This window comes from Luteitalea sp. (assembly GCF_044337415.1).
Lineage (GTDB): Bacteria > Acidobacteriota > Vicinamibacteria > Vicinamibacterales > Vicinamibacteraceae > Luteitalea.
Genome location: NZ_JBIINP010000008.1, coordinates 1 through 56,158, shown reverse-complemented (window position 1 = coordinate 56,158; position 56,158 = coordinate 1). Strand labels below are relative to the sequence as shown.

Sequence of the window (56,158 nt, the reverse complement as noted above, 5' to 3'; positions counted from 1 at the left end):
ACTCGCAGCGGGGCGGGAGCGGGGCCAGCGGCACCTCGAGCTCCTCGCGCGAGCCGCCCGCCGGACAGCCACGCACGCACCGCAGGCGCCAGATCGATCCGTGCAGCCGACGCACGTGGCGCGTGCCGGCGCGTTCGTGCAGTCCGTCGACGTTCTGCGTGATGACGCGCATGGCGTCTCGCGCCGCACTCCAGCGGGCGAGCACCTCGTGTCCGGCATTGGGTGCGCATGCCGCGATCTGCTGCCGCCGCCAGTCGTACCACTCCCAGACGAGCGCCGGGTCTCGCGCGAACGCCGCCGGTGTGGCGAGGTCCTCGGCGCGGAATGTCCGCCAGAGCCCACCCGCGCCGCGGAAGGTCGGGACGCCGCTGGCGGCCGACATTCCGGCCCCCGTCAGCACCACGATTGCCCTCGCGTCGGCAAGGGCCGTCGCCACGCGCCGCAGGGCCTCGTCGCCCTTCATCTCCGAGTCATACACGCGTGGTAGATTACGACTGCTTGCCCCGTCATCACAGGACGCCCTGGTGGCAGTGATCGACCGTCTCCGCATTGCCGTCTCGCCGGTTCACCGTGCCCTCGAAGGCACTGCGCTGGCGCGCGCCATGGCGGCGGGCGATGTGTCGCCTGCTGCGTACGCGACGCTCGCGCGTCAGACATGGCACCTCCATGCGGACGTCGAGCCGCAACTGGCGCGTGCCGCGCGCGCGTGGCCGGCGTTGGAGGGGCTCGTCGACCCGTCGCACGACAGGGCCGCGCTCCTGGCCACCGACCTTCGATACCTGGCGCCCGACGACGCGACGCCCGCCCACCCCGCCATCATCGAGGCCTGTGCGCGCGTGCGCGTCGACGTCGAGATGCGCCCGTGGACCGCGGCGGGGCCGCTGTACGTGCTCGAGGGATCGCGCCTCGGCTCGGCGGTGCTGCTCCGCGCACTGGCCGCGGGCTGGGGCGTGCCTGCCACCGCCGGCGTCGGCCTCGACTACCACCTGCCCCCTTCCGCCGGGTGGTGGGCGTCGACGGTACGCTCGCTCGAGGCGCTCCCGCTCAACGCCTCGCAGGTCGACGACATCTGCGCGTCGGCCTCGGCGCTGATGCACTCGCTGTGGTGCCTCTATCAGGACCTGAAGCCTGCCGACGTGGATGCCGCGTCGGCGCTCCGGGCGTCGCACGCATCATGAGCATGCCCGATCCCTTCCGCGTCGACGACGCGCTGCTCGCCACCTGCGCGGCCGAACCGATCCACGTCCCTGGGGCCGTGCAGACGCACGGGCTCCTGCTCGTGCTGTCGCCCGACCTGCATGTCGAGCAGGCGGCTGGTGCCGCGCTCCTCGATCTGCCGCCGGCGGCGCTGCCGGGACGCGACCTCGCCGCACATGTCAGCGCCTCGCTGGCCGGCGCCGTGCGCGCGTCGTTGCCCACGCTGCGGTCCGGGGCGCCCCGCGATCTCGGCACGTACCTGCTCAACGGCGTGGACCTCGACGTGTCGCTGCATCGCCACGAGGGGCTGATCCTGCTCGAACTGATCCCGCGCGGCACGCGGGCTCCCGGCCTGGGCGTGACCATCGACTCTGGCATGGTCATCACGGAACTGCTCGACACGCTCGGGCGAGGTGAGCTGGCAGACCTGCCGATCGAGGCCCTGTGCGCGCAGGTGGCCGAGCGGTTCCGCTCGTTCAGCGGCTACGACCGCGTGATGGTGTACCGCTTCGATGCCGAGTGGAACGGCGAGGTGGTCGCTGAAGCGGGCCCCGAACCCGACGGTCGGTTCCTCGGCCTGTGCTTCCCGGCGTCGGACATCCCGCCGCAGGCTCGCGACCTGTACCTGCGACTCCGCCTGCGCGTGCTCGCCGACGTCGCGGCCGACCCGGCGCCGCTGTACCCCACGCTCCATCCGCGAACCGGTGGGCCGCTCGATCTGACGTACGCGCAGTTGCGGGCACTCTCGCCCGTGCATCGCGAATACCTCGGCAATATGGGCGTGCAGGCGACGCTGGTCGTGTCGATCGTCCTGGAGGGCCGTCTCTGGGGCCTGCTCTCCTGCCACCACTATTCCCCACGCGTGCCCGATGCGCCGACACGCATCCTGGCCCAGGGGCTGGTCGCCCTGCTCGCGGCCATGGTCCGCGCGCACGAACAGCAGCAGCGGGCACTTGGTGAGCGCTGGGCCCAGGCCTTGCTCGACACGCTGCGGACCCGCGTGCTCTCGATGCAGGACCTCGGGCAGGCCATCATCGATCCGGCCGCGCGCTTCCAGGAGATCGTGGCGGCCGATGGCCTCGCGGTGGTGATGCCCGCGGGGCAGCAGGCACGCGGGATCGTTCCGGCCATGGACGTCCTCGACGGCATCGTGACGTGGCTGGACGAACACGTGGGCGCCTTCTACGTCTCCGACCACCTGGCGGCAGAGCCCGGCGTCCCCGCGGGCGTCCTGCCGGCGGCGGCAGGCCTACTGGCCCTTCGATTGCCCGGCTTCGTCCGGGCATGGGTGATGTGGTTCCGCAGTGACAGCACGCGCGCGGTGCGTTGGGGCGGCGACCCGCGCAAGGGCATCGTGACCGACCCAGGCGGCGTCGCGCGACTCACGCCCCGGGCCTCCTTCGAGACGTGGCTGCAGACGGTCGAGGGGCGGGCGCGCCCCTGGACCATCGCGGAGCGAGCGATGGTCTCGGAAGCTGTGCGCACCAACCTCCTCGACGTCGTCGTGAGCTGGCAACGACGCCAGGCCGAGGCCCTCGAGGCGCACTACTCGCATCTGCTCTCGCAGGTCCACGATGCCATCATCGTGCTCGACGCGCAGGGGGTGGTCACGTTCTGGAGCGCCGGCGCGGCGGAGATCTTCGGGTGGTCCGCTGCCGAGCGCCTGGGCCGGCCGCTCGTGGGGTGCCTGTCGCCCGGGTTCTGCGACTACCTCCGCGGCCAGATTGGCGCCGTGGCCACGGGCCCGCGCATCTCGGACGAAGTCGAGTTCGAGCGCCCGGATGGGCGCCGCCTGCTGCTGGACCTGCACGTCGATCGGGTCGTCGACGCGCAGGGCCGGGGCACGGCGTTCGTCATCATCGCGCGCGACGCCACGCAGCGTCGCCACCTCGAGATGCAGTTGCGACAGGCCGCCAAGATGGAGGCCGTCGGTGGCCTGGCGGGCGGGATCGCCCACGACTTCAACAACCTGCTGACGGTCGTCACGGGCTTCAGCGCCCTCGTCCTCAAGAGCCTGTCCGAGGAGGCGCCCGAGCGCTGGATGGTGCAGGAGATCGCCAGCACGGGGCAGCGCGGCATGGCCCTCACGCAGCAGATGCTGGCGTTCAGCCGTCGCCAACTGCTCCAGCCGGAGACGTTCGATCTCAATGCGGCGGTGCGGTCGTGCAGCCGGATGCTGGAGCGACTCATCGGCGAGGACGTGCGCCTGCAACTGGCCCTGTCCGATGGCGGGTGCGCCGTACACGTCGACCGGGGGCAACTGGATCAGGTGCTGGTGAACCTCGCGGTGAATGCGCGAGATGCCATGCCGACGGGTGGGCAGCTCACCTTCCGTACGGCGAAGATGCGGCATGACGGCGGCGAGATCCGCAGCGGCGTCAGGATGCCTGCCGGCGAGTACGTGTGCCTGTCGGTCGAGGACACGGGCGTCGGCATGGATGAGGGCACGCTCGCCAAGGTGTTCGAGCCCTTCTTCACGACCAAGGAGTCCGGCAAGGGGACCGGCCTCGGCCTCTCGGTGGTCTACGGCGTCGTCAACCAGAGCCAGGGCTTCATCGCCGTCGAAAGTGCGCCCGGACGAGGCACGGTGTTCTTCGTCTACCTGCCGCTGGTCGGCCCGGTGGCTGGTCCGGCCGGCACCGTGGCCGGCCAGGCGCTGGCCCTTGGCCGCGGCGAGACCGTCCTCGTCGTGGAGGACGAACCCGGCGTCCGCTCGCTCGCGTGCCTGCTGCTGCGCGAGCACGGCTATCGCGTGCTCGAAGCTGCGCATCCGGGCGAGGCCCTCGAACTGGCGTCGCAGGCGGCGACCATCGACCTGCTCCTGAGCGACGTCGTCATGCCCGAGATGCAGGGCCCTGAGGTGGCCGAGCGGCTCTCGCGCGCCCTGCCGGACCTGCGCGTGCTGCTGATGTCCGGGTACCCGGGCGATGAGATGGTGCGTCGGGGACTGGTCTCGGAGGGCATCGACCTGCTGCACAAGCCCTTCACGCCCGCGGTCCTGCTCGAGCGGGTCCGCGCGGCCCTCGACGGCGCGCCGTTCAGACGCTGACGCCACGCCCGGCCGCTCACGTGACAGGGCTGTCGGCCGATTACTTCCGAAGGCGCGTCCCGGCCTCCCCTCCGCGACGCGCGAAGCCGCTCGCATGGCTGCTGCGCCCCTTCCTCCCGACGAGGCCGAGCGTCTCCGCGCCCTCGACCGTTACGGCATCCTCGATTCGCCGGCCGAGGCCGACTTCGATGACCTGACGGCCATCGCGGCGGCCGTGTGCGGCACGCCGATCGCGCTGTTGACGTTGGTCGATCGCGACCGGCAGTGGTTCAAGAGCCGCCATGGCCTCGACGTGGCGCAGACCGGACGCGACGAGGCGTTCTGCGCGCATGCCATCCTGCAGGCGGGCCTGTTCGAGGTGCCCGACACCGCACGCGATGCCCGGTTCGTCGACAACCCCCTGGTCACCGGAGCGCCGGGTATCCGCTCGTATGCGGGCATGCCGCTCGAGGCGCCAGACGGCCGGCGCCTCGGCACCCTGTGCGTCATCGACCGGCAGCCCCGCGCGCTGACCCCGCTGCAGCAGGACGTGCTCCGGCGGTTGGCGCGTCAGGCCGTGGCCCAACTCGAGGTGCGCCGCCGGGCCCGCCGCGAAGTGACGCTGATGCAGGCCGTCGCCGCCGTGCAACAGGCCCTGATCGACGGCGTGTCCCTCGACGCCATCCTCGACCTGGCGCTGCAGCGAGCCATCGCGCTGACGGGGGCCGCGCAGGGCCTGGTGGCGGACATCCACGGCGGCCAGGGCGCCGAGTACCTGACGGCACGCGCGTCATTCAGCGTGTCGTGGACGCCGGAGGAGCACGAACGTCAGCGTCAGCGTCTCGCCAGTGGGGTGCGCTGGCGCACGCTGCCGCCGGCGGTGCGCAGCGCGATCGCCTCCGCACGCCCTGTCCGGTGCACCGGCGACGACGCGCGCCGTGTGGGCGCGATGCTGCTCGAGTCGTCAGCGCCGACGACGGCGTTGGTGCTCCTGCCGGTGATCTCGGCCGGGCGGCCCCTGGCGTTGGTCGCCCTGGCCGACCCCTGCGGCAGCGACGATGCCGAGGGCGAACTCGCTCCCTTGCTCGCCGCCTGCGGCGAGGCCATCGCCAGCCAGCGACAGGCCGACGCGAGGCGCCAGACCGAGCACACGCTGGAACAGGAGCGCCGCCGCCTGCGCCTGGCCCTGCTGGCCTCGAGCGTCGGCGTGTTCGAACTCGACGTCGCCAGCGGCGAACTGACCTGGGACTGGCGGATGTGGGACATGCACGGCGTCGAGCCGCGCACCACGGGCTGGTCGCTGGCCGACTGGGTGTTGCTGTTGCACCCGGAGGATGCCGACCGCGCGGTCGACGAGTTCGTCGCGTCGACCGGCACGCAGCAACTGCTCGAGGCGCAGTACCGCATCGTGCGGCCGGACGGGCGCGTGCGTCACCTGAGGGCCCACGGGCAGGTGTTCGAGAGCGACGGGAGGCAGTTGCTGCTCGGCGTTGCGCTGGACGTCACCGGGGACGTGCAACTGCAGCACGACCTGAACCAGGCGCGCCTCGAGGCCGAATCGGCCACGGCGGCCAAGGGACAGTTCCTCGCCACGATGAGCCACGAGATCCGCACGCCCATGAACGGCGTGCTCGGCATGCTCGAGCTCCTGCTGCGCAGTGACCTCTCGCCCGAGCAGCGGGACACGGCCGCGATGGCGCACGGGTCGGCCGAGGCGTTGCTGCACATCCTCAACGACATCCTCGACCTCTCCAAGCTCGAGGCGCAGCAAGTGGTGCTGGAGTCGATCGCGTTCGAGCCGGTCCGCCTGGTCGGCGACACGCTCGCGCTCCTGTCGCCGCGCGCCCTGGAGAAGCACCTGGCGCTCGCCTCGGAGGTGGACCCTGCGGTGCCGCCCTGGCTCGAGGCCGACCCCACGCGCATCCGGCAGGTGCTCATCAACCTTGTCGGCAATGCCGTCAAGTTCACTGCACGGGGCGAGATCCGCGTCCGCCTGCGGCTGTCGGGCCCGCACGACAGCCTGCTGCGTGTGGAAGTCGAGGATACCGGCGAGGGCATCGCGCCGGAGGCTCGCGAGCGCCTGTTCACGCGTTTCGCGCAAGCGGAGGTCTCGACGACGCGCCGTCACGGCGGCACGGGCCTCGGGCTCTCGATCTGCCGGCAACTCGTGGAACTCATGGGGGGCGACATCGGCGTCGAGAGCACACCCGGCGAGGGGAGCCTCTTCTGGTTCACCGTGCCCGCGCGTGCCGCGGCGACGCCGGAGCGCCCGGTCGATGTGGCCTCGCCCGTCCTTGCCGCACTGGCGCCGCAACTGCCGCTCCGCGTCCTGGTGGCCGAGGACAACCCGGTGAACCAGCGTCTCGTGCGTGCCTTCCTGGCGCCCGGGCGTCATGAGGTGGTGGTGGTCGGCGACGGCGCGGCCGCCCTGGCGGCGCTCGACGCGGACACCTTCGACGTGGTGCTGATGGACGTGCAGATGCCTGGCGTGGACGGCATCGAGGCGACCACCTCGATTCGTGCACGCTCGACGCCCGATCGCCACGTGCCGATCATCGCCCTGACGGCCAACGCGATGGCGGGCGAGCGTGAACGCTACCTCGCGGTCGGGTTCACCGACTACGTCTCCAAGCCCGTGTCCATGCGGTCGCTGGCCGATGCGCTGGCCCGGGTCTGCGCGCGCGAGGGCCAGGCGCGCCGCGATGCCTGACTGGCGCCCCTCAGAGCGGCGTGGTATCCGGAGTGAAGAGCGCGTCGAGCCGCCCCGACGCGGCGATGGCATCGAGGTGGGCGGCCACCTTGCGCATCACGTCCGTGCGCGTCTTGTACGTCACGAGCCGGACCTCGTCACCCCCGCGGCTGTACGAGACGTCCAGCAGCACGCCCTCGACCTCGATGCGCGGCGTGTCGACTGCCGACGCGTCAGGTTCGCGCGGCGTGCCGTGCAGGTCCGCCTCCAGGATGCCGACCACGGCGTCGCGCAATGGCCTGCCGCCTGGCGACAGCAGGTAGGCCTGGTACTCGCCGTCGCGGGCCTCCTGCAGCACGCCACGATGGGGTAGCAGCGGCGCGTCGGGCTTCACCTCGAGCACGTCGACTCCTGCGCCTGACCGCACCCACGCGAAGTGGTGTGCCAACCACGCGGGCGTGATGTCCAGCGCTGCGGTGCGATAGCGCATGCGGGCGCGGTCGATCGGGATGACCGTCGTCGCCCCGGTGTCGAGCCGCAGCGTCGCGATGGACGGCACGGTGTCGTAGCCGTTGCCGGGGACGAACCAGGCCATCGAGCGCGCGTCGGGCGACACCGCGAGCGGGGGGCGATCCTGCTCGTGGATCGGCTCGCCAGGCCAGCCGCGTGGCGCCAGCGTGCGTGCCTGCGTGTCGATCAACACCGGACCAATCAGGTACACACCCGGCTCGGCGAAGGTCGTCGTGTCGAGCCACTGCCGCGGCGCGCGCTCGACGGATGCCGGCGCCCGGTCGACTGTCTGAAGGTTCCAGGCCGGGGCGCGTGCGTCGCAGGAGACAGGAGCCGGCCACGCCGCTGATTCGGCATCAATCAGTCGACACCCGTCCTCTCCCGCGAGCAGGAGCGTCCAGGGGGTTCGGCTCACCACGGCCACCCAGTCGAGTCCCTCCGCGCCGGCGATGGGTGAACCATCGCGCAAGACACGGTAGCTGCCGGTGACCTGCAGTGCCTCGTCGCGATATCGCGAGAACCAGCGGGCGACGGTCTCCACCCTGAACGGTCCGGCCTGCTGCACACGAACGGGCGCGGTGCGCGGGATCACGCGGATGCGATACGACGCGGGCGCGCCAGCGCGTGAGTCCTCGGTCGGCAGCCAGGCGCTCCAGTCCAGATCCTCACGGCCCGGGCTCCGGCGCAGTGGCGGGCGCACGGCGGCAATCGACGACGCGCCGACCTGCGCGATCACGATCGGCGTGCCGCGCGACGTGAAGATCGGGGCCACGCCCGGCACGATCCACGTGCCGTCCACGAGGCGGGCATCGTCGAGCCAGAGGGGCCCGGCTTCCTCGCGGCGCATCGTGGCGCCGCTGAGCGTGCCCAGGCGCACCTCGCCAGGCCCCTCCTGCGGTCGTGGTGGGGTGCGTCCGGCCGGCCACCGCCATTCGATGGCCAGGTACAAGGTCTCGCCGTCGATCTCCGGCGGGACATCGGCCAGCAGCCGCGCCGCCGAGGCGACGGCCCCCGCGATGGCCAGCACCACGGCGATGGCCAGGCCCGCGGCCTTGAGCGCGGTCATGCCCGGCAACGGGGCGACGCCGCGCGCCAGTCCGAGGCCGACCAGCGTGCCGACGCCCCCACCGATGAGCGCCATGAACACCACGAAGAACCCCGAGGCTCCCTCGCGCGACGTGATGCCGTACCAGTCCACGCACCACGCCGCGACGACGCCGCCGGCGAGCATGGCCACCGCGCCGGCCAAGAGGGCGACGAGCAGGGATGAAGTCCAGGACATGGAGAAAGCGAAGGGGCGCAACTATGGCCTGGTCATGCGCCGTCGTGGGCCGCGTGCGCTGCCGCGCGGCGCAATCGGTCGTGGATGGCGTCCCACGCGTCGCCCTCGGGGGGGCGCGCGACCAGGATGACGTCGGCCCCGGCGGCGTCGAGCGTCCGCAGGTGCGAATACAACGCGCGGCCGAAGGCCTGGGCCTCGGCCTCGGCGTCGATGCCGAGTGAGAGGTCGGCCATCGTGCTTGCGCTTGGCGCGAGCGCTGCGACGCGCTGTCCCGCGGCGCGGCACCTGTCGACCGTAGCGCGCAGCGAATCAGCTGCGACGATCGTCACCGGTGTGCGTGGCGCGTAGTGCGACACGACACTGCCAGGCACGCGCGGCACCCCGCCCGTGGCGTCTCCGAGCATCCCCACGACTGCGGCGATGTCCTCGGCCGTGATGCGGCCAGGCCTCAGCACGCGCGGCGTGTCGGTCGTGCAGTCGACAATCGTCGACTCGAGGCCCACGTCGCAGGGGCCGCCGTCGAGGACCAGCGCGACGTCGTCGCCGAGATCGGCGCGCACGTGCGCCGCGCTCGTCGGGCTGACGCGGCCGTACCGGTTGGCCGAGGGCGCGGCGATGCCGCCGCCGAAGGCCTCGAGCACCGCCTGGGCCACCGGATGCGCGGGCACGCGTACGGCCACGGTGTCCTGCCCGCCGGTGACCTGCGGCAGGACGTGCGCGGCCTTCGGCAGGACCAGCGTGAGGGGGCCTGGCCAGAAGCGGCGTGCCAATGCCTCGGCGGCAGGCGGCCAGGCGCGACTCCACGCGCGCGCAGCCGCGGCGTCGGCCACGTGCACGATCACGGGATGGGTCGCCGGCCGTCCCTTGATGGCAAAGATCCGCGCGATGGCGCCGACGTTCGACGCATCGCCGGCGAGCCCGTAGACCGTTTCGGTGGGCAGCCCGATCACCGACCCGGCGCGCAGTGCGGCCACGGCGGCGTCGATGTCGTCGGGACGGACCATGGTCCCGATGATACCCGTGCGGGCGATGCCGCTGGCCTCAGAGCAGGCCCTTCTTCACATCGGCGAGGAGGGCGTCCGCGGCGGCGTGCCCGGCGATGCAGCGAAGCCCTGCCACGAGCAGTAAGGAGTCGGCGTGCTCGCCCGCGAAGTGCATGCGTCGCGGGGGACAGCATCGACCGGCCGGAGCAGGCGCATCAGGCGATGGAACAGCGGGGTGCGTCCGGGCCTGGCTCAGGAAGACTAACGCGCGACAGACCGACGCTGAACGGACGGGGGCGCTGCGCGTGGAACGGTCGAGGGTAAGATGCCCGCCATGCGCAGCAGGTGGTGGGGCGTGGCAATGACGATGGTGCTCGCGACGGCGGCGCCAGCGACGGCGGAGGTGACGGTGGAACGCGTGGCCTGCCCGGGCTCGGGACAATGCGTGCGGCTGAGCAACGGCACGGTCGAGGTGCTGCTGGCCACCGAGATCGGCCCGCGCATCCTTCGGTACGGTTTCATCGGCGGCGACAACCTGCTCGGCTGGGTCCCCGAGTCGTCCGTGAAGACGGCCCTCGGGGAGTGGAAGCCGTGGGGCGGTCACCGCCTGTGGGCGGCTCCGGAGCACATGCCGCGCAGTTACTCGCCCGACAACGCCCCCGTCGACGTGAAGGTCGCGGGGCGCACCGCGACGCTCACGCAGGCGGTCGAGCCGCAGACAGGACTGCGCAAGACGCTCACGGTGACGCTCGCCGAGTCCGGGACCGGCGTCACGGTCGGCCACCGCCTCGAGAACACGTCGTTGTGGGACATCCAGGTGTCGCCCTGGGCCCTCACGATCATGAATGGCGGTGGCACGGTGATTCTTCCGCAGGAGCCGTACGCCAGCCACGACGACGCGCTCCTGCCGGTGCGGCAGGTGACGCTCTGGGCCTACACGGACCTGTCGGATCCGCGCTGGCAGATCGGCCCGAAGTTCCTCCGCCTGCACAACGATGCGGCCCGCGCCGGATCGCAGAAGATCGGCATCGCCAACCACCAGAACTGGGCCGCCTACCATCGCGGCGGCCAGCTGTTCGTGAAGCGATACGACTGGAAGGACGGGGCGACGTACCCGGATGGCGGCGTCAACACGGAGGCCTATACGGCCGGCGCCTTCATCGAACTCGAGACGCTCGGCGTGCTGGCCGCGCTGGCGCCAGGGTCGTCGGCCACCCACGAGGAGCGGTGGTTCCTCTTCAAGGACGTCACGCAGCCGAAGGCCGACGAGGACCTGGCGCGCGTGCTGGCGCCCCTGCTCGCCAGCACGCGGTAGGGAGAGCGAACTCAGACCTGCGCCGGCACCTCGAAGCCCTGCCGGTACGACGGGCGACGCAGGAGGGCATCGGCGGCGGGCGCGTTCACGAACTGCTCCGTCGCGCCGTCGAACCGCAGCAACTGCTCGGTGCGGTACGAGATGTTCGCGAGGTGGCACAGCGACGTCGACAGGTGCCCCTCGTGGATGTCGGCGTGCAGGTCGGCCTTCCGCCCGGCGCGCAGCGCCGCGATGAAGTTGCCCCAGTGGTTGCCGTCGGGGGTGTCGGGCTTCGACCCGGCAAACGGCTCGCGGCTGCGGCCCTTGAAGGCGCGCCACGTGCCGCCGCTGATCTCCAGCCAGCCGTCCTCGCCGAAGAACAGGTTGCCGACCTCCTGGCCCTGGCTGCCCTCGTGGTTGGTGTAGCGGCCCCGCGTCTCCATCTCCAGCAGCGTGCCGTCGGCGTACTTGTACGTCGCCGTCTGCGTGTTGGGCGTCTCCTGCGTGGTGCGGTCGTGCCCGAACACCTCGACGTCGCCGTACACGCGGCGCCCCGGCGTCTGCGTGGCGTCGTCGGTCTTGAAACCGTAGAGGCCGCCGGCCGAGTACACCGTCACGGGATGCTCGTCCTTGCGCAGGCCCCAACGCGCGAGATCGAGCTGGTGCGGGCCGGTGTTGCCCGTGTCGCCGTTGCCGGTATTCCAGTACCAGTGCCAGTTGTAGTGGGTCCGCTTCTCGGCATAGGGCTGCCACGCGGCGGGGCCGACCCACATGTCGTAGTGCAACTCCCCGGGCGCCGTGGCCTCCTTCGCCACGCCGTACGAGTCGCGGGCCTTGAAGCACAGCGCGCGGGCCATGTAGAGCCGGCCGATGCCGCCGCCGTGCAGGAAGGCCATGGCCTCACGGACCGCCACGCCCGAGCGGTTGTTGAGGCCCACCTGGACGAAGCGGTCGTACTTGCGTGCCGCCTCGATCATCTTCCGGCCTTCCCAGATGTTGTGGGACGCCGGCTTCTCCACGTACACGTGCTTGCCGGCCTGTGCGGCCCGGATCATCGCCAGCGCGTGCCAGTGGTTGGGGATCACGATCGACACGGCATCGATGGCCTTGTCGTCGAACACCTTCCGCATGTCCCACTGCGTCGTCGGCGTGACGCCGCTCTTCTGTGACACCAGCGAGACCGCTGGCCCCCAGAGCCGCTCGTCGACGTCGCAGATGGTGCGAATCGCGACGTTGTGGCTCTCCTTGAGGCCACAGAAGGCGTTCAGGTGCACGGTGCCCTGGTTGCGCACGCCAATCACCGCGAGGTTGATGCGGTCGTTGGCGCCCTGGATGGCGGCGTAGGACTTCGCGGTCGTGCCGAGGCTGGCGATGGTGGCGCCGGCCGTGCCGAGGAGGCCCTGCTTGATGAACTGACGACGAGGCGTGTGGGTCATGGGGGCAGCAATCGTTGCGGGAACGGGCGGAGTATAGATCGCCTTTACCCGTGGCGGAATGCCTCGACGCCAGACCGGACACCGATGGCGGGGCGCCGCCCTGGCGCCCGCCCCCTACCGCACGAAGCGCAGCGCGCCCCGTGTCGACGTGAGCGTGAGCGTCGAGCCTGCGATGGCCACCGTGCTGGTGCCGCCGAGCATCTGCGTGTACGTGGACTCGAACGCCATGGTCGGGCACGCGGCGCGCGTGCAGGCGAGGGCCCCGGTCGTGAGGGTCTGGCCGGCGATGCTGTAGCTGCCGCCGCAGGTGTTGCAGTCGGCGCGCGTCGAGAGCTGCTGGTCGCCGAACGTGATGGTGTACGTCGCGCCGCCGGGCACGGCCTGCGCCGCCTGCCCCTGTGGCTGCACCGACGCGAGCGTCCAGGTGCCCGCCAACTGGCCGGCCGTGAGCGCCGAGGACCCGGACGAGGACGTGGGGGACGTGGGGGAGGACGAGGATTCCGAGCAGGCCAACGTGAACGACGAGGCAGCCAGCAGGACGGCGAAAGCGAAGAGGCGGACGGATTGAGTCACGTGGTCTGCATGAGGCAAGGTGCTTGCCAGCCCTGCGTCGTGCCAATCGTAGCGCTTTGCCGCGATCATGGCCACCTGCGGGGACAGGGACCAGCCACGGGTGTCCTGCTAGGGCACCAGCAAGGCGTACAGCAGCCAGCTGGCACCCCCGAAGGACGTCACGACTCGGCGCGCGGCAGCCGAACCTCGAAGGTCGAGCCCGTGCCTGGCTGGCTCGTGAGCGTGATCGTGCCGCCGGCGCGCGAGACGAGCTCCTGAGCGATCGACAGGCCAAGACCCGCCCCGCCGACGCCGCGCGACCGCGCGCGATCGGCGCGCCAGAAACGATCGAAGACGTGCGGCTGATCGTCGGGGGCGATGCCGATGCCGGTGTCGCGGACGCTCACGCGCACCTCCTCGCCCTCCTCGACCGCGGTCACGTGCACGTGCCCGCCGGCCGGCGTGTACTTGATGGCGTTGTCGACGAGGATGAACACCACACGGTGGAGCAGGGTGGCATCGATGGACACGGATACTGGCGCGTCCGGCGCGTCGGCCTCGAGGTGCACGTCGTGCTCGCGGGCGAGCGGGGCCGTGGCGGCCAGCACGTCCTGCACCACGCGTGCCGCGTCGGCGGGCCCCATCGACGTCGGGGCATCGGCGGCGTCGGTGCGCGCAAGCAGCAGCAGGCTCTCCACGAGGCGGCTGGTCCGCTGCGTCTCCCTGAGCACGGTACCGAGTGCGTCGGCGAGCTCCTCGCGCGGGCGCTCCCGTCGGAGCGCGTACTCGGCGGCAGCCTGGATCAGCGCGAGCGGACCGCGCAGCTCGTGCGAGGCGTCGGCGGTGAACTGCCGCGTCCGCGAGACGGACTGCTCGATCCTGGCCAGCATCTCGTTCAGCGTCCCGGTGAGCTGGTGCAGCTCGTCGCGCGCCACGGGCATCGTCAGTCGCGCCGACAGCTGGCGGGGATCGAGGGCACGTGCGTCGCGGGTGATGTCCTGCACCGGGGCGAGGGCGCGCCCGGCCATCCAGTAGCCGGCGCTGGTCGCCACCAGCACGAGCAGGGGGACCGCCAGGAGCAACAGCGTCGAGAAGCGACGCAGTGTGGCGTCGAAGTACCGCAGCGGGCCGGCAACCTCGACGATGCGTCCGTGGCGGCCGGCGGGCCGCGAGGCCATGCGCACTGGCCAGTCGCGTGCCGCATCGGTGCGGATGCCCACGCCCTCGCTGGCGCCGAAGCGTCGCCACCGTCGGTCGCGTCCGGTGGGCCCCTCGCCGCGGCCGCGGCGGTTCGAGTCGTCAGCGCCGCGGGCCCCGGGGGGCCGCGGCGTGGCCGGCGGCGGCGCAAGTGTGGTCACCCCGTGGCGTGACAGGCCCGGCGACTGGTAGAGCAGCGTGCCCGAGGGCTCGAACACCTGGAAGAGGCCGCCGGCCAGCATGCGCCGCGCGGCGGCGTCGAGCTCCGCGCGAAGTTCCTCGGGCGCGAGGGCATCGCGCTCCGCCACGAAGGCCGCGATGGCGTCGAGTTCGTGCCGCAGGCCGGCGTCGACGGCCTCCCGGATGCTCTCGCGCATCGCGGCCCAGCCGCCGGCGCCGGCCAGGGCGAGCACCAGCGTCAGCACCAGGCCGTACCAGGCCGTGAGCCGCGCGCGGATCGACCACGTCATGCGTCGGTCTCCCGCACGCTGAAGCCCAGGCCCCGCTCGGTCTGGATGAGCCGCGGCCGATCCGGCAGGTCGATCTTCTGGCGCAGGTAGCGCACGAACACGTCGAGGTTGTTGTCGGTGACGTCGCGGTCGCCCCAGACCTGCGCGATCAGCGTGTCGCGGGTGACGACGCGTCCGGGGTTGCGCAGCAGGCACTCGAGGATGGCGAACTCGGTGCGCGTCAGGCGGACCGGCTGCCCACCCCGCCACGCCTCACGTCGCGCCGGGTCGATCTCGAGATCGGCGTACCGCAGCGGGGCGGCCCGCTCGTCGAGGGGACCGCGTGTGCGCGCCCTGATGCGCGCCAGCAACACGTCGAACGAGAACGGCTTGGTGAGGTAGTCGTCAGCCCCGGCATCGAGGCCCCGCACGACGTCGGCCGGGGCGTCGCGCGCGGTCAGCAGCAGGATCGGCGTGCGTACATGCTGCCGGCGCAGCCGCCGCGTCACCTCGATGCCGTCGAGGAACGGCATCATCACGTCGAGGACGATGATGTCGAAGGCGGAACGCTCCGCCGCCACCAGCCCCGAAGAGCCATCGTGGCAGACCGTGACGACGCAGTGCTCTTCCACGAGCCCGCGCCGCACGTAGTCCGCCAGTTCCCGATCGTCGTCGACCACGAGGACACGCACGCGTTCCCACGATGACACGGGTGCCTTAAGGCGGCATGAGGGCGTCGCGGGGGCCGGCGCTTGGCAAGGCGTGCCGGCAGTGCAATAGTCGAGGCCTGCCTGCAGGTGGACGAGGCGTGACGAACGAGGTGACGCGGCATGGCTGACGCGGTGAGGACGATGTGGCCGCGCGCGCTCGCGCTGACCCTGTGGTGGCTCGGGTGGGCGTGTGTGGCGGCCCCGCAGGGCCGAGCCCTGGGGGGAGGCGACCCCGCCTCGGTTCCGGTGCTGGTGGTGTGGACGCAAGGGATCGCCCACGCACTCATCGCGCCGTCGTGCCTGGTCATCCTCGCCGCGCTGGTGCGTTTCGTCTCCTCGACCCGCAGTGGCCTCGCGACCGCGTCGGGCATCGTGGCCGTCGGGGTCTTCCTCGTGGCCTCTGCCGCGGCCGCCGTTGCGGAGATCGTTGGCCTCTGGGAGCCCGTGTCCCTGGCGAGTGCGGTCCTGACGGGCGTTGCCGCGGTGGCCGCCGTGGTGGCCGCCGCGACCGTCGTCCGCGTCCTGCCGCGGGCCCGCGCCTTCATGGCTGCCGCACGCTTGTCGGACGAGCGTCGCCTCGAGCTCGAGGCCCTGCGCGCCATCCTCGAGCGTCGCGTCGAGGACAGTTCGCGCGACCTCGCGGTAGCCTCCGACACGGTACGCCGCGCTGAGGCACGGTTTCATCACGTGGTCGAGTCCGCGCCCAGCGCCATCATCATCACGGACCGCCAGCGGCGGATCTTGTACGTCAATCGCGGGGCCGAGATGCTGTTCGGCTACGAGCGCGAGGCGTTGCTCGACCAATCCCTCGACATGCTCGTGCCCGATCGATTCCGGGGGGCGCACGCCGGGCACGTCGCCGAGTTCTTCGCCGAGCCGAAGGCGCGCGCGATGGGGGCGGGGCGTGACCTGTTCGGCCGGCGTCGCGACGGCACGGACGTGCCGATCGAGATCGGCCTCACGCCGATCGAGACGGCCGACGGGCCGTGCACGCTGGCCTCGATCGTCGACATCACGTCGCGGGTGCGGGCCGACGCGCTGTTCCGCCTGGTCGTCGAGGCGGTGCCCTGCGCCATCGTGATGGTGGGCCACGACGGCCGCATACAGCTGATCAACCAGAAGACCGAGGACCTGTTCGGCTACGAGCGCGACGAACTGGTGGGCGCCGGCATCGACAGGTTGCTGCCGGAACGCCATCAGGCGGGCCATGGCGCGCAGGTGGAGCGATTCTTCGCCGCAGGCGATGCCCGGCCGCTGGGCGTCGGCGGCGAACTCTACGGGCGTCGCAAGGACGGCAGCGAGGTGCCGATCGAGATCGGCCTGAACCTGATCGAGACCCCGACGGGCCCGGCCACGCTGGCGTCCATCATCGACATCACCGAGCGCAAGCGGAGCATCGATGACCTGCGCCGCAGCAACGCCGACCTCGAGCAGTTTGCCAACATCGCCTCGCACGACCTGCAGGAACCGCTGCGCATGGTGGCCAGCTACACCGAGCTGCTGGCGGAGCGGTACCAGGGCCACATCGACGAGCGGGCCGACAAGTACATCCGCTACGCGGTCGATGGGGCGCGGCGGATGCAGCGCCTCGTCGCGGACCTGCTCGCGTACTCACGCGTCGGGTCGCAGGGGCACGCCCTCGTCCCGGTCGACACCGCGCAGCTGGTGGCCCGTGTCGTCGAGTCGTTCGAGGGGACCATCCGCGCGACTGGCGCCGAGATCTCGGTCGGGACCCTGCCGCTGGTCCTGGCCGACGAGCTCCAGTTGATGGAGGTCTTCCAGAACCTGATCGGCAACGCGCTCAAGTTCCGCTCCTCCGCGCCGCCGCGCATCGCGATCGCGGCGGCGCCGGGGGATCAGTGCTGGGTCTTCTCGGTCAGCGACAACGGCATCGGCCTCGAGATGCAGTACGCCGAGCGCATCTTCCAGATGTTCCAGCGCCTCCACGAAACGGTCCGTCGAGCGCTCGACCGGTGACCGTCCTCGCTCGCGGTCTCGCCCCTACTTCGGACGGGCGGGGCTGATCATGATGTGCGCGCCCGGCGTGCCCGGGAACATCAGCCACGGCGCGCCCGGGCCCGGCGTCAGCGGCAGCCCGGTCGTTTCGGCCGTCGCCCCCGGCGTGTAAATCACCCAGCGCGTGTAGCTGTTGGCCACGGTGCCGGCCGCGGCGTCGAAGGCCGAGCCCTGCACGATGGTGAGCAGCGTGGGCACCGACGGCATCTTCAGCGCGCCGGACTCGATCTCCTTGTAGCGCGGGTCGGTGGCCGGACCGCGTCCCTTGGTGCCGCTGGCCGCGAGGTCGCGCCCGCGCGCCATGAACGGCTCGAGGTCCTTGTGGTAGCAGGCCACCGAGAACTCCGCGGCCTTCGGGTCGTCGGCCAGGCACACGAGCGAGCCGGTGCCCGGGCGGAGCGTGGTGTGCTTGCCCTGCGCGTCGAAGCCGACGACGGTGGCCGTCGCGCGCTGGTCGGCAGGCGCCGCCTGCACGGCGCCCGCGATCTGCACCTCGGGCGGCGGGATGGTGGCAGGCGCAGCCGGGGCCTGCGCGCCGAGGGCGAGGGTGACGAGGATGGCAGCGGTCATAGGGTCTCCTTGTGGCGGAGCATACACGACCCGCCGGCCGGCCTGAGCATTCAGCCTGAGCCGTTAAGCGTTAAGCGCTAAGCGTTAAGCGTTACGCGTTACCTACGGAGCGCCTGATCGACGAACGTGAACAGCGCCGTCGTCACGACATCCCCGGGCGTCCCGATGTCGTTGTTGATCTTCTCGTGCCAGGTCTCGCGCCCGCTGACGACGGTGGCAGGCACGCCGGCGGCGTCGAGGACGGCCTTGAAGCGCCGCGCCTGCGCGCCCGTGTCGGCGCTCTCGGCCACGTGGATGATGAGGAAGGGCGGGATGCCCTTGCCGGCGGCGACGTGCGTGACGGCAGAGAAGTCGCGGTGCTTGACCGGGTCATTGCCGAACTTCTGCCGATGGCCGTTCGTCGGGAGCGGGAACCCGTGTGCCCGGGCCCGGACCTCCGCCACTTCGATGATCGCCGGGATGTCGAACGTGTCGGCGTCCACGGGCACGCAGCCCTTGACCATGGCGAGCGACAGGCCGCGCGCCTTCAGTCGACGGTCGTCGGTGCAGGTGATCGCGGCGAGCTGGCCTCCCGAGGAGTGCCCCATCACCAGGACCCGCGTGGGGTCGCCACCGTACTCGGCGATGTGCCCATGCACCCAGGCAAGCGCGGTCGCGACGTCGTCGACGATCGCTTCCATCGGCGCGTTGGGCAGCAGGCGCGTGTTGATCGAGACGAACACGAGGCCGTGCTCGGTGAACGCCTTCGGCTTCTGGGCCACCAGGCCCTTGTGACCCGTCTGCCAGCCGCCGCCGTGGATCCAGAAGACCACCGGCAGGTTCTTCGCACCTGTCGGCGCGTACACGTCGAGCGTCTGCCGCTCGGCGGTCGGGCTGGTGTACGGCAGGTCGCGGGTCACCGTCTGGGCGCTGGCCGCGGCGGCGCTGGCCAGGAGGGTCAGGAGCAGGGCAGGGAGTCGCACGGCGAGGGAGCGTATCACCGAAGAAGCCGCCGATGGGATCGACCGGCGACGGCTTCGGCCGCCCGCGCGCGTGAGCAATACTGCACCGACACATGGACGCCGTGACCATCACCCCGAGCGGGCCCCTGCAGGCCGCAATCCGCCCCCCCGGCTCGAAGAGTCTCACCAACCGGGCCCTCATCTGCGCGGCGCTCGCCGACGGTCCTTCGGTGCTCCTCGGCGCCCTCGACAGCGAGGACACGCGCGTCATGGTCGAGGCCCTGCGGCAGCTCGGGCTCGACGTGCAGGTCGACCCCGCCTCGGCCACCATCGAGGTGACCGGCGGAGGTGGCCGGCTTCCCGTCGCGGCCGCCGACCTCTTCGTCGCCAACAGCGGCACCACGATCCGCTTCCTCACGGGCATGCTCGCGGCCACCCACGGGCGCTACCGGCTCGACGGCATCGCCCGGATGCGCCAGCGTCCGATCGGCGACCTGCTCGACGCGCTCAACGCACTCGGGGCCGAATGCCGTAGCGAGTCGCCCGGCGGCTGTCCGCCAGTGGTCGTCGACGCGCGCGGCCTGCGCGGCGGCACGGCGCACATCCGTGGCGACATCTCGAGCCAGTTCCTGAGCGGTGTGTTGATGGCTGCGCCGTGCGCCGCCGCCGACGTCGAACTGGTCGTCGACGGCGTCCTGGTGTCGCAGCCGTACGTCCACATGACGCTCGGCGTGATGCGGGCGTTCGGCATCGACGCCAGTGCCACCGACCTGCGCCGCATCGTCGTCGCCGCGCCGCAGCAGTATCGCGGCACGACGTACGCGATCGAGCCGGACGCGAGCGCGGCGAGTTATTTCTGGGCCGCGGCGGCCATCGCCGGAGGTCGCGTCACGGTCGAGGGCCTTGGCAGGGATGCCCTCCAGGGCGACGTCGCGTTCGTGGAGTGCCTGCGGCAGATGGGCTGCGGCGTGTCCGACTCGCCGACGGGCATCACGGTTACCGGGGGGGCGCTGCGCGGCATCGAGGTCGACATGAACGCCATCAGTGACACGGCGCAGACCCTGGCCGTGGTGGCGCTGTTCGCCGAGGGGCCGACCACCATCACCGGCATCGGCCACAATCGGCACAAGGAAACCGACCGCATCGCCGACCTGGCGCGCGAACTGCGCAAGCTGGGGGCCTCGGTGGAAGAGCAGGCCGAGGGCCTGACAATCATCCCCGGGCGGCTGCAGGGCGCGACGATCGAGACGTACAACGATCACCGCATGGCGATGAGCCTCGCCCTGGCGGGGCTGCGGGTGCCGGGTGTCGTGATCACCAACCCGCACTGCACCGGGAAGACCTACCCCCGGTACTTCGAGGACCTCGCCCGCGTCACTGGCGCCACGGGGCTACCTTACGACAGAGGTGCCACGCGCCCTGAGAGGTTGTCGCCAGACTAGACCTTCGCGAGGTGCCGCGCGCGGCCGCAGGTTTCTATACTCGACCCCGGATGGCCCGCCCAGCGCCCACACAGATCGTCCGCCGCCTCTGGGCGCGCCCAGGCGTGCGCCGGCTCGCCGCCCTCGTGGGCGTGATGGGCGCGTGCGCGGCGGTGTTTGCCAGCCTCGACCTGCAGCCCAGCCTGAAGCGCCTCGACGTGACCCTGCTGTCGGGCACGCCCGGTGGGCAGTACCACGAGATCGCCGGGCAGCTCGCCGCCGAGGCGGCGCGCGATCGCGGCCGGATCGGCATCGTCGCCACGAACGGCTCGGTGGAGAACCTGCAACGACTGGCGGCCGCGCGCGACGGATGTACGGCGCACTACGGTCTCGCCCAGGACGGCCTGGACGTGCCACAAGGCCTCTCGCTGATCGGCCGGCTGCCGCGATCGGAAAGCGTCTTCTTCCTGGCGCGTGATGCCGCCAGCGTCCGCACGCTGCAGGACCTCAAGGGACGGCGCATCGGCGTCGGGCCTGTCGGCAGCGGCACCGACCGTGTCGCCCGCGAGATCCTGGAGAGCCCGTACCTGCAGGGCCTGGGCGCCACGTTGTCGAACCACGCGCTCGACGAGCAACTGGCCATGGTCGGCGCCGGGCAGCTCGATCTCGCCGTCATGGTCGTGGATGAAGACGCGCCAAGGGTCGTGGCGGCGGTCCGTGACGCGCACCTCGACATCGTCAGCCTGCCGCAGGCCGACGTCATCGCGCGTCGCCTGCGCCATGTGCGCACAGGTCGCATCGGGGCAGGGCAATACGACCCCATCGCGCTGCGCCCGGCCACCGACCGCACCGTCTTGCGCATCGACACGCTGGTGCTGTCCAACGGCTGCACGCGCAAGTCCGCCGACGCGGCGATGCTGACGGTGCTGGCGCGGACCTTTCCCGATTTCGTGCGCCGGAACACGGACGGGGCCAATGCCACCGGCGTGCCGCTCGACGAATCGGCCCGGCGGTTCTTCGAAGAGGGCGGGCCGGACCTGGCCAGCCAGCACGTGCCCTGGGCGGTCGACATCATGCCGCTCAGCAACTGGATCTACGCCATCACCGCCATCAGCCTGCTGTTCAACGCCATGGGGATGTGGAACAAGTTCCTCCTGTGGCGGCTCGACGCGCGGCGCGTGCAGATCGAGGAGCAGGTGCAGGCGGCGTTCGGCGCCACCCTGACGCCCCGCGAGATCGCCGACCTCGTGCCGACGCCGGTGCACCTCACCGACGAACACCGGGCGAGCGTGGCGGCGCTCGTCGCGGCGACCGAGGACCTCCGTGCCGTGTGCCGCAAGCACTCGATGGGCTGGGCACCGGACATGGGCGAGGAACTGCCGTATCGCTACCAGGAGCAGCTGATGGGCGAGCTGTTGCGAGCGCTGCGCCGGTTCGATGCGCGAGTGACGGCGGCGCGCGACGGCGAACACGAGGCGCAAGAGCCGTCCGGGTTTGCCCTATGATCGCGCCCCATGACAGCTGGTGAGGTCGGGCCTCGTCGCGCATCGTCGCTCCTTCGTCGCGGACTGGAGTTGAGCATCACGCTCGGCCTGTTGGCCGGAGGCGGCTGGTACCTCTGGGACTGGTGGCGCAACCGTGGGACGGAGCTGAACATCTCCTGCTTCGTGTATCGCGACGTCAATCGCAACGGCATCTACGACATGGCAGACCGGCCCTATGCGGGGCTGCCGGTCGCGCTGCTGCGGCCGAAGGGCGACGTCGTCGAGTCGTTCTCCAACATCTCGGGCTTCACCAACTTCGCCATGTCGGCCCGCAAGTGGGCCGCGCCCATCAACGAGCCCGGCAGCTACCGTGTCGAGGCGCGCCCGCCGAAGGGCTGGAGCGTGACCTCGCGCAATGGCGAGCAGGAGTTCTCCTTCGCCAGGCTCGACGGATCGCCGGCGGGCCTGATCGCGGAGCGGACGCTCATTCCCGTGGGTGTGGCCCCAGACCTGACCATCGCAGGGACGGTCGCCGTCGACCGAGGCCCGGTGACGATCCGGGCCGTGTCGCCCACGGGTGACCTCGAGTACCCGCGGGTCGAGGCGTCGGGCGCGTTCGCCTTCCCGGCGGGGGCCGGCGAGTGGCAGCTGACGTTCTCGCAGGGCGCGGCCCAACTGGTGCGACGGGTCACCGTGCGCGACTATGCCGTGGTGCTCTCACGCGTCACGGTCGACGCCGCCGAGCCGCCCGCGCGCCCCGAGGCGCTCGTTGTCGACTTCGACTCGCTCACGCCGTCGGACACGCTCTACGAGATCCCGCGCGGCTATGCCGGGCTGGACTGGTACAACTGGGTGGCCACGCACCAGAAGATGTACAAGTCCGAGGGGATGATCAACGGCACGACCTCGTCGGAGTACTTCGCCTACAACAGCTCGGGGCACCCGGCGACGATCTCGCGGACGCAGCCGTTCGACCTGGCGGGCACGTACCTCGGCGTGGCCTGGCCGGCTGCCGAGCGCTTCGACGTGGAGGTGAAGGCCTGGCGGGGCAACCAGGTGGCGTACACCGACCGGCTCCGGGCGAGCACGGCCGGGCCCGTCTACTTCGATGCCGACTACCGCGGCATCACCCGCGTCGAAATGCGCTCGCTCGGGTACTGGCAGGTCGTGCTGGACGACCTGGTGTACCGCACTGACGCGTCTCCGGAGGCCGCGGCGGGCGGTGCATCGACCGAGGCGCCACAGCCTGCGGCGCCTCCGCCGGGCGCCACACTCCGGCGCTGATGAGGATGCGCACGTCGCCGATTGGTTAGTGGAGTCGACGTGTGTGATGCACGTGGCGTCTCGCCACGGCTCTGCAACTCTTTGCTCGGACGCACCAGCGTGGTCCGCGCGACGACGAACGGTGACATAGCGGGGCCGTGAGTCCGGAATGCCGGTAAGCTAGCGGGCGGTGGCGCCGATCTGGAGACCCGGGCGCGGGTAACGAGTGTCAATGCATGGGTGAAATGGTCTTGTACGGGCTCGCGGGCTTCGCGGCGTCGCTGGTGGACGGCGCGCTCGGGATGGGTTTCGGGCCCACCAGCTCCAGCATCCTGTTGAGCACGGGCCTGGCGCCAACCGCCGTGTCGGCCTCGGTCAACCTGGCCAAGGTGGCGACGGGCGCCGTCGGCGCGATCTCGCACTGGCGCTTTCGCAACCTCGATCGCGATCTCGTCCTGCGGCTGGCTCTGCCGGGCTGCGTGGGCGCCTTGATCGGCGTGACCGTCCTGTCCAACGTCAAGGGCTCGACCATCCGGCCGTACCTGGCCATGCTGCTCACGCTGGTCGGCCTGCGGATCCTCGTCCGCTTCTCGCGACCGCTGCCGCCGAAGGTGAAGGACACGATCCCGATCGAGGGCTCGCTCAAGCGCGAGTTGATCTACGACAAGAGCGGCGTCCGGGCCGCCGGCTTCATCGGCGGGATCACCAATGGGATGATCGGCGCCTGGGGACCTGTCGTGACGCCCTTCCTGTTGCACAAGGGCGTGCGGCCGCGTTTCGCGATCGGGTCGGTCAACACGGCCGAGATCGCTGTCGCGTCCACGGCGGCCTTCTCGCTGATCGCGACCCTGGGGGCCGGCGGCTTCAAGCCGAGCGTCATCGTCCCGATGTTGCTCGGCGGTGTCGCCGCGGCGCCTGTGGCCGCCTGGGCCACGCGTCGCGTACCGCCGCGGCTGATGGGGGTGTCGGTGGCCGGCCTCCTGCTGCTCACCAACGCGAAGGAACTCACGGCGTGGGTCGGCCTGCGGTCCGACGCGGCCATCTACGGGGTCTACGGCGCCATCCTGCTGGCAGTTCTCGTGGCCGCGCTGCGGCGCCACCCGGCGCCCGCCGCACCTGGTGCGCCAGGCGCGGGCGACGGATCGGCGTCGCCCGCCTGACTTCAGCGTGCCGTGCCGTGGCCGACGGAGGTCGCGGCAGCGGAATCAGCACTCACGCGCTGGCCCGATTGCGCGGCGGCCGTGGCGGCGCTCACGGCGAGCAACACGGTGGCGACAGGGACTCGAAGCAACACGGTTCGACCCTCTTTCCGGCGCGTGCGTCCGCATGCGCCAACCGTGACGCTCGGGAATGGAGGGCGAAGCCTATCTCGACAGGGCGGTAAACGCTCCCTTTGGGCAGCGCCACGCGTGGCCAGGCGAGGGTGGATGGAGACGGAGGAGGGATGCCCCAGAAAGCACAAAACCCGCGATGAATCGCGGGTTCGTGTTGGTTGCGGGGGTAGGATTTGAACCTACGACCTTTGGGTTATGAGCCCAACGAGCTACCAGGCTGCTCCACCCCGCGTCACCTGTGTCTGGAAGCGCGGCGCGCCCCCGAACAACTTCACTACCTTAGCACGCAGACCGGAGCCGGTCAAACGCATTCGGTCATCGCTGCGCGGCCGACGAGGCGGGCGCGGGCGCTCCGGTCGGGCGCTCTGGCACGTCGCGGAGGATGATCAGGATCTCGCCATCCTTGATGAGCCCGAGTTCCTCGCGCGCGAGTTCCTCGATCGCCGACTCGTCCTCGCGCAGGCGTCGGATGTCGTCGGTGAGCGCCGCGTTCTGCGCGTGCAACTCGGCGATGGAAGCCCGCAGCGTGGTGAGGCCCTCCCGCTCCTGCATGTTGGCGAACACGCCTCGCTCGCCGAACACGCCATCCACGATCGCGAGCACGAGTACGATCCCGAGCGTGCCCCGCACGAGCCGTCGGCGCATCGCCGAGACGGCGTGCCCGCCCGGCGCGCGACGCGACGTGGGACGGGTTCCGCGGAGGGGTTCAGGAGCAGACATTTCGAGCCATGAGGACGATACAGGAATCCGGATCGCCAGACAACGGCGGATCACACGAATCGCCCGGGGATCAGGTGGTGATCGTGCTCACGACCTGGCCCGACGACGACCGCGCCGGCGAAGTGGCGCGCCGCCTCGTCGAGCATCGACTCGCGGCCTGCGTGACGCGCCTGCCGCGGCACCGCGTGACCTACCGCTGGCAGGGCGCCATCGAGGAGGCCGAGGAACACCAGTGGGTGATCAAGACGACGCGCGGGGCGCTGCCGCGGCTCTGGGACGCGGTGCGTGCCGCGCATCCCTACGAGACGCCGGAATGGCTCGTGCTCGATGTCGCCGGGGGCGGCGAGGCCTACCTGCAGTGGGTGAGGGCCAGCACGGCAATTTGAAATTCGACATTCGAAATGCTCGGGCGAGGGCCTGCGGCCACTCGCCTCGAAGGCGTCCGACGCGGCAACGGCCGGAGGCCGGCCGCCGGTCACTTCAAATGTTCAATTTCAAACTTCAGAGGGCCGCCAGCGCCTGCTCCAGATCGGCCTTCAGGTCGTCCACGTCCTCGATGCCCACCGAGAGCCGCACCAGGCTGTCGGTCACGCCCAGCGCGGCGCGCCGGTCGGCGGGCACCGACGCATGCGTCATCGTCGCCGGGTGCGAGATCAGGCTCTCGACCCCGCCCAGGCTCTCGGCCAGGGCGAACAGCCGCACCTTCTCGAGCACGGCCTGCGCGCGCGCCGGCGTGCCGGCGTCGAACGACACCATCCCCGTGTAGCCCCGCATCTGCCGCTGCGCCAGCGCATGCTGCGGGTGCGCCGGCAGCCCCGGGTAGTGCACCAGCGGCACCTTCGGGTGCGACGCCAGGTACTCCGCGATCGCCTGGCCGTTGACGTTGTGCGCCGCCATGCGCACCGCCAGCGTCTTGGTGCCGCGCAGGATCAGCCAGGAATCGAAGGCGCTCAGGATGGCCCCGGCGGCGTTCTGGTAGAACTTCAGCCACTCGGCGTGCGCCGCATGCGTGACCACCACCATGCCCCCGACGCTGTCGGAGTGCCCGTTCAGGTACTTCGTGGTGCTGTGCAGCACGATGTCGGCGCCGAGCACCAGCGGCTGCTGCACCGCAGGGCTGGCAAAGGTGTTGTCGACCACCACGATGACGTCGCCGTGCGCATGTGCCGCCGCCGACAGGGCGGCGATGTCGGCCAGCCGCAGCACCGGGTTGGTCGGCGTCTCCAGGAACAGCATCCGGGTGCGGTCGGTGAACGCGGCGCGCGTCGCCTCGACGTCCGACGTATCCACGTACGTGAAGTCGAGGCCGGTCTGCCGCAGCACCCGTTCGAACAATCGATACGTGCCACCGTACGTATTGTCAGTCACCACGACGTGGTCGCCCGGCTTGAGCAGCGACAGCACGGCGTTGATGGCGGCCATGCCGGATGCCCAGCCGAACCCTGCGGTGCCGGCCTCGAGCGCGGCGACGTTGGCCTCGATCGCGGCCCGCGTGGGATTGCTCGTGCGGGCGTACTCGTGGCCCTTGTGCCTGCCGAGTCCCTCCTGCACGTAGGTCGAGGTCTGGTACAGCGGCGTGATGATGGCGCCGGTGGCCTCGTCGGGCGCCTGCCCGGCGTGGATGCACAGGGTGGAGAAGCGGGCAGTGGGATCGACGATCACGGCAGTCCTCTCGGGAGGGGCAAAAAACGCGATGGTATCATTCGGCCACTGCTGGCCTGACGCGCACATGACCGTGCGCTGCGCGGGGCCGAGACCGCATGCCGCCTGACTCGCCCGGCTCGGTGCGCCTCGAAGCGCCCCCTGCGCACGACCTGCTGCCGTTGCCCTCCGCGCGGTCCCTGCTGCTGCAGCACTGGGCGGGCCGGGTGCTGCTTGCCGGCCTGACCGCTCGCGTGCTGCTCGCCCTGGCGGCCCTGGCCACCGGTCCGACCGACGCCCTCGACACCCTGCGCCGCCTGGCGACCGCCGCCGTCATCGTCGGTGGGGCGGTGGTGCTGTGGCGCGTGAGCCGTGTGCTGCGCCAGCGCCTGCTGTGGCGGGTGCGCCGCAAGCTGATCCTCTCGTACTTCTTCATCGGCGTGGTGCCGGCCGCGCTGATCTTCCTGTTCTTCCTGATCGTCGGCGCGCTGACGCTCCTGAGCTTCAGCTCCTACCTCGTCAAGGAGAAGCTGGCGGACCTGCAGGCGCAGGGACGGGTGTACGCCGACATGGCGGCGGTCGAGTTGCAGCAGGCGCGCACCACGGCCGAGGCGCGCGACCTGCTGGCACGCAAGGTCTCGGCCGGCGCGCGCACCTATCCGGGCATGTCGATCGCGCTCGTGCCGATGAACGGCGCCCCGCGCGGCGAGGTGCTCGTGGACGGCGCGTGGGACCACGGGACCGCCCCCACGACGCTGCCCGAGTGGCTCGTGCGGCAGGGGCCGTCGGCGGTCGTCATCCCAGTCAGCGACGAGGCCGGCGCCTCGGCGGGCGCGCGCCTGATCGTGCGCAGCGTGTCGTGGCTCGGGGCTGCCGGAACCGCGCGTCGGGCCGTCGTGGTCGACCTGCCGCTGGACGACGCGGCGGCGGGCGTGATCCGGGAGGAGACCGGCATTCGCCTCGGGGGCATCGCGCGTTCCGTCGGGGCGGGCGGCAACGCCGACCCGTGTGCGTTCGCCGAGGGCGGCGAGGTCCGGATGGAGGCCTCGCCCACGGTGCTGTCGTGGGTCAACTTCCTCGACGTGACCGACTGGGACACCGGGAGCAGCTGCAAGCTGGGCCTGCAGATCCAGCCGAGCCTCACGCACGTCTACCGCCGCATCACCGAGGCCCAGGCCATCGGCGGCGGCATGTCGTTCGGCCAGGTGCTGCTCGGCATCCTGCTGATCATCGGCAGCCTGTTCCTCGTGATCCAGACGGTCGCCTTCGTCATGGGCGTGAGCCTGGCGCGCTCCATCACCGGCTCGATCCACGAGCTGTTCGAGGGGACGCGCCGCGTCCAGGCCGAGGACCTCTCGCACCGCATCCGGGTGCGCACACGCGACCAGTTCGGCGCGCTGGCGACCTCCTTCAACTCGATGGTCGAGACCATCGAGGAATTGCTCGAGCAGAAGGTCGTGAAGGAGCGGCTCCAGCAGGAACTGCAGCTCGCCCGCGACATCCAGACGTCGCTCCTGCCCTCCGAGACGTTGCGGCGGGGCGACGTGACCCTGGCGGCTGCGTGCCGTCCGGCGCGGGAGATCGGCGGCGACTACTGCGACTTCTTCCCGCTGGACGACGAGCGCATCGGCCTGCTCGTGGCCGACGTCTCGGGCAAGGGCGCGTCGGCGGCGCTCTACATGGCCGAACTGAAGGGGCTGATGCTGGCGCTGTCCAAGACGCACCAGTCGCCTCGCGCGCTGCTCGGCGAGGTCAACCGGGTGCTCTCGGCCAACATGGGCCGGACCAGTTTCGTGACGATGACCTACGCGGTGCTCGACCTGCGGCGGCGCACGCTGACGCACGCGCGGGCGGGCCACACGCCCCTGATTCACCTGCGTGCTGGCGAGGCCTTCCCGCGCACCCGGCTGCTCGCGCCCGAGGGACTGGTGCTCGGCGTCCGCATGGAGTCGGTCCGGTCACGCTTCGAGGGGATGCTCAAGGAGCACACGCTGACGCTGGCGCCCGGCGACGTCGTGGTGCTGTTCACCGACGGGATCAGCGAGGCCATGAACGGCGTGCGCGACCTCTACGGCGAGGACCGCCTCTGCCTCTGCGTGGAGGAGCACGCGGCGCTCGAACCCGACGCGCTCTGCGACGAGATCTTCGAGAGCGTGCACGAGTTCGCCGACGGCGCCGAGCAGCACGACGACATGACGATGATCGTGCTCAAGGTGTCGGCGGGGGCGGCCGTGATCGAGGCAGGCGCGTGAAGGGGCGCACCGTCGTCTGCACCACCCAGTCGGAAGCCGAGGCCGCGCTGGTGGCCGGCCTGCTCGAGGCCGAGGGCCTGTCGCCGACCATCGAGCGGTCGCCCCTGCGCAGCGTGTTCCCGGTGCCGATCGCCTTCTTCGGCCAACTGCGCGTCACCGTGCCGGACGAGGAGGCAGACGATGCGACGCGCCTGCTGCGCCGCTTCGAGACCGTGCCGTCGTCCGGGCCGAAGGTCGTCCCGTTGCACGACGACCTCGCGCCGCTCGAAGCGGCGATCGGGTACCGGTTCCGCGACCGCGGTCCGCTCGAGCAGGCCCTCACGCATCGCTCGCGCGCGCACGAGGACGGCACCGGGCCCGAGTCCACCAACGAGTCGCTGGAGTTCCTCGGCGACGCGGTGCTCGGCTTCGTGATCGCCGATCTGGTGTTCGAGGAGTACCCGCAGTCGGACGAGGGCCAGAAGAGCAAGATAAAGGCGTCGCTGGTGTCGTACACGGCGCTGGCGCGGGTGGCCGAGTCGATCGCCTTGGGGCAGCACCTGCGGCTCGGGCGTGGCGAGGAGAAGACCGGCGGCCGACACAAGCCCGTGCTGCTGGCCGACGCGTGCGAGGCGCTGATCGCCGCCGTGTACCTCGACGGCGGCCTGGCGGCCGCGCGTGCGCTGATCCTGCGCCTGCTGGCGCCGCTGCTCGAGGAGACGCGGGCACGCGGGCTGGCGGTGGCCGGGGCAGGAGACTTCAAGTCCTCGCTGCAGGAATACCTGCAGGCGCGCCGGCAGTCGCCGCCCGCCTACCGCATCGTCGAGCAGTCGGGTCCCGACCACGACAAGGTGTTCACCGTCGACGTGGCCGCGGCGGGCAAGGTGCTGGCGCAGGCCTCCGGCCGCAGCCGCAAGGAAGCGGAGCAGCAGGCCGCGAGGCGCGCGCTCGAGGCGCTGCGCGACGGGTCAGTCGATTTCGATGATGCCGCCCGGCGATGAGGCAGGGCGTGCGACGGCGACCGGCGCCTCGGGCAGTCCGGCGAGGCGTTCGAGCGCGAACCGCTGCGTCTCGCGTGCGACCAGCACATCGGACGGCGCGTCCGGGCCGTTGTTCAGCCGCACCCACAGCCGCAGCAGCGGGTCGGTGATCGTGTAGCGCTTGCGCTCGACGGTCAGCAGATCGACGTCGAGCATCCAGGACAGGTAGTCCTTGGTCGACCCGGGCGTACGGCTGAGGCGCTGCGCGATCTGGGTGAGCGTGAGCGGCTGCTGCTCCGCCAGCACGTCCAGGATGGCGCGGAGGGCCCCGTAGCCGCGGGCCCGCTGCAGGCGCACCTCGTAGGACAAGCGGAGTCGGCGTTCGAGTGCGCTGCCGCTCAGCATCTGCTCGGTGAGCGCCCCGACCGGATCGGCCAGGCCGTGGCGCCGCGCGTCGCGCAGGGCGGCGCCGACCAGCACGGCGTATCCAAGGCGCCCGCCGGTGAGCGCCAGCACCTGCTGCCGCTCGACCGGATCGAGCGCTGCCAGGGCGTCGTCGCCGCGCGTGTCGTCGGGAGCGCCGTCGAGGAGCACGGGCACGATGCGGGGCCACGCGTCGGCCAGGCGCGCGCCGCGCTGGCGAAAGCGCGTGGCGAGCACGAAGCGGTTGTCGGAGCGACCGAGGGCCACGCCCGTCTCGGCCATCAGCGTCTTGAGGCCGGGGAAGCTCTCGAAGGTCCGCAGGTCGAGCACCTCGTCGAGCAGGAAGGTGAAGGGCCGGCCTGAGGCCGCGCGGGCGCGGGTGAGGACCGCGAGGATGGCGGCGTACGCGTCGCGTGGCGAGGCGAGTGAGGCTGGCGCCGGGAGGGCGGGGCCGTCGTCGGCCAGACGCACGTGCCGCAGGAGCGAGCGATAGCACTGCTCGGGCGTGGTGGCGAGACGCTCGACGTCGAGATACACGGGCGTCGTGTCGCCTTCGAGACGCGCCATCACCGCGTGCAGCGCGTGCGTGCGCCCGGCGCCGCACCCGCCGATCAGCAGCGGGATGCCTGGCGTCGGCAAGGCAAGCACGGACAGCACGTGAGCAATCAGGGGCATGGGCGGAGGGTGTAGAGCCTACGGAGCGGGACCGGCACTGTCAACCTCCCTCAAGGGCATGCCGCGGTGGCGTGAGCGTGGGCCGGTTTGCTAGCATGTCGTGTTCCGTAGTCGTGCCGACGCACGACGAGTTCCCGTCGAAGACATTCCCGTCATGAACATTGCCGTGTTGGGTGCCCAGTGGGGTGATGAGGGCAAGGGCAAGATTGTCGACCTCCTCACGCCGAACTTCTCGTTCGTCACGCGGTACCAGGGTGGGCACAATGCCGGCCACACGGTCTACGTGAACGGGCGCAAGTTCATCCTGCGGCTGCTGCCCTCCGGCATCCTCCACTCGACCGTGTCGTGCGTCATCGGCAACGGCCTGGTGGTCGACCCGCAGGCGCTGTTTGCCGAGATCGACGAGATCAACGCGGCCGGCATCGACGTGACGGGACGCCTGTTCGTGAGCAGCAAGGCGCACCTGATCCTGCCGTACCACAAGGAACTCGACGTGCTGTCGGAGGCCAAGCGCGGCGAGCGCAAGATCGGGACCACGTCGCGCGGCATCGGTCCGGCCTACGAGGACAAGATCGGCCGGCGCGGCATCCGTGTGGGCGACCTGTCCGACCGCGCATCACGCCAGATGCTCGAGGATGCGGTGCGCCACAACGTCGAGGCGCGCAACCACCTGATTCCCGACGCGCACATGGACTGGCGCGAGGTCCTCGCGGGGCTCGACGCCATCTGGGTGCGGCTGCAGCCGTTCGTCACCGACGTGTCGGTGCTGCTCGACGAGGCCATCAAGGCCGGCAAGCGCGTGATGTTCGAAGGCGCCCAGGGCACGCTGCTCGACATCGACCACGGCACCTACCCGTACGTGACCTCGTCGAACGCCACGACCGGCGGCATCTGCACCGGCCTCGGCATCGGCCCGAAGCACATCACGGGCGTGATGGGCGTGGCCAAGGCCTACACGACCCGCGTCGGCGAGGGGCCGTTCCCGAGCGAGTTGCTCGACGACATGGGCCAGAAGCTCCGCGATGGCGGCAGCGAGTACGGCTCGGTGACGGGGCGCCCGCGTCGCTGCGGCTGGTTCGATGCCGTGGCGCTGCGCTATGCCGTGCGCGTCAACGGCCTCGACGCGCTGGCCATCACGAAGATGGACGTGCTCGACGGGTTCCCGACCCTGCAGATCTGCACGTCGTACCGCGACCGCGAGACGGGCGCGACCATCGAGCACTTCCCGTCGGAGATCGGGCAGCTCGCCCGGTGCGAGGCCGTGTACCGCGAGGTGCCCGGCTGGACGATGCCGACCGCCGGCGTGAAGCGCTTCGAGGACCTGCCGGCCGAGGCGCGCGCCTACATCGCCACGCTCGAGGAGGTGTGCGGCGTGCCGGTCGCACTCATCTCGACCGGGTCCGATCGCCTCGAGACCATCCTGCGCAGCGACTCGGTGGCCGCGCGCTGGTTCACGCTGCCTGCCTGACATGACTCCGCTGCCCGCACCCGGCGCCGCCCCGCGGGTCGCCGCGCGGGCCCCTGCGGACGCCGCGGTGGCGCTGCGCTGCCGCGGTCTCGTCAAGCGCTATGGCGACGTACGCGCCGTCGACGGCCTCGATCTCGAGGTGCGTGCCGGCGAGTGCTTCGGCCTGCTGGGCCCGAACGGTGCCGGCAAGACGACCACCATCGAGATCCTCGAGGGCCTGACCACGCCCGACGCGGGCGACGTCGAGGTGCTCGGCCTGCGCTGGGCGACCGACGCCGATCGCCTCCGCCAGCGCCTCGGGATCCAGCTGCAGGAAACCCAGCTCAACGAGAAGCTCACGGCGGCGGAACTGCTGCGGCTGTTCCGCTCGTTCTACGCGCAGGGGCCGACCGTGGACGAGCTGCTGGCCAGCGTCGGCCTCGAATCCAAGCACGACGCGTGGTACGGCAAGCTGTCGGGCGGGCAGAAGCAGCGGCTCGCCCTCGCCTGCGCGATGGCCGGCGACCCAGCGCTCCTGTTCCTCGACGAACCGACCACCGGGCTCGACCCGCAATCGCGCCGGCAACTCTGGGACCTGCTGGCGGCCTACAAGGAACGCGGCCGCACCGTGCTCATCACCACGCACTACATGGACGAGGCGCAGGTGCTCTGCGATCGCGTGGCGATCGTGGACCACGGCAAGGTGATCGCGCTCGGCACGCCGCTCGAGCTGATTGCCTCGCTCGGCGCCGAGCACGTGGTCGAGTTCGCCCTCGCCGAGGGCACGGCCATGCCGGGCGCCGAGGCCCTGGCCGCCCTGCCCGGCGTGCGTCGCGCGTCGCTCGCGGAGGGGCGCGGCACGCTGATCGTGGCGCGCCTGCACGAAGCCTTGCCGGCGCTGCTGGCGCTGGTGGCCGATCCCGAGGCGTTCACGCTGCTGACCACGCACAGCGCCACGCTCGAGGACGTGTTCGTGTCGCTCACCGGGCGTCACCTGAGGGATGCCTGACCGATGTCTGCTCTGCGTGAACTCACGCTCGCCCGGTTCCGCGAGTTCCTGCGCGAACCCGAGGCCGTGTTCTGGGTGTTCGCCTTCCCGGTGATGCTGTCGTGCGCGCTCGGGCTGGCCTTCCGCAACCAGGGCACACCCGACGTGCTCGTGGGCGTGCTTCGCGAGGCGGCAGGCGCGCCGGCCGTCGCTGGTGTCGACGACGTGCTCGGCAAGGCCGCTGGTGTGCGGACGAAGGTCGTCTCGCGCGCGGAGGCCGACGTCGCCCTGCGCAACGGCGCCATCCACCTGCTCGTGGTGCCAGGCACGCCGGTCACGTACGAGTTCGATCCGAGCCGCCCCGAGAGTCGCGTGGCGCGGTTCGTCGTCGACGATGCGCTGCAGCGCGCGGCAGGGCGTGCGCCTGCCGTGCCGGTGGCCGATCGACTCGTGACCATGCCGGGCTCGCGCTACATCGACTGGGTCGTGCCGGGACTGCTCGGCATGAACATCATGGGCACGGGCATGTGGAGCGTCGGGTTCTCGGTGGTGCAGGCCCGCGTGCGCAAGCTGCTGAAGCGTCTGGTGGCGACGCCGATGCGGCGGCGCGACTACCTGCTGTCGCACATGGCGTCGCGGCTGATCTTCCTCGTGCTCGAGGTCGGCGTGCTGCTCGGCTTCTCGGTGCTCGTGTTCGGTGTGCCCGTCCACGGGTCGTGGCTGCTCCTGGCCGGGCTGTGCCTGCTCGGCGCCCTCGCGTTCTCCGGGCTCGGATTGCTCGTGGCGAGCCGATCGCAGACGGTGGAGGGCGTGTCGGGCCTGATGAACCTGGTGATGGTGCCCATGTGGGTGTTCTCGGGCGTGTTCTTCGCCTCCGAGAACTTCCCGGACGTGATGCAGCCGTTCATCGCCCTGCTGCCGCTCACGGCCCTGAACCAGGCGCTGCGCGGCGTGATGATCGATGGCGCCGGCCTGCCGTCGCTCGTGCCACAGATCACCATCCTGGCCACGTGGATGCTGGTCAGCTTCGCCGCCGCGTTGCGACTGTTCCGCTGGCGCTGAGCGCACGACCCAGGCGCCAAACGCCACGTGCCTCGCGTGTGCCCGCCCTCTACGGCGACAGCGCCGACGAGCCGATTGAGGCGGCGGTGGCGCGTGGCGAGACGTCGAGGGACACCGACTTGATGAGCGCGTGCAGGGGGCGTCCCGGGGCGATCGCCAACTGCGACACCGCATCGCGCGTGACCTCGGCCAGCAGCCGCGTGGGCCCCACGGCCAACTGAACGATGACGTGACCCTGGCCGTCGTCGGCGTGGAGTGCCGCGACCACGCCCGTCAGCACGTTGTGCAGGCTCAGGCCATGCGGCGGAGCCGTGGCCAGGATGACCTCGCGTGCGGGGATGCGTAACCGCACGTGCATCCCTGCCTTCAAGGTCCGGCCCGGGGCCACCAGGCGACCGCCATCGAACACCAGGACCGCCAACCCGCGGCCGGCGTCGATCTCGGCGACCTCCGCTTCGATGGTGCTGCCCAGCCCGACGCTCTCGCGCAGCCAGGGGATGTCGGGGCGACTGGTGAGGTCCTGCAGCGAGCCATGGGCGACCGCCCGACCTTGCTCGAGCAGGAGCAGGTGTGTCGCCAGGCACACCACATCGTCGAAATCGTGAGTGACCAGCACGACGGGCACGTCGAGCGTGCGGCTGATGTGGTCGACCTCGGCGCGCAACGCCTGACGGACGACGCGGTCGACGGCGGCGAACGGCTCGTCGAGCAACAGGACGGCCGGGTCGCGGGCCAGCGCCCGCGCCAACGCCACGCGCTGACGCTCGCCGCCCGACAACTCCGCGGGACGCCGGTGGCCCAGATGTTCCATCTGCACCAAGCCGAGCAGCGCGGCTGCCCGTTGCTGGCGTTCCGCCCGTGGGCGGTGCGTGAGCGCGGCGGTGAGGTTGCCGAGTGCCGTGAGGTGGGGGAAGAGCGCGTACTCCTGGAACACCAGGCCGACGGGACGTCGATGCACGGCGACCGAGAGCCCCTGCCGCGTGTCGTCCCACGTCTGGCCGCCGACACACACGACGGCGTTGGCGGGCCTGTGCAACCCGGCGATGCTGCGAAGGATCGTCGTCTTCCCGCTCCCCGACGGGCCGAAGATCGCCAGCACCTCGCCCGGCGCGCACTCGAACGCGACGTCGAGCGGGATGGGCCGCTCCTGGCGGAGCCGTACCGACAGCGCGCGGTCAGCCACGTCGGCGCCCCGCGGGGGCCAGCCAGGTCGTGACACTCAACGTGCCCACGGCGACGACCAGCAGCACGGCCGCCATCATCCCGGCCGAACGGTCGTCGAAGGCCTGCATCCGGTCGTAGATGGCGATGCTCATCGTCCGCGTCTCGCCGGGGATGTTGCCGCCGACCATGAGCACGACGCCGAACTCGCCGAGCGTGTGCGCGAAGGCCAGCAGCGCCGCCGTGAGGATGCCCGGCCAGGCCAGCGGCACATCGATGGCGAGGAACCGCTGCAACGGGGTGAGTCCGCAGCAGGCGGCCGCCTCGCGGACGTCGAGGGGGACGGCCTCGAAGGCGCGCTGGATGGGCTGCACCACGAACGGCAGGTTGGCGATGACCGACGCGAGCAACAGACCGGTGAACGAGAAGGCGAGGGTGTGGCCGGCCAGGGTGGCAAACGCCGCCCCGAGCGGCGACCGTGCCCCGAAGGACACCAGCAGGTAGAAGCCCAGCACCGTGGGGGGCAGGACCAGCGGCACCGACACCAGCGCTTCAACGACGGCCTTGCCGCGAAAGGACCGGTTGGCGAGCGCATGCCCGGCCCAGATGCCGATGGGGAGCAGCACGACCAGGGTCGCGAAGGCCAGTGCCAGCGAGACACGCAGTGCCTGGACGTCCATGACTAGTCGGGAACCGCGAAGCCGTGGCGTGCGAGCGTCGCTCTGGCGGCGGGCGTCTGGAGGTAGCGGAAGAACTGCTCGGCTGCGGTGTCGGCCGAGGTCAGCAGCACCATGCGCTGCCGGAGTGGTTCGTGATCCTCGGCGGGGAGGAGGGCATGCGTGCCGCGCTCGCGCATCGCCGGGGCAAGCACGAGCGAGTACGCCACGATGCCGCCGATCGCATCGCCGGCACTGGCAAACTGCGCGGCCTGCGAGACGTGCTCGCCGAGCACGAGGGACGGTTGCAGCGCGTCCCACAGGCCGTGCCTCCGCAGTGCCTGCTCGGCGGCGCGCCCGTACGGAGCGTGCGTCGGATTGGCGATGGCCAGTCGCCCGGGCATGCCGCGGTCGAGGAGGCGCGCCAACCCCGCCAGGCCCTCGGCCGGCACCAGGGCCGACCCGGTAGGAGCGAAGAGCGCCAGGCGACCGATGGCGTAGATCTCACCGCGGCCACGTGTCAGCCCGGCCTTGTCGAGTTGGTCGACCAGACGCTCGTCGGCCGAGAGGAACACGACGAACGGCGCGCCATCCTGGATCTGGCGCGCGAGAGTGCCCGACGAGCCGAAGACCAGGTCGACGGTTCGCCCGGTCTCCTGCGTGTAGGTCCGGGCCACCTCCGGCAGGGCGAACTGCAGGTCGGAGGCGGCCGCCACCCTCGTGGGCGCGGCCGACGGCCGGCATGCCGCGGCGCCGATCACCAGGCCGAGCAGCATCCAGGGGAGATGTCGGCGGCCTCGTGCGGTCGGCATGCTAGGATCCTGTCGCATTGACGACAGCATCATGTCAACCCTTCCTGTCCTGGCGCAACTGAGGCGCGACCGGCACTGGACGCAAGCGGACCTGGCCGAGCGCAGCGGCGTGTCCAGGGCCGAGGTGAGCGCGATCGAGACCGGTCGGCACGTGCCGTCCGTGGCGGTGGCGATGCGCCTGGCCCGGGGCCTGGGCGTGAGCGTCGAGCAGGCCTTCGGCGGCCGCGCCGAGGTGCCCGCCCCCCAGTGGGCCTGGCCGGCTGTGGCCGGCGACGGCCGCGCCTGGCAGGCGTCGGTGGGCGCTCGCGTGCTGCTGTATCCGGTGGAGCCGACCGCGGCCGGGAGCCTGCCGCACGACGTGTGGGTCGACGGCCGCGGGCTGCAGGGCCGTCACGACACGCCCGACACACCGACGTTGGTCATGGCCGGGTGCGATCCGCTCGTCGGCATGCTCGCGCCGATCATGGCCAGACAGCGCATCCGCGTGCTGCCGCTGTTGCGGTCGAGTACGCAGGCGCTCGAGCTGCTGCGCCAGGGACTCGTGCATGTGGCCGGCGTGCACGTAACCGACGTCGATGGGCGGTCCCGCAACGACGGCCTGGTGCGTGAGCGGCTGGGGGGCGGGTATCGCCTGGTGCATCAGGTGCGGTGGGATGCCGGTGTCGTGGTCGCCCCCGAGCGCCGCGAACGGTCCGTCGCCGCGCTCGTGCGGGCCCGCGTTCGCTGGGTGAACCGCGAGAACGGGTCTGCAGCCCGGGAGATCTTCGACACCCTGCTCGGCAGTCGTCGCGCACGTCCCGAGGGCTACGACCACGTGGTGCGCGACCATCGCGCCGTGGCGACCACCGTGGCGAGCGGCTGGGCCGAGGCGGGCGTGTGCGTGCGTCCCGTGGCGGCCGAGGCGCGCCTGTCGTTCCTGCCGCTCCATCGGGAGGCCTACGAACTGTGCGTGCCCGACGCCCTGCTCGATGACGCGCGCGTCGTGGCGCTGCTGTCGGCGCTGCGCTCGTCGTCCTATCGCGCCCAGCTGGGCGATGTGCCCGGGTGCGATGGCACGCAGGCCGGCGAGGCACGTGTCGTCGCCTGATGGGACCGGGTCGTGAAGCGTGAGGCCAGGGACTCGGCGTGTCGTCTGCCCACCGGGCCGCTGCTAGACTTGGAGACGTGCGCCTGTAGCTCAGTCGGTAGAGCAGCGGCCTTTTAAGCCGTTGGTCGTGGGTTCGAGTCCCACCGGGCGCACCACGCGCGCATGGCGCGCGTGGTGGCCCGGCTGGCCTCCGGCGCGCGGCTCCGCCTCCGGCTCGCCGTCGCGCTCGAGTCCCACCGGGCGTCTTGCCGCAGTCGTTCGCTTGCGCATCGGGGTGGGGCCGTCGCCTTCGGCTCGGCCCGATCGTCCCCAGCATCGCCACAGGGCGCACGCCGGCGGTGGTGGCTGCACCGTGGGTCGCTTGCGCATCGGGGGGGGGCCGTCGCCTTCGGCTCGGCCCGATCGTCTCCAGCATCGCCACCGGGCGCACGCCGACGGTGGTGGCTGCACCGTGGGTCGCTTGCGCATCGGGGTGGGGCCGTCGCCTTCGGCTCGGTCCGATCGTCTCCAGCATCGCCACAGGGCGCACGTCGGTGTTGGTGGCTGCGTCGCGGGTCGCTTGCGCCTCGGCTTGGGGGCCGTCGCCTTCGGCTCGGCCCGATCGTCTCCAGCATCGCCATGGGGCGCACAGCGGCGCTTGTGACTGCGTCGCGGGTCGCTTGCGGCTCGGGGTGGGGGCGTCGCCTCGGCTCGCCCCGATCAGTGTCCGTACTGTCGAGCCCGTGCGGCATTTTCGGCATCGCGGCATCGCGGCATTCCCCCGTACACTGCTCTCACCGTGGCGTCCCTCAAACTCGCCAACCTGTGGCGTGTGATCAGCGACGTGGATCTCGAGCGGATCCGCGCGTCGGCCCGCACGCCGTTCGAATTGCTCGTGGTGGCCGAGGACGACACGCTGGGGCAGCGCGTCCGCGCGGGGCTGGCGGCGGTGCCTGGCGGCGCTGCCCATCCCTACGTGGTCGTCGTGCACCCCGACATGCTGCGGCAACGACCCACCACACCGCTCGGGGTCGTGCTGGCCTCGGCGTCGCCTGACCTGTCGCTGGCCATGAAGGCCGCCGACGAGCAGTGCATCCGCTCACACTGGCCGCGCATCACCCTGATTGCCGACACCGAAGACGCCGCGGCCGCCGCCCGGCGGGTGGGGGAGCACGCGCGCGTGGCCGTGGCCGACCCGCTCAATCCGCCCCGGCCGCTGCTCGAGGCGATCGTCGCGCTCGTCGAAGGCGACGCGCGCCTCGCCGTGGCCGCGGCGTTGCCGGTGTTCCGGTACGTGGTGGCCGAGCGCATCGTCGACGAGACGGCGAAGGCCAATGCGTCGTTTGCCGTCACCACGGGCCTGGCCGAGACCATTCCCATCCTCACCGCGCCGCTCAACCTCGGCGACATGATCGTGCTGACCAAGAACCAGCTGATCATGGGCTACAAGATCGCGCTGGCGGCTGGTCGCAACGACGAGCCGCGGGCCATGATCACCGAGATCCTCGGCGTGATCGGCGGCGGGTTCCTGTTCCGGCAGGTGGCCCGGCAGTTGGTGGGCCTCATCCCCGTGGCCGGACTCGTGCCCAAGGTCGCCATTGCGTACGCGGGCACCTACGCGATGGGACGCGGGCTCATCGCCTGGGCGCTGGCTGGCGTCGAGGTCACCCCGGAGTCGCTGTCGCGCTACACGGTCGAGGGGCTCGAACGCGGGCGCGACCTCGCGCAGCAGTTGCTCGATCAGGTCCGGGCCAGCGTGCCATCTGCGCCACGCAGCTGGAGCCGTTTGCGCGGCTGGCTGCCCTCACGGCGGCGCACCGGCGGGCCTCCCGACAAGCAGGCCTGATCCGAGGCGGGTGCGCGTGACCGGCGTGACGGTCGCCCGTCGGACCGACGCGCGCTAGTACTCCACCACCGCACCGGCGCGCACTTCGGTGCCGGGCCCGACCACCTGGGCGATCAAGCGCAGCGAGTGGCCGATGCGCACGGCGACGCGGCCGCCACCCTTCCAGGCGTTCTCCTCGCGGTAGCGGATGTACTCGACCATCGGCCCGACCTCGAACCGCCCCAGGCGTCGGCTCACGTGAATGGCGTCGAGGGCGCTCGCGTACTTGATGATGTCCTCGGGCTCGCCGCCGTGCTCGTGTTCGCGGCGCGCCGGCGGCTCGTACTCGCCGAGCGACTGCACCCAGGTGCCCTGCGAGATCCAGTGCTCGTTCTCGTACACCCAGCGCGCCGTCAGCGCGGCGGCGGGCTTGTTCTCTCGGCCGAAGGCCAAGGCGACGCCTGGAATGACCCGGAGACCGCCCGACCGGAACTCCCAGCCGAGACCGGCCACGCCGATGTCGTTGCCGTCGATGCCGAAGTAGCGGATCTCCGCGCGCAGTGGCGAGCCGAGCTTCAGGCTCAGGCCGCCAGACTGGAACTGGTCGGAGCCGCCGAACTCCACTTCGACGAACGGCGAGTGGTGGGTCGCATGCCCCTGGGCGTGGCTCGCCTGGCCGGCAGGCTGGTGGCCCTGATGTACCGGTGCCTCCTGGGCGTTGGCGGTGCCGGCCCAGGCGGCGGCAAGGAGGGAGGCGGAGACGGAGAGCCGCATCGACGTCGTGCGCACGCCCCGCACTATCGCATCGCCCACCCGGGGTTGCCTGCTGGACCTAGGGCGAGGCCGTCTCGAGTGTGACTTTCCGGCCGGCTTGCCGCGTCGGAACTGTGGCGCATTGGCCTTTGACGGTAAAATGGGCGGTCGTGAGTTCCACCCCGGACGGTGGCAAGCCCGTCGAACCTTCCCGCGTCGGACAGTACCGCATCGAGCAGCGCCTGGGCGCCGGTGGCATGGGCGCGGTGTATCGCGCGTTCGATGAGTCGCTGCAGCGCCCCGTTGCCATCAAGCGCCTGCTGGCCACGATGGGCGATCAGTCCCGCAGCCTCCGGTTCCGCCGCGAAGCGCGGATGGCTGCGCGCCTGAACCACCCCGCCATCGTCCACATCTACGAGATCGTCGAGACCGAGGGTGGCGACTGGATCGTGATGGAACTGGTGGAGGGCAAGACCCTCGACCGGTTGCTGCGGGAGGGGCGCATGGATCTGGCCCGCGCGGTGCGGGTGGTGCGCGAGATCGCCGAGGGGTTGTCGGAAGCCCACGCCCAGGGCATCGTCCATCGCGACCTGAAGGCGACCAACGTGATGGTCACCGCCGCCGGGCGCGTGAAGATCCTCGACTTCGGCCTGGCCAAGTCCTGGCAGGGGGACGTCGATCAGGAGATCTCCACGCCGGGGACGGTCGTCGGCACGTGTCACGCGATGTCGCCGGAACAGGCGCAGGGGCTCGCGGTCGACCATCGATCCGACCTCTTCTCGCTCGGCTCGTTGCTGTACGAACTGCTCACCGGGCTGTCGCCCTTCCACGCGGGCACGCCCACCGAGACCCTGGCGCGGATCTGCGCCTTCGAGCCGGACCCCGTCACCTCGCTGGAGCCGGCGGTGCCACCCGCCCTCGCCGATCTCACGCATCGCCTGCTGCGCAAGTCGGCCGCGCAGCGCCCGCAGGGGAGCTGGGAGGTCGCTGCCGCGCTCGAGCGGATCGAGCGGGCGGGCGGACTGGACCAGGGCGCGCGCCGCCCCGTGGCTCCGGCCGTGACGGAAGTCTTCACCCAGGTCGAGCGTCCGTCGGGCACGCCCGCGGAGCGTTCCTCACCGCCGCCGCTGACCAGTACCGAACGGCGCCAGATGACGGTGCTGTGCTGTGAACTGGCCGATGCGGCGAGTCCGGGCACCGAGCCGGGGCAGGCCTTCGACCCGGAGAGCCTGTACGAGCTGATGCTGCAGCTCCGGCCGCTGGCGCTGCAGGCCGTGCAGCGGTACGACGGCACCCTCGGCACGGCCATGGGGCACCGGCTGCTGGTGTACTTCGGCTATCCCCAGGCCCACGAAGACGACGCGTGGCGTGCGGTGCGCACGGGTCTGGATCTTGTCGGTGAAGTGGAGGCGCAACTCGCCGCGGCGCCGGGGCTCGGGCGGGTCAGGCCGGCCCTCCGCGTCGGCATCCACACCGGCACCGCGGTGGTGACGACGAGTCCGGGGACCTCCGAACCCGTGGTGCTCGGCGCCACGCTCGACGTGGCGCTCCGACTGCTGGCCTCGGCCGAACCCGGTGCGGTGGTGGTGAGCGGAGCCACCCGGTCCCTGGTGCACCGCGGCATGGTGGCCGAGCCGCTGCCGCCGCTGGTCCAGGGGGCGGGCTCGGGCGTGGCCCTGACCTCGTGGCGCATGCGCGACGGCCAGGACTCCGGCGACGACGCGATGTTCGACCTCGTGCCGATCGTGGGACGCGACCGCGAGCTCGCGATCCTCGAGGGGCGCTGGCAGGACGCCAGGGTCGGCCACGGCCACGCGGTGCTCATCAGCGGCGAGCCGGGCATCGGCAAGTCGCGGCTGCTGCGGGCCACCCGTGAGCGGCTCGAGGCCGGGCAGTCCGGGCGTGCGCTGCGGTGGATGTCGACGCACGGCACCCCGTACACGCAGAACACGCCCCTGCATGCCATCGTGCAGTGGGTGCAGCGGTTGCTGGCGTCGGCGCCAGGCCCCACCCCCAGTGCGCGCCTGGTCACGCTGCTCGACGAGCATGGCCTCGGGGAAGCCGTGCCCCTCGTGGCGGCGCTCGTTGGCGTGCCGGCGCCCGAGGACCGGCCACTGCGCGCCATGCCGCCCGAACGACAGCGCGAGGAAACCCTCGACGCGCTGGTGGCGCTGGTGCTGGAGATGGCGCAGCGCGAGCCGCTGGTGCTCCTGGTGGAGGACCTGCACTGGCTCGACGCGACGACGCTCGCGTGGCTCGATCGGCTCATCGACCAGGCGCAGTCGGCCCCGCTGCTGCTCGTGATGACGCTGCGGCCCAACACGCTCGAGGTGCCCTGGGCCGCGCGTGCGCAGGTCACGCAGGTGACCCTCGGCGCGCTTGCGCAGGACGACGTGGAGCGGCTCATCCGCGCCCTCGTGGGGGACTCGCCGCTGGCGGCGCAGGCGCAGGCGCACATCCTGGCGCGTACCGACGGCGTGCCGCTGTTCGTCGAGGAACTCACGCGGTCGGTGGTCGAGGGCGGCGGGGCGGCGCGCGACACCGGCGAGTGGCGCGAACTGCCCGCCACGCTGCGTGAGTCGCTCACCACGCGTCTGTCCCGGCTCGGGACGGCCAAGGAGGTGGCGCAGCTGGCGTCGGTCATCGGCAGGGCCTTCACCTTGCCGCTGCTGTCGGCGGTCTCTTCGCACCCGCCTGACCAGCTCGACCGCGAACTGCGGCAGTTGGTGCAGTCCGGCCTGGTGCATCGCCGCGGCTTCGGGGCGGCGGCCCGCTACGCCTTCAAGCACGCCCTGGTGCGCGACGCGGCCTACGACTCCCTGTTGCGACGGGAGCGCCAGCAGATCCACCTGCGCATTGCCGGCGCGCTCGAGGAACTGCGGCGGACCGGTGCCGAGGACGTGCCGCCCGAGCTCCTGGCGTACCACTACATGGCCGCCGAGCGGTTTGCTCCCGCCTTCGAGCACTGGCTGGGCGCGGGACAGTCGGCCATGGGCCGCTTCGCGCACGCCGAGGCCATCAGCCACCTCCAGCAGGCGCTGACGGCCCTGCAATCGTTGCCGCCCACGCCCGATCGCGACCGGCGGGAGATTGGCGCGCGCGGCGCGCTCGTCCTCTCGCTCAGTATGGTGCGTGGTCTCGGCTCGCCCGAGGTCGAGGCGACACAGGAACGCCTGCTCGCACTCGTGACGCAGGTCGGCGACGTCCCGCACGAGCTCGCCTTCGGCCTGTGGAACTTCTACGCGAGCCGCGGCAAGCTGCGGCGCGCCCGTGAACTGGCGCAGCAGCGCCTGGAGTACGGGGTCGCCCACGGCGACGGCGATGCACGCCTGCTCGGGCTCTACACGAGCGCGGCCGCGGATTTCTTCCTGGGCCACTTTGCCCAGTCGCGCGACAACTTCGAGGCCCTCCTCGAGCAGTATCCCGCCGAGGGGCTCGCCACCAAGGCGATCGCCTACGACATCGGCGCGGTGGCGCAGTCGCTGCTGGCCGATGTGCGCTGGTTGCTCGGAGAGCCGGCCCGTGCCGTCGAGACCTCCGACGCTGCGGTGCTGCAGGCGCGTCAACGCTCGCCCTTCACCGAGTCGGTGGCCCTGGTGAACCGGATGGCGCTGGCGCTGGCCATGGACGACGCGCCGGCGGCCGCGAGCGCCACCGAGACGCTGGTGACGCTCAGCACCGAGCAGGGCTACCAGTACTGGACGGTCTTCTGGCAGCTGAGCCAGGCGGTCCAGGCCCTGCGTGCGTCCACACCCCCGGCTGACGTCGACGCGGCCATCGCGCAGGGCGCGGCGGCCATCACCGTGATGCGGACCGCGTACGCGAGCAACCTGCAGTGCAGCCGCTACCTCGCGTGGATGGTCGACGCGAGCCTGCGCCACGGCCGCGTGGAGCGAGCTCGTGCCTTCCTCGGCGAGGCGTTCGCGGTGACGGAAGACGAAGGGGAGCGGTACTGGGAAGCCGAACTGCACCGTCTGGAGGCCCGCGTCCGAGTGGCCGAAGGATGGGACGGCGACGCCTGTGCCGAGGCCTGCCTGCGGGCCATCGATGTGGCGCGCGCGCAGCGAGCCCGCACGTTCGAGCTGCGCGCGGCCGTCGACCTGGCGCGGGCGTGGCACGCCGACGGACGCGTCGAGGACGCCTCCGCGCTGCTGCGGCCGTTGGTGGAGGCCTTCGGCGATGCGGGCGGCGCCGACCTCGAGGCCGCCCGCGCCCTGCTCTGACGCGTCGCTAGGCCGTCGCCGGCGCCGCGAACGGCAGGCCGGCGGCGAGCCGGCGTTCCTTCTGCTTGTACAGGACCAGGAACACCGCATCCACGACGGCCGACGTGCACCCGATGGTGAGCAGGAACCAGTCGCCGGGGAAGTGGAGGAAGAAGAACACGACGACGAGCGCCGAGCCCACGGCGCGCATCCAGTTGGCGTGCCACGAGAAGTTCTCGAGCGTCGGCTGCCGCAGCATCAGCGGCACGTACAGGAACGAAATCGACAACTGAATCAGGTAGGCGGCGCGCCCGCCGACGCTGTTGTCGAGTCCCTGCGCATGCAGGTAGTACGTGGCGGCACCGGCGGCCACGGCAATGAACAGGCACATCGGGATGAAGATCCGGCGTGGCGCCAGTTCCGGCACGGTCAGCTGCTTGGCGCCGAGGAACAGCACGCCGTAGCTGAAGATCAGGCCGGCGTCGAGGAAGAACCAGACGTAGTTGGCGCCCTGGAACAGCATCCCGAGGTCGTTCTGCGCGAGGAAGCTCCACACGAACTCCCACGCCACGTCGCAGCAGCCGGCAAACACCGGCATCTCCACGTACTTCAGGACGAAGATGTTGCGGATGTAGATCGCGTAGGCGAGCACCCAGAGCAGGCAGCCCATGCCGTAGAAGAACAGCTCGGTGCCGGTGTAGTCCTGCCAGTTGATCCAGACGATTGCGGTCATCGCGGGTCCCTTCCGTGGCGATACCACTGCGCCTCGTGCGCGGTGGTCGATGTACTGCCCGCTAGCGGAACGCGGGGCCCTGCAGGTCGAGCCGGTCGAAGGGCACCGAGAACGCCACCTCGCCGCGTCGGTCGACCTCGACCATGCCCTGCAGCACGAGATGCGCCAGGTGCGCAGAGAAGGCGTCGTGGTGTCCGGTCCACTGGCCGGCGCGCAGGACGAGCGTGAGGACGCGGCGCAGGAGGCGGTGCCCCGGCATCGGGCTGAAGCCGACGCGCGCGAGCTCCTCTGCCGACATCAGCTCGGTCATGCACAGGTGCGGTGCGAATCCGAGGCCGCACAAGCGGGTGATGGGGGGCAGCAGTTGCTCCATCATCGCGAGGTTGTCCTCGGTGAGCGTGACGCCGTAGGCGTTCTCCTCGGGACCGGTGTTGTTGCGCGCGACGTAGGCCGCGTAGAACTCCCCGGCCTCGGCGACCGTCGCGGGCACCAGGCTGTCGTCGTGCGGCGCCCCCGGCGGATGGATACCCATCAGCACCGCGAACACGCGCCACAGGTAGTAGAGATCCTCGGCTTCCTGATCGGCCAGAGGCAGGCCGAGTCGACGGATGCCGGCGACCAGCAGGTACGAGAAGGCCATGATCGTGGCCAGCATGTCCTCGTGGTTGACCGGCACGCCGTACTGCGCGCGGTAGTCCGGGCGGTACTCGTCCGCGATCACGCGAATGCCCGCGTGCAGCAGGCGCAGCTTCTTTGCCGTGACGATGGCGTTGCCGCCGTCGAGGAAGGCGCGGTGATCCGAGACGTTCACCAGCAACTGCACCACGCCCATCAGCCGCTCGTACGGATGGCGCTCGAGGTTGCGCGAGATCGACAGGATCTGCGTCAGGCACGGCGCGGCGTAGCCCCGCGGCAGGCTCGAGGCCAGCAGCACGATGACCGACGGCAAGGCGTTCTTCAGGAAGGCGTCGCTGCCGGCCTGCAGGCGCGAGGGCTGCACCCACGGCGGCAGGCCGCCGGTGTCGCGCATGAACGCGTGCAACGCGTCTGGCGCGTCGGCCGGGAGCGGCGTGGCGTTGCCCTGCAGGTGCCTGAACGCGGCGCCCACGGCGCGGGCCCCGCCTTCGTCACGCAGCCGGGCGACCGCCGCGTCGGCCAGCGGGTCGCCGGCCTGTCGAAGGCCGTCGAGGAACGTCCTGTCGGACCACTTGGACATCTGGATGCCAATCCCTCCTGAGGACAGGCCGGGATTGTATGTCAGGTCCGGTGGCGTGCGCCGCACGTGTAAGGCCGTGGCCACACGTGTGGGAAGGGTGCCGACTTTCTCGCCAACCTGCTAGGGCATGTACTGGCCGCCGTTGACCTCGACGATCTGTCCGGTCACGTAGCCGGACAAGGCCTCGGAGGCCAGATACAGGAAGGTGCCGGCGCACTCGTCGGCCGTGCCGAGGCGCCCGAGCGGGATGGTGGCGCGCATGGCCTCGAGCTGCGTGGGCGTCGAGTACCGGTCGTGGAACGGCGTCGTGACCACGCCCGGCGACACGGCGTTGACGCGGATGTTGTCGGGCGCCAGTTCGCGCGCCCAGCCGTGCGTCGCGGTGGAGATGAAGCCCTTCGCTGCGCCGTACAGCACGGCACCACCCGCGCCGCCGGTGCGCGCGGCGATCGAGGTGACGTTGATGATGGCGCCACCGCCCTGGCGGCGCATGATCGGCACGACCTCGTGCACGAACAGCACGACCTGCGTGACGTTCAGCGCCAGCACCTCCTGCAGGTGCGCCTCCGAGTAGTCCGCGATGCTCCGGCGTCCGAGCATGCCGCCGGCGTTGTTGATCAGCACGTCGATGCGGCCATAGCGTGCCATCGTCTCGGCCACCAGGCGGGGGACGATGGCCGGCTGACCGAGGTCGCCCTGCACGAGCAGGGTGTCGGCGCCGAGGGCCTCGGCGGCGGCCGCGACGGCCTGCGCCTCCGTGGCGCTGGCGTTGTAGTGCAGGGCGAGCCTGCTGCCGGCCCTGGCGAAGGCCAGGGCAGCGGCGGCGCCGATGCCGGTCGACGCACCGGTGATGAGGACGACCTTGTCGCGGAGATCGGTCACGTGGGGCTCCATGGGCGAGCCATGCTAGCAGAGCGTGCGGCGCTCTTCGTGAGCGCCGTCACGCCGCCCATGGGGCCGCGGCCAGCGAACGGATCGCGTGCCCGAACCTCAGGCGTGCAGCGGCGGGACCCAGCCGCTCAGGCTCGCGTGGGTGTAGTCATCGTCGGACGCGAGGAGCGCGTCGATGCCGCCCTCGAAGGTGATCACGCCGTCGTTCAGCACCAGGAAGGTGACGTCCCGCGCGCTGCGGTGGGGCGCCGGCACGATGTGCGCGCCGGTGGGCGTGGCGATGGCTTCGTGTCCGGCCATGTAGAAGGCGTCTTCGAGCTGGTGGGTCACCAGCACCAGCGTGACGTGCTCGACGTCGCGCAAGGCCAGGATGGCGTCGTCCACCGACCGGGCGGTGATGGGGTCGAGCCCCGACGTGGGTTCGTCGAGCAGCAGCAGGTGCGGCCGCGCGGCCATGGCGCGGGCGACGGCGACGCGCCGGCGCTGGCCCCCCGAGAGCTCGGCGGGGCTGCGGTCGATGAACTCCCGCAGGCCGGTCACGGCCAGCATCTCCTCGACGCGCGCGCGGATGACGTCTGGCGCCAGGTGGCCGCCGTCCTTCAGCTTGAAGCCGATGTTCTCCTCGACGGTCAGCGAGTCGAAGAGCGCGCCCTCCTGGAACAGCATGCCGATCTCGTCGCGCACGACCATGAGCTCGCGCTCCGACATGGTGTCGATGCGCACGCCATGGATGCGGATGACGCCGGAGTCGGGCCGGACGAGGCCGAGAATCAGCTTGAGGAGGAGCGACTTGCCGCCGCCGCTTGGGCCCATCACGATGGCCATGTGGCCGTCGGCGATGGTGAAGTTCACGTCGCGCAGGACGACGACGTCGTCGAACGCGAGTGCGACGTGTTCGAACGAGACGGCCGGCGCCGCGCTCGCTGGTGCGTCCATGGGACACCCCCTGCCTGCACTATACGCCCGTGGCGCGCCGCCGAGCCTCACGGTTCGCGAGGTGGCGCTGCCGGAAGGCGAGACGCCGCCCTGACGCGGGGCGCTCTAGGCCGAAATCAACGGAATCGACGAATCAAGCGCGCGGAGGTCGTCGGGATCCGACGTGACGATGCGGTCGCCCCGGTTGCGTGCACACAGCACCACGGATGCATCGATGACATCGGTCGTGCCGCGGGCGCCACAGAGCTGCCCGGCCTCGCGCGCGCCCTGGTCGTCGAGCGCAATGACCTCCGTGTGCGCTGAGCCGAGCAGTCTCGCCAGCCTGGCCTGTCGGCGCCCGTCGCGCCACACCTGGCCGACCACAGCCGCAGGCACGGCCAGGCGGTGACCGAGCTCGAGATTCCGGAGGAGCAGCGTGACGATGCGGCGGTCGCTCCGCTCGAATGCGATGAGCGCGCCGGCGTCGAGCGTGAGCCCTGGCATGTCGACCTAGTCCGCCGTGGACGGTGTCTGACGGCGGCGCGGGCTCCTGGGTGCGCGCACGCCCAGCGCGCGATCGGCATCACGACGTTCCTGCGCGGTCATGGGGCCTCCGGATTCCTCGAGCATCTGCTCGAGCAGGCCGGCCAGGTCGTCGAGCTTGATCTTCTCTGCGAGCGCCGAGGCCACGTAGGCACTGACGCTGGCGGCGCGGCCCTGGCGCACGGCCCGCCGGGCGCCTTCGGCCAGGCCGCCGGGCAGACTCACCGCGATCTTCTCGGACACGGTCATACCAGCAGTATGACCGCAAGCGGACGGGAATCCAACGGCTTCCAATCGCCTTTCAGGTCACCAGAAATGGCGCTTGGCGAACGCTCGCCCAGAGCCCGTCTTCAGGTACTGCTCGAACTGCGCTGCGCACGTCTGGTTCGTCAGCTCGATGGCGGCGACGAGTTGCCAGGGGCGCAGCGCCGCCGTGTGCACGGACCCGCCACGATTGTGCGTGTTCAGCCGTTGCTGCACGTCGCTTGTAACGCCCGTGTAGTACCGCGCAGGAGACGCCACGCTGCGGAGGATGTAGACGATCGTCCGGTCGCTCACCATGACGCGTCAGGGTGCAAGGTCAGCGCCACAGATTCCCGAGTCCCTGACATGGGCTTGACCGGGCGGGGTGGCCGATTGTGCAACTCGGGGCGCGAGTGGACGTGGCAGAAGCTGGGACCAGCCTTCGCCTGAATCGAGAGCGAAGGCTTGGGTGCTCGGGTCCGCCTTCGCGCCTGGCGGCGCTTCGGCGGGATCAAGCCTTCGCCTGAATGGACAGCGAAGGCTTGGGGGCTTGGACGGGGCTGGCCCGGCCGAAGCTCGCAGGAGGCGAAGGGGAGGTCCGCCTTCGCGCCTGGCGGCGCTGCGGCGGGATCAGCCTTCGCCTTTATCAAGAGCGAAGGCTGGCGTCCCCAGCGGGATTCGAACCCGCGTTTCAGCCTTGAAAGGGCCGCGTCCTGGGCCTCTGGACGATGGGGACTTGGGGGTGGAGCGTGGTCGGCGCAGCCCGGGAAGGCGTGGCCGACCCCGAAGGATACCACAAGCGCGGTACCCTGCCTGCGTGACGTCGCCTCCCTCGCGCCTGCGCCTCGCGCTCGCCCAACTGCACATCGTGCCGGGCAGGCACGAGGACACGCTCGCGCATGCGCTCGGCCGCATCGCCCAGGCGGCCGCGGCGGGCGCCGGGCTCGTGCTCCTGCCTGAAGCCCTGCCGCTCGGCTGGATGGCCGCCGACACCGCCGCGTTTGCCGATCCCGTCCCCGACGGACCGACGTGTACGGCCATCCGCGACGCCGCGCGGCGCGCCGGCGTGTGGGTGTGCACCGGCCTCGTCGAGCGCGACGGGGCCCACGTGTACAACGCCGCCGTCCTCATCGACGACACGGGCGCCGTGCGCCTGCACCACCGCAAGATCAACGAACTCGACATCGCCGCCACGACCTACGCCCGTGGCGATCGTCTCGGCGTCACCGAGTCTCCCTGGGGCAGGCTCGGCCTGCTGATCTGCGCCGACGCCTTCGCGCCCGGAGAGGTGATCAGCCGCTCGCTCGCGCTCATGGGCGCCCGGATACTCCTGTCGCCCTGTGCCTGGGCCGTGCCGCCCGGGTACGACCAGTTGGCGCAGCCGTACGGCGACCTCTGGCGCGCCTGCTACGGCACGGTGGCGCGCGACCACGGCGTGTGGGTGGCCGGCGCCAGCTCCGTAGGGCCCATCACCGCCGGCGCCTGGGCCGGCCATGCCTGCATCGGCTGCTCGCTCGTCGTCGGACCCACCGGGCAGCCCGTGCTGCAGGGACCCTACGGTCCTGGCGCCGACGCGCTGCTGCTCGTCGACCTCGCGCTCGACTGAGCCGCGCCGGGCGCGCCGTGGACGCCGCGTGTGCGTGGCCGGCAGCGCGGGCGTTGTACAGGCATGTCCCTTCGCGAGCGTGCCCGCGCCCTGCTGCTGGCCGATCCCTCCATCGCGCACGAACTGCTGGCCATGGCCGACCGTCGCGTACGCCCGGCTCCCGCCGCGCGCATCGGCGTGAGCATGGCGTCGGTCCGGACGTTCGTGGAGGGTGAGCCCGGCTGGCCGGTGCAGGCGCGCAGTGCCGAGGAACTCGACGGGCGCATCCAGGTGGAAGCGGTGGTGGTGGCGCACGGCCGGCCGGCGATGCTGGTCCAGCGCAACCGCATCCAGTTGCCCGAGTCGGCCGAGTTGCGTCGCCGGCTCGAAGCCACGCGCGTCCGGTACGAGTCCCATCTGGCCAGTGTCGGCCGCATCGAGCTCACCGGGCATCCACGTCTTCACCAGGCCGGCACGGCGTGGATCGTCGCCGACCGCCTGGTCGTGACCAACGCGCACGTCGCCGAGGAATTCGTGGCGCGCGACCGTACCCATCTCGTGTTCCGCCGCGCCTTCGGGCAGGACACCATGGCCGCGCGCGTCGACCTGCGCGAGGAGTACGCGGCCGACGGCACGACGGAGGAGTTCGAGGTCGGCGTCGATCGCGTCCTCTACCTGGCCGACCTGACCGACGCACAGGCGCCCGACCTGGCGCTGCTGGCGCTCTCGCCCGGATCGGGAGGCCTGCCGCCGCCCATCCCCTTCGTCGACGTCCCGCTCGACTGGGGCCGCGATGTTGCGGTCGTTGGTTACCCGGCCGAGGACCCGCTCGGCACGCCCAGTGCCGACGTGGCGCGGCGCCTGTTCGGCGGGATCTATGGCGTGAAGCGCTTCTCGCCCGGACGCATCTCGGCCATGCAGACCGACGCGTGGGCGTTCTCGCACGATGCGACCACGCTCGGCGGCAGCTCGGGCTCGGTGGTGATCGATCTCGAGACGGGTGGGGCCGTCGGGGTGCATTTTTCGGGCACGCTGGAACGGGCCAACTACGCCGTGCGCGGTTCCTACGTGCTCGACGCCCTCACGGCCATTCGCCCGATGGTGCCCGTGCCGGCCCTGCCGCCCGCCTCGCCCGAAGTCCCCGTCGATGTGCCCGTGATCCGGCCGCTCGCCGCGGGCTACGAGACCCGCGACGGCTACCGCGACGACTTCCTCGGCGACACGCTCCCGCCCGCCCCGTTGCCGTCGGTGGTCCGCTGTGACGACGTGCTCGAGGTCGACTGGCAGGGGCAACGGCTGCGGGCGCTGCCGTACCGGCACTTCTCGGTGGTGATGAGTCGCGCGCGTCGCCTCTGCTACGTGAGCGCGGTCAACATCGACGGCGGCAGGAGCGTGCCTCACCTGCGTCGGCGCGACTGGCGCCTCGACCCGCGCATTCCGGAAGGACGCCAGCTGTCCGGGCCGGTCTACGGCAACGCGCCCCGCTTCAGTCGCGGGCACATGACGCGGCGCGAGGATCCGGCCTGGGGCGACACGCGCGCGGATGCCGAAGAGGGTAATACCGACTCGATGCACCTGGCCAATGCCGTCCCGCAGATGCAGCCCTTCAACGCCGGGATCTGGCTGAGGCTCGAGGACTATGCGCTGCAGAACGCGCGCGAGGACGACCAGAAGATCTCGGTGTTCACTGGGCCGGTGCTGCGCGACGACGACCCCGTCTTCGAGGGCGTGGCCGTACCCGTCGAGTGCTGGAAGGTCATCGTCTTCGTGCACGACGAGACGGGGGCACTGAGCGTCTCGGGCTACCTGCTGTCGCAGCGTGGCTTCCTGCCGCATCGCGAGGCGGTGTTCGGCGCCTACGAGACCTTCCAGGTACCGATGACCACCATCGAGCAGCGCGCCGGCCTTCGCTTCGGCGCGTTGACGCCGCTCGACGTGTACGCGCAGGCGCCCGAGGCCACCGTGCGTCCGCTCCTGTCGCCAGACGACATCCGCTGGCGCTGAGCGCGGGCAGCGGCTACGGTGCGGCCCGTTCCGCGATGAACTGCGCCACGATGGCGTCGGCGTCGGCATCGGCGACGAGCCCGATCCCGAACGCACGGGTGACATCGAAGGCGCCGGGCCACGACCGCACCATCCGGTCGACCGCCGCGTCGGGCGTCAGCGCTACTCGGGCACGAGCCTCCGCGCCGGCGGCACGTTCGAGCGCCGCGAGCAGGTCGGCTGGCGTCACCGTGAGTCCCGGCAGGTTCAGCGTGCGCACCTCGCCGATGGCCTCCGACGCCATGGCCCCCATCGCCGCCAGGTTCGCGGTGGTGGTGACGGGGGAGGCGACCCACAGGCGCGTGTCGAGGGGCACCGGGCACGCGCTGGGCAGCCCGGCAAGCGGCTCGCGCACGATGCCGCTCACGAAGCTGGACATGGCCGAGTTCGGCGCGCCCGGACGGACCGCCACGGTCGGCACGCGCACGGCCACGCCGTCCACCACGCCGCGGCGGGTCGCCTCGAGCACGTGCAGCTCCGCGATGGCCTTGGTCACGCCGTACGTGGTGGCAGGTCGCAAGGCGAGGTCCTCGGGGACCACCTCGGGCAGGGGGCCGCCGAACACGGCGACCGTGCTGGCCAGCACGAAGCGCGGCGGGCGGGGCAGCGTCCGGCACATGGCGAGGAGCGCCAGGGTTCCACCGACGTTGACCTCCGCGGCCAGGTCGGGCTCGGCTTCCGACTGCCCGCTGAGTACGGCGGCCAGGTGCCAGACGGTGGTGAGGTCCGGATCGGCCAGCGTCGCGAGGAAGACGGCGTCGGTCACGCTACCCACGCACGAGACGACCCGCGCGTCGGCGAGCGGGCTGGCGATGCGGTCGACGCACAGGACCCGATCAGGGACCGGGTGCGCCGTGGCGCCCCCGAGCAGGGCGGTGATCAGGCGCGTGCCGAGGAACCCGGCGCCACCGGTGACGAGGACGGTCATGGATGCAGGCTCTCCGCGCGCCGCTCCGGGACGCGCCGGGTCATGCTACCGTTCGCCGCGACATGGCACCAGCACGCATCGCCCTCGTGACGGGCGCCGGCAGCGGAATCGGGCAGGCGGTGTCGATCGGCCTGCTCCAGGATGGATGGGACGTGGCGCTGGTCGGCCGGCGTGCGACGGCGCTGGAGGAGACCGCTGCGCTGGCGGCCGGGGCGCCCGGGCGAGCCGTGACGATCCCCGCCGACGTGACGCAGGTCGACGATGTGCGGCGCGCCTTCGGTCTCGTGCGCGAGACCTGGGGCCGGCTCGACCTGCTGTTCAACAACGCGGGGGTGTCGGCGCCGGCCGTCCCGCTGGAAGACCTCACGCTGGAGCAGTGGCGCACCGTGGTCGACATCAACCTCACCGGTGTCTTCCTGTGCACGCAGGAAGCCGTGCGGCTCATGAAGGCGCAGTCGCCGCGTGGTGGTCGGATCATCAACAACGGCTCGATCTCGGCCCACGTGCCCCGTCCGAATTCCGCCGCCTACACGGCCACCAAGCATGCGGTCACCGGGCTCACCCGTGCGACGGCCCTCGACGGACGGGCGTTCGACATCGCCTGCGGGCAGATCGACATCGGCAATGCCGCCACGGCGATGGCCCGCGGGTACGCCCAGGGCGTCATGCAACCCACCGGCGCCCTGATGGTCGAGCCGCTGCTCGACGTGCAGCACGTGGTCGACGCCGTGCGCCTGATGGCCGGCCTTCCGCTGCAGGCCAATGTGCCGTTCCTGACGGTGATGGCGACGGGGATGCCCTACATGGGGCGCGGCTGATCGGGAGGAAACAGGGAAGAACCTACCCGCCCGTCGCGTACCGTCTGCGGACACGCGCGGGAGCCGACGGCGCGCCGGCCGGGAAGTTGCGGTCGTTCTTGGCAGGCATGGGTCTTGCGATGTAGTCTGACATCGGCGCATGGTTCGTGCGGGCGCCGTTGTTTCCCCCATGCCCTTGACCCGAACCCTGCTCCAGGCGTCAGCCTGTTCGCCCGCGGTGCGTGCCGTCGCCGGCCGCGCCTGTCTCCTCCTCGTTCTGTGGTGGGCCGCAAGCCTGCCCGCCGCTGCGCAAACGGTTCGACTGGCGTGGAACCCGCCCGCCTCCGGCCCGGACGTGTCGTACGTCATCCAGTACGGGACGACACCCGGGGTCTATCCGCACGAGGTGCCCGTGGGGTTCGGCATCACGACGCACGACGTGACCGGGCTGGCCCCGGGCACGTACTACTTCGTCGTGCGCGCGCTGGACGACCGCGGTGCCTCGAGCAGTTTCTCCGTCGCGACCACGGCCACCGTCGAGGGGGACGTGTCCTCCGACGAGGGGCCCACCGACGGCCTGACGCGGGACCCCATCGACTCGACCAGGACCATCGTCAGCGTGTCGAGGTCGCAGGACCTGCAGTCGGTGATCGATGCAGCGACGCCCAGGACCACGGTGCTGCTCGAACCCGGCGTCTACGCGCTGGCGGAATCGATTGCCATCACCAACGCCATGGACCTCGAGATCCGGGGGCGCACGGGGCGCCGGTCCGACGTGACCCTGCTGGCGCCACCGGACGAGGTGTCGCCGCTCTTCATCGTGACGCGCACGTGGTCGCTCAAGGTCGCCGACCTCACCATCCAGTCGGGCAAGTCGCTGGCCTTCGATTTCGGCGACGGCGCGCAGTGGCCCCACCTCACTCGCCTTCACATGATTGGCGGCGGAGCCTTCGTGCGCTCGGCGCGGCACGCCGATGGCAGCGGCACGCGTGAGGGCCACGTGTCGAACTGCCGCTTCGAGGTGCCTGGCATCGCGGGCACACTGCCGGTCGCGATCGAGGTACAGAGTGGCTCCGGCTGGACCGTACGCCGAAGCCGCTTCCTGTACGCCACGCTGCCGTCGGGCGCGCTGCCGGGGTCGGCGGTGCTGGCCTGGCAGGGCAGTGAGCACACGCTGGTGGAGCGCAACGTGTTCGTGGGCGGTGCCCGCGAGATCGTGTTCGGTCTGGCGCCGAGGTCCCCCGACCAGCACGTGGGCGGCCTGAT

47 protein-coding genes and 3 tRNA genes (1 of these 50 cut by a window edge) are annotated in these 56,158 nt (G+C 71.3%); 23 read left to right on the top strand and 27 right to left on the bottom strand.

What is annotated here, in order from left to right; all coding sequences use genetic code 11:
- Positions 1 to 463, bottom strand: the 5' portion of a protein-coding gene (locus ACIRDX_RS03000) for an NAD-dependent deacylase (protein ID WP_396623917.1). 299 nt of this gene lie to the left of the window's left edge; 463 of the gene's 762 nt are visible here — the first part of the coding sequence; the start codon lies at positions 461 to 463; its stop codon lies beyond the left edge, outside the window.
- Positions 464 to 524: 61 nt separating this feature from the next.
- Between ACIRDX_RS03000 and ACIRDX_RS02995 the strand changes: the two genes are divergently transcribed.
- From ACIRDX_RS02995 to ACIRDX_RS02985, 3 genes are all read left to right on the top strand, one after another.
- Positions 525 to 1,178 carry a biliverdin-producing heme oxygenase gene (locus tag ACIRDX_RS02995; RefSeq protein ID WP_396623916.1) on the top strand — a complete coding sequence of 218 codons (654 nt, stop codon included), beginning with the start codon at positions 525 to 527 and terminating at the stop codon, positions 1,176 to 1,178.
- Positions 1,179 to 1,180: 2 nt separating this feature from the next.
- The gene (locus ACIRDX_RS02990; protein ID WP_396623915.1) at positions 1,181 to 4,246 is read left to right on the top strand and encodes an ATP-binding protein; all 3,066 of its coding nucleotides are present in this window, start codon (positions 1,181 to 1,183) and stop codon (positions 4,244 to 4,246) included.
- A 94-nt stretch (positions 4,247 to 4,340) separates the two neighbouring features.
- Entirely contained in the window at positions 4,341 to 6,935 is a 2,595-nt protein-coding gene (locus ACIRDX_RS02985; protein ID WP_396623914.1) for an ATP-binding protein, read from the top strand.
- A 10-nt stretch (positions 6,936 to 6,945) separates the two neighbouring features.
- On the opposite strand, the gene ACIRDX_RS02980 is transcribed toward ACIRDX_RS02985, so the two are convergent.
- Together ACIRDX_RS02980 and ACIRDX_RS02975 are read right to left on the bottom strand one after the other, a co-directional pair.
- Positions 6,946 to 8,706 (bottom strand): hypothetical protein, encoded by a 1,761-nt coding sequence (locus ACIRDX_RS02980; RefSeq protein ID WP_396623913.1) that lies wholly within the window; start codon positions 8,704 to 8,706, stop codon positions 6,946 to 6,948.
- Positions 8,707 to 8,738: 32 nt separating this feature from the next.
- The gene (locus tag ACIRDX_RS02975; protein WP_396623912.1) at positions 8,739 to 9,710 is read right to left on the bottom strand and encodes an L-threonylcarbamoyladenylate synthase; all 972 of its coding nucleotides are present in this window, start codon (positions 9,708 to 9,710) and stop codon (positions 8,739 to 8,741) included.
- A 313-nt stretch (positions 9,711 to 10,023) separates the two neighbouring features.
- On the opposite strand from ACIRDX_RS02975, the gene ACIRDX_RS02970 reads away from it, so the two are divergent.
- Positions 10,024 to 11,004: a hypothetical protein gene (locus tag ACIRDX_RS02970; RefSeq protein ID WP_396623911.1), complete on the top strand. Its 981-nt coding sequence runs from the start codon at positions 10,024 to 10,026 to the stop codon at positions 11,002 to 11,004.
- A gap of 11 nt (positions 11,005 to 11,015) precedes the next feature.
- Here ACIRDX_RS02970 and ACIRDX_RS02965 read toward each other — a convergent pair whose 3' ends face one another.
- The 4 genes from ACIRDX_RS02965 to ACIRDX_RS02950 form a co-directional block, all read right to left on the bottom strand.
- On the bottom strand, positions 11,016 to 12,419 hold the full coding sequence (locus ACIRDX_RS02965; RefSeq protein WP_396623910.1) for a Gfo/Idh/MocA family protein: 1,404 nt from the start codon (positions 12,417 to 12,419) through the stop codon (positions 11,016 to 11,018).
- A 114-nt stretch (positions 12,420 to 12,533) separates the two neighbouring features.
- Positions 12,534 to 12,992 (bottom strand): META domain-containing protein, encoded by a 459-nt coding sequence (locus tag ACIRDX_RS02960; protein WP_396623909.1) that lies wholly within the window; start codon positions 12,990 to 12,992, stop codon positions 12,534 to 12,536.
- Positions 12,993 to 13,150: 158 nt separating this feature from the next.
- Complete coding sequence (locus ACIRDX_RS02955) at positions 13,151 to 14,638, bottom strand: sensor histidine kinase (protein WP_396623908.1); 1,488 nt, start codon at positions 14,636 to 14,638, stop codon at positions 13,151 to 13,153.
- Complete coding sequence (locus tag ACIRDX_RS02950) at positions 14,635 to 15,327, bottom strand: response regulator transcription factor (RefSeq protein ID WP_396623907.1); 693 nt, start codon at positions 15,325 to 15,327, stop codon at positions 14,635 to 14,637. Before ACIRDX_RS02950 ends, ACIRDX_RS02955 begins: the two co-directional genes overlap by 4 nt.
- Before the next feature lie 120 nt (positions 15,328 to 15,447).
- Between ACIRDX_RS02950 and ACIRDX_RS02945 the strand changes: the two genes are divergently transcribed.
- A complete protein-coding gene (locus ACIRDX_RS02945) occupies positions 15,448 to 17,304 on the top strand; it encodes a PAS domain S-box protein (RefSeq protein WP_396623906.1) in 1,857 nt (618 codons plus the stop codon).
- A gap of 24 nt (positions 17,305 to 17,328) precedes the next feature.
- Here ACIRDX_RS02945 and ACIRDX_RS02940 read toward each other — a convergent pair whose 3' ends face one another.
- Together ACIRDX_RS02940 and ACIRDX_RS02935 are read right to left on the bottom strand one after the other, a co-directional pair.
- Positions 17,329 to 17,913, bottom strand: coding sequence for a hypothetical protein (locus ACIRDX_RS02940; RefSeq protein ID WP_396623905.1), 585 nt, complete (start codon positions 17,911 to 17,913; stop codon positions 17,329 to 17,331).
- 98 nt (positions 17,914 to 18,011) lie between these two features.
- Positions 18,012 to 18,875 (bottom strand): alpha/beta hydrolase, encoded by an 864-nt coding sequence (locus ACIRDX_RS02935; protein ID WP_396623904.1) that lies wholly within the window; start codon positions 18,873 to 18,875, stop codon positions 18,012 to 18,014.
- Positions 18,876 to 18,967: 92 nt separating this feature from the next.
- Between ACIRDX_RS02935 and aroA the strand changes: the two genes are divergently transcribed.
- From aroA to ACIRDX_RS02915, 4 genes are all read left to right on the top strand, one after another.
- On the top strand, positions 18,968 to 20,296 hold the full coding sequence (aroA, locus tag ACIRDX_RS02930; RefSeq protein ID WP_396623903.1) for a 3-phosphoshikimate 1-carboxyvinyltransferase: 1,329 nt from the start codon (positions 18,968 to 18,970) through the stop codon (positions 20,294 to 20,296).
- Positions 20,297 to 20,346: 50 nt separating this feature from the next.
- Entirely contained in the window at positions 20,347 to 21,780 is a 1,434-nt protein-coding gene (locus tag ACIRDX_RS02925; protein WP_396623902.1) for a TAXI family TRAP transporter solute-binding subunit, read from the top strand.
- Between the two features lie 9 nt (positions 21,781 to 21,789).
- A complete protein-coding gene (locus ACIRDX_RS02920; RefSeq protein ID WP_396623901.1) occupies positions 21,790 to 23,043 on the top strand; it encodes a hypothetical protein in 1,254 nt (417 codons plus the stop codon).
- A 215-nt stretch (positions 23,044 to 23,258) separates the two neighbouring features.
- The gene (locus ACIRDX_RS02915; RefSeq protein WP_396623900.1) at positions 23,259 to 24,182 is read left to right on the top strand and encodes a sulfite exporter TauE/SafE family protein; all 924 of its coding nucleotides are present in this window, start codon (positions 23,259 to 23,261) and stop codon (positions 24,180 to 24,182) included.
- Positions 24,183 to 24,184: 2 nt separating this feature from the next.
- Here the strand turns inward: ACIRDX_RS02915 and ACIRDX_RS02910 are convergent, their stop codons facing one another.
- The 3 genes from ACIRDX_RS02910 to ACIRDX_RS02900 all read right to left on the bottom strand — a co-directional run bounded on the left by ACIRDX_RS02910 (position 24,185) and on the right by ACIRDX_RS02900 (position 25,001).
- Positions 24,185 to 24,316 carry a hypothetical protein gene (locus tag ACIRDX_RS02910; RefSeq protein WP_396623899.1) on the bottom strand — a complete coding sequence of 44 codons (132 nt, stop codon included), beginning with the start codon at positions 24,314 to 24,316 and terminating at the stop codon, positions 24,185 to 24,187.
- A 195-nt stretch (positions 24,317 to 24,511) separates the two neighbouring features.
- Positions 24,512 to 24,588: transfer RNA gene (locus ACIRDX_RS02905), tRNA-Met, on the bottom strand.
- 83 nt (positions 24,589 to 24,671) lie between these two features.
- A complete protein-coding gene (locus ACIRDX_RS02900; RefSeq protein ID WP_396623898.1) occupies positions 24,672 to 25,001 on the bottom strand; it encodes a septum formation initiator family protein in 330 nt (109 codons plus the stop codon).
- Positions 25,002 to 25,084: 83 nt separating this feature from the next.
- Between ACIRDX_RS02900 and cutA the strand changes: the two genes are divergently transcribed.
- Positions 25,085 to 25,462 (top strand): divalent-cation tolerance protein CutA, encoded by a 378-nt coding sequence (gene cutA, locus ACIRDX_RS02895; RefSeq protein ID WP_396623897.1) that lies wholly within the window; start codon positions 25,085 to 25,087, stop codon positions 25,460 to 25,462.
- 115 nt (positions 25,463 to 25,577) lie between these two features.
- Here cutA and ACIRDX_RS02890 read toward each other — a convergent pair whose 3' ends face one another.
- On the bottom strand, positions 25,578 to 26,738 hold the full coding sequence (locus ACIRDX_RS02890) for a trans-sulfuration enzyme family protein (protein ID WP_396623896.1): 1,161 nt from the start codon (positions 26,736 to 26,738) through the stop codon (positions 25,578 to 25,580).
- Between the two features lie 98 nt (positions 26,739 to 26,836).
- Between ACIRDX_RS02890 and ACIRDX_RS02885 the strand changes: the two genes are divergently transcribed.
- Together ACIRDX_RS02885 and rnc are read left to right on the top strand one after the other, a co-directional pair.
- Positions 26,837 to 28,969 carry a SpoIIE family protein phosphatase gene (locus tag ACIRDX_RS02885; protein WP_396623895.1) on the top strand — a complete coding sequence of 711 codons (2,133 nt, stop codon included), beginning with the start codon at positions 26,837 to 26,839 and terminating at the stop codon, positions 28,967 to 28,969.
- Positions 28,966 to 29,949, top strand: a complete 984-nt coding sequence (rnc, locus tag ACIRDX_RS02880; protein ID WP_396623894.1) for a ribonuclease III — start codon at positions 28,966 to 28,968, stop codon at positions 29,947 to 29,949. The genes ACIRDX_RS02885 and rnc overlap by 4 nt, the downstream gene beginning before the upstream one ends.
- Here rnc and ACIRDX_RS02875 read toward each other — a convergent pair.
- Positions 29,917 to 31,026: a hypothetical protein gene (locus ACIRDX_RS02875; protein ID WP_396623893.1), complete on the bottom strand. Its 1,110-nt coding sequence runs from the start codon at positions 31,024 to 31,026 to the stop codon at positions 29,917 to 29,919. The genes rnc and ACIRDX_RS02875 overlap by 33 nt on opposite strands.
- Positions 31,027 to 31,180: 154 nt before the next feature.
- On the opposite strand from ACIRDX_RS02875, the gene ACIRDX_RS02870 reads away from it, so the two are divergent.
- The 3 genes from ACIRDX_RS02870 to ACIRDX_RS02860 are packed head-to-tail and all read left to right on the top strand — an operon-like array spanning position 31,181 to position 34,523.
- The gene (locus ACIRDX_RS02870) at positions 31,181 to 32,494 is read left to right on the top strand and encodes an adenylosuccinate synthase (protein WP_396623892.1); all 1,314 of its coding nucleotides are present in this window, start codon (positions 31,181 to 31,183) and stop codon (positions 32,492 to 32,494) included.
- 1 nt (position 32,495) lies between these two features.
- Complete coding sequence (locus ACIRDX_RS02865; RefSeq protein ID WP_396623891.1) at positions 32,496 to 33,482, top strand: ABC transporter ATP-binding protein; 987 nt, start codon at positions 32,496 to 32,498, stop codon at positions 33,480 to 33,482.
- 3 nt (positions 33,483 to 33,485) lie between these two features.
- Positions 33,486 to 34,523, top strand: a complete 1,038-nt coding sequence (locus tag ACIRDX_RS02860) for an ABC transporter permease (protein WP_396623890.1) — start codon at positions 33,486 to 33,488, stop codon at positions 34,521 to 34,523.
- 49 nt (positions 34,524 to 34,572) lie between these two features.
- Here ACIRDX_RS02860 and modC read toward each other — a convergent pair whose 3' ends face one another.
- Genes modC through modA form a run of 3 tightly spaced genes read right to left on the bottom strand, consistent with a single transcriptional unit; the run spans position 34,573 to position 37,152 of the window.
- On the bottom strand, positions 34,573 to 35,706 hold the full coding sequence (gene modC, locus ACIRDX_RS02855) for a molybdenum ABC transporter ATP-binding protein (RefSeq protein WP_396623889.1): 1,134 nt from the start codon (positions 35,704 to 35,706) through the stop codon (positions 34,573 to 34,575).
- Positions 35,699 to 36,364 carry a molybdate ABC transporter permease subunit gene (modB, locus tag ACIRDX_RS02850; protein WP_396623888.1) on the bottom strand — a complete coding sequence of 222 codons (666 nt, stop codon included), beginning with the start codon at positions 36,362 to 36,364 and terminating at the stop codon, positions 35,699 to 35,701. Before modB ends, modC begins: the two co-directional genes overlap by 8 nt.
- Before the next feature lie 2 nt (positions 36,365 to 36,366).
- The gene (gene modA / locus ACIRDX_RS02845; RefSeq protein WP_396623887.1) at positions 36,367 to 37,152 is read right to left on the bottom strand and encodes a molybdate ABC transporter substrate-binding protein; all 786 of its coding nucleotides are present in this window, start codon (positions 37,150 to 37,152) and stop codon (positions 36,367 to 36,369) included.
- A gap of 31 nt (positions 37,153 to 37,183) precedes the next feature.
- On the opposite strand from modA, the gene ACIRDX_RS02840 reads away from it, so the two are divergent.
- The 3 genes from ACIRDX_RS02840 to ACIRDX_RS02830 all read left to right on the top strand — a co-directional run bounded on the left by ACIRDX_RS02840 (position 37,184) and on the right by ACIRDX_RS02830 (position 40,064).
- The gene (locus tag ACIRDX_RS02840) at positions 37,184 to 38,239 is read left to right on the top strand and encodes a substrate-binding domain-containing protein (RefSeq protein WP_396623886.1); all 1,056 of its coding nucleotides are present in this window, start codon (positions 37,184 to 37,186) and stop codon (positions 38,237 to 38,239) included.
- A gap of 79 nt (positions 38,240 to 38,318) precedes the next feature.
- Positions 38,319 to 38,394 (top strand) — tRNA-Lys (locus ACIRDX_RS02835).
- 623 nt (positions 38,395 to 39,017) lie between these two features.
- Positions 39,018 to 40,064 carry a hypothetical protein gene (locus ACIRDX_RS02830; RefSeq protein ID WP_396623885.1) on the top strand — a complete coding sequence of 349 codons (1,047 nt, stop codon included), beginning with the start codon at positions 39,018 to 39,020 and terminating at the stop codon, positions 40,062 to 40,064.
- A 54-nt stretch (positions 40,065 to 40,118) separates the two neighbouring features.
- On the opposite strand, the gene ACIRDX_RS02825 is transcribed toward ACIRDX_RS02830, so the two are convergent.
- A complete protein-coding gene (locus tag ACIRDX_RS02825) occupies positions 40,119 to 40,832 on the bottom strand; it encodes a hypothetical protein (protein ID WP_396623884.1) in 714 nt (237 codons plus the stop codon).
- A 134-nt stretch (positions 40,833 to 40,966) separates the two neighbouring features.
- Between ACIRDX_RS02825 and ACIRDX_RS02820 the strand changes: the two genes are divergently transcribed.
- Positions 40,967 to 45,019, top strand: coding sequence for a serine/threonine-protein kinase PknK (locus ACIRDX_RS02820; RefSeq protein WP_396623883.1), 4,053 nt, complete (start codon positions 40,967 to 40,969; stop codon positions 45,017 to 45,019).
- Positions 45,020 to 45,026: 7 nt separating this feature from the next.
- On the opposite strand, the gene ACIRDX_RS02815 is transcribed toward ACIRDX_RS02820, so the two are convergent.
- The 8 genes from ACIRDX_RS02815 to ACIRDX_RS02780 form a co-directional block, all read right to left on the bottom strand.
- Positions 45,027 to 45,731, bottom strand: a complete 705-nt coding sequence (locus ACIRDX_RS02815) for a hypothetical protein (RefSeq protein WP_396623882.1) — start codon at positions 45,729 to 45,731, stop codon at positions 45,027 to 45,029.
- 61 nt (positions 45,732 to 45,792) lie between these two features.
- Positions 45,793 to 46,947 carry an oxygenase MpaB family protein gene (locus ACIRDX_RS02810; RefSeq protein WP_396623881.1) on the bottom strand — a complete coding sequence of 385 codons (1,155 nt, stop codon included), beginning with the start codon at positions 46,945 to 46,947 and terminating at the stop codon, positions 45,793 to 45,795.
- 120 nt (positions 46,948 to 47,067) lie between these two features.
- Positions 47,068 to 47,841 carry an SDR family NAD(P)-dependent oxidoreductase gene (locus ACIRDX_RS02805; RefSeq protein ID WP_396623880.1) on the bottom strand — a complete coding sequence of 258 codons (774 nt, stop codon included), beginning with the start codon at positions 47,839 to 47,841 and terminating at the stop codon, positions 47,068 to 47,070.
- A gap of 96 nt (positions 47,842 to 47,937) precedes the next feature.
- Positions 47,938 to 48,774, bottom strand: coding sequence for an ABC transporter ATP-binding protein (locus tag ACIRDX_RS02800; protein WP_396623879.1), 837 nt, complete (start codon positions 48,772 to 48,774; stop codon positions 47,938 to 47,940).
- 105 nt (positions 48,775 to 48,879) lie between these two features.
- Complete coding sequence (locus tag ACIRDX_RS02795; RefSeq protein ID WP_396623878.1) at positions 48,880 to 49,257, bottom strand: PIN domain-containing protein; 378 nt, start codon at positions 49,255 to 49,257, stop codon at positions 48,880 to 48,882.
- A 6-nt stretch (positions 49,258 to 49,263) separates the two neighbouring features.
- A complete protein-coding gene (locus ACIRDX_RS02790) occupies positions 49,264 to 49,539 on the bottom strand; it encodes a toxin-antitoxin system antitoxin subunit (protein WP_396623877.1) in 276 nt (91 codons plus the stop codon).
- Between the two features lie 63 nt (positions 49,540 to 49,602).
- Entirely contained in the window at positions 49,603 to 49,857 is a 255-nt protein-coding gene (locus ACIRDX_RS02785) for a GIY-YIG nuclease family protein (protein WP_396623876.1), read from the bottom strand.
- Between the two features lie 342 nt (positions 49,858 to 50,199).
- Positions 50,200 to 50,275 (bottom strand) — tRNA-Glu (locus ACIRDX_RS02780).
- Positions 50,276 to 50,356: 81 nt separating this feature from the next.
- Here ACIRDX_RS02780 and ACIRDX_RS02775 point away from each other — a divergent pair.
- Both ACIRDX_RS02775 and ACIRDX_RS02770 read left to right on the top strand, forming a co-directional pair.
- Positions 50,357 to 51,145, top strand: a complete 789-nt coding sequence (locus tag ACIRDX_RS02775) for a carbon-nitrogen hydrolase family protein (RefSeq protein ID WP_396623875.1) — start codon at positions 50,357 to 50,359, stop codon at positions 51,143 to 51,145.
- A gap of 63 nt (positions 51,146 to 51,208) precedes the next feature.
- Complete coding sequence (locus ACIRDX_RS02770; RefSeq protein WP_396623874.1) at positions 51,209 to 53,128, top strand: DNA/RNA non-specific endonuclease; 1,920 nt, start codon at positions 51,209 to 51,211, stop codon at positions 53,126 to 53,128.
- Between the two features lie 13 nt (positions 53,129 to 53,141).
- Here the strand turns inward: ACIRDX_RS02770 and denD are convergent, their stop codons facing one another.
- The gene (gene denD / locus ACIRDX_RS02765; RefSeq protein WP_396623873.1) at positions 53,142 to 54,095 is read right to left on the bottom strand and encodes a D-erythronate dehydrogenase; all 954 of its coding nucleotides are present in this window, start codon (positions 54,093 to 54,095) and stop codon (positions 53,142 to 53,144) included.
- A gap of 62 nt (positions 54,096 to 54,157) precedes the next feature.
- Here denD and ACIRDX_RS02760 point away from each other — a divergent pair, with 62 nt between their 5' ends.
- Together ACIRDX_RS02760 and ACIRDX_RS02755 are read left to right on the top strand one after the other, a co-directional pair.
- Positions 54,158 to 54,913, top strand: a complete 756-nt coding sequence (locus tag ACIRDX_RS02760) for an SDR family oxidoreductase (RefSeq protein ID WP_396623872.1) — start codon at positions 54,158 to 54,160, stop codon at positions 54,911 to 54,913.
- A gap of 334 nt (positions 54,914 to 55,247) precedes the next feature.
- A partial coding sequence (locus ACIRDX_RS02755) for a hypothetical protein (RefSeq protein ID WP_396623871.1) occupies positions 55,248 to 56,158 on the top strand: 911 nt, incomplete at its 3' end.

What these genes read in the sequence shown, in the direction of transcription:
- ACIRDX_RS02990 (WP_396623915.1), top strand. Translation starts at nt 1,181, where the DNA reads ATGCCCGATCCCTTCCGCGTCGACGACGCGCTGCTCGCCACCTGCGCG.
- ACIRDX_RS02985 (WP_396623914.1), top strand. Translation starts at nt 4,341, where the DNA reads ATGGCTGCTGCGCCCCTTCCTCCCGACGAGGCCGAGCGTCTCCGCGCC.
- ACIRDX_RS02980 (WP_396623913.1), bottom strand. Translation starts at nt 8,706, where the DNA reads ATGTCCTGGACTTCATCCCTGCTCGTCGCCCTCTTGGCCGGCGCGGTG.
- ACIRDX_RS02975 (WP_396623912.1), bottom strand. Translation starts at nt 9,710, where the DNA reads ATGGTCCGTCCCGACGACATCGACGCCGCCGTGGCCGCACTGCGCGCC.
- ACIRDX_RS02970 (WP_396623911.1), top strand. Translation starts at nt 10,024, where the DNA reads ATGCGCAGCAGGTGGTGGGGCGTGGCAATGACGATGGTGCTCGCGACG.
- ACIRDX_RS02965 (WP_396623910.1), bottom strand. Translation starts at nt 12,419, where the DNA reads ATGACCCACACGCCTCGTCGTCAGTTCATCAAGCAGGGCCTCCTCGGC.
- ACIRDX_RS02955 (WP_396623908.1), bottom strand. Translation starts at nt 14,638, where the DNA reads ATGACGTGGTCGATCCGCGCGCGGCTCACGGCCTGGTACGGCCTGGTG.
- ACIRDX_RS02945 (WP_396623906.1), top strand. Translation starts at nt 15,448, where the DNA reads ATGGCTGACGCGGTGAGGACGATGTGGCCGCGCGCGCTCGCGCTGACC.
- ACIRDX_RS02940 (WP_396623905.1), bottom strand. Translation starts at nt 17,913, where the DNA reads ATGACCGCTGCCATCCTCGTCACCCTCGCCCTCGGCGCGCAGGCCCCG.
- aroA (WP_396623903.1), top strand. Translation starts at nt 18,968, where the DNA reads ATGGACGCCGTGACCATCACCCCGAGCGGGCCCCTGCAGGCCGCAATC.
- ACIRDX_RS02925 (WP_396623902.1), top strand. Translation starts at nt 20,347, where the DNA reads ATGGCCCGCCCAGCGCCCACACAGATCGTCCGCCGCCTCTGGGCGCGC.
- ACIRDX_RS02920 (WP_396623901.1), top strand. Translation starts at nt 21,790, where the DNA reads ATGACAGCTGGTGAGGTCGGGCCTCGTCGCGCATCGTCGCTCCTTCGT.
- ACIRDX_RS02915 (WP_396623900.1), top strand. Translation starts at nt 23,259, where the DNA reads ATGGGTGAAATGGTCTTGTACGGGCTCGCGGGCTTCGCGGCGTCGCTG.
- ACIRDX_RS02900 (WP_396623898.1), bottom strand. Translation starts at nt 25,001, where the DNA reads ATGCGCCGACGGCTCGTGCGGGGCACGCTCGGGATCGTACTCGTGCTC.
- cutA (WP_396623897.1), top strand. Translation starts at nt 25,085, where the DNA reads ATGAGGACGATACAGGAATCCGGATCGCCAGACAACGGCGGATCACAC.
- ACIRDX_RS02885 (WP_396623895.1), top strand. Translation starts at nt 26,837, where the DNA reads ATGCCGCCTGACTCGCCCGGCTCGGTGCGCCTCGAAGCGCCCCCTGCG.
- ACIRDX_RS02875 (WP_396623893.1), bottom strand. Translation starts at nt 31,026, where the DNA reads ATGCCCCTGATTGCTCACGTGCTGTCCGTGCTTGCCTTGCCGACGCCA.
- ACIRDX_RS02870 (WP_396623892.1), top strand. Translation starts at nt 31,181, where the DNA reads ATGAACATTGCCGTGTTGGGTGCCCAGTGGGGTGATGAGGGCAAGGGC.
- ACIRDX_RS02865 (WP_396623891.1), top strand. Translation starts at nt 32,496, where the DNA reads ATGACTCCGCTGCCCGCACCCGGCGCCGCCCCGCGGGTCGCCGCGCGG.
- ACIRDX_RS02860 (WP_396623890.1), top strand. Translation starts at nt 33,486, where the DNA reads ATGTCTGCTCTGCGTGAACTCACGCTCGCCCGGTTCCGCGAGTTCCTG.
- modB (WP_396623888.1), bottom strand. Translation starts at nt 36,364, where the DNA reads ATGGACGTCCAGGCACTGCGTGTCTCGCTGGCACTGGCCTTCGCGACC.
- modA (WP_396623887.1), bottom strand. Translation starts at nt 37,152, where the DNA reads ATGCCGACCGCACGAGGCCGCCGACATCTCCCCTGGATGCTGCTCGGC.
- ACIRDX_RS02840 (WP_396623886.1), top strand. Translation starts at nt 37,184, where the DNA reads ATGTCAACCCTTCCTGTCCTGGCGCAACTGAGGCGCGACCGGCACTGG.
- ACIRDX_RS02815 (WP_396623882.1), bottom strand. Translation starts at nt 45,731, where the DNA reads ATGACCGCAATCGTCTGGATCAACTGGCAGGACTACACCGGCACCGAG.
- ACIRDX_RS02810 (WP_396623881.1), bottom strand. Translation starts at nt 46,947, where the DNA reads ATGTCCAAGTGGTCCGACAGGACGTTCCTCGACGGCCTTCGACAGGCC.
- ACIRDX_RS02805 (WP_396623880.1), bottom strand. Translation starts at nt 47,841, where the DNA reads ATGGAGCCCCACGTGACCGATCTCCGCGACAAGGTCGTCCTCATCACC.
- ACIRDX_RS02800 (WP_396623879.1), bottom strand. Translation starts at nt 48,774, where the DNA reads ATGGACGCACCAGCGAGCGCGGCGCCGGCCGTCTCGTTCGAACACGTC.
- ACIRDX_RS02795 (WP_396623878.1), bottom strand. Translation starts at nt 49,257, where the DNA reads ATGCCAGGGCTCACGCTCGACGCCGGCGCGCTCATCGCATTCGAGCGG.
- ACIRDX_RS02785 (WP_396623876.1), bottom strand. Translation starts at nt 49,857, where the DNA reads ATGGTGAGCGACCGGACGATCGTCTACATCCTCCGCAGCGTGGCGTCT.
- ACIRDX_RS02770 (WP_396623874.1), top strand. Translation starts at nt 51,209, where the DNA reads ATGTCCCTTCGCGAGCGTGCCCGCGCCCTGCTGCTGGCCGATCCCTCC.
- denD (WP_396623873.1), bottom strand. Translation starts at nt 54,095, where the DNA reads ATGACCGTCCTCGTCACCGGTGGCGCCGGGTTCCTCGGCACGCGCCTG.
- ACIRDX_RS02760 (WP_396623872.1), top strand. Translation starts at nt 54,158, where the DNA reads ATGGCACCAGCACGCATCGCCCTCGTGACGGGCGCCGGCAGCGGAATC.